Origin of the sequence: Geobacillus sp. FSL W8-1251 (assembly GCF_038005945.1) — a bacterium.
Lineage (GTDB): Bacteria > Bacillota > Bacilli > Bacillales > Anoxybacillaceae > Geobacillus > Geobacillus stearothermophilus.
The window spans coordinates 171206-225917 of the sequence record NZ_JBBOUF010000001.1; the positions used below are offsets into that span (position 1 = coordinate 171206).

A 54712-nucleotide genomic window follows, 5' to 3' on the forward strand; every position below is an offset into this window, starting at 1 on the left:
GCCGTCATGCCTGGGCAAGCCGATGACTCAACGCCGTACACTTCAACCGACGGCTTCAGCTGTTTTAACGTAAGCGCCACCCCCGCAAGCAACCCGCCGCCGCCGACTGGACAAAGAACGACATCGACGTCGGGAAGCTGCTCGATCAGCTCTAAGCCGATCGTCCCTTGGCCGGCCATCACCGCCAAGTCGTCAAACGGATGAACGAACGTCATCCCCCGCTCACGCTGCAACTCTAACGCATATTCCAAAGACTCGTCAAACACATCGCCGTACAGCACGACTTCCGCCCCGTAGCTTTTCGTCGCTTCAATTTTGCTGAGCGGCGCCCCTTTTGGCATGACAATCGTGCAAGGAATGCCGAGCATGCCGCTTGCGTAGGCGACCCCTTGGGCGTGGTTGCCGGCCGAGGCGGCGATGACGCCGCGCGCCCTTTCTTCTTCCGTGAGCGACATAATTTTATTGAATGAGCCTCTCACCTTAAACGAACCTGTTTTTTGCAAATTTTCCAATTTCATATACACGTCATTGCCGGACAGCCGGCTGAACGTCTGCGAATGCTCAAGCGGCGTTTGGTGGACGATGCCTTTCATTTTCGCTCGCGCTTGTTCAATGTCTGTTAACGTCAACATCATCAAACCACCCTTTCCGATCGGGCGACCGGTTCTTGTTCACCCCGCTTTATTATATACAAAACATTTCATCACCGACAAATGTTGCTTTTCTTTAGTTGGTTTTGGATTATTTTTAGCATATAGTTTTGTTGCGTGAACTACCCCCACTTAATTTTCTAGCGAAAATTTGAAGTGGGGGCTTCCAAAGAAGTTTGACTGCTTCAAGCAATCCTTATTCTTTGAGGCGTGTCCACTTCGCCGCTAGAGCATAAGACACTCAGGTCTACAGCTTTACTTTTCTTTAAGATGTTTAATGCGCCATTGACATCAGCATTAATTAGTTTGCCAGACTTTGTTCGATACAAGCCGCGCTTAATACGTTTGCCGCTGAACTTATATTCTTTTGGATTGTCGGCATTATATTCAGGAATCTCATCGCCGTCAAAAAAGCTGGCTTGAGACGTATAGGATTCTTCCTGTTTCAAGAATTCAATGCCGTAAAATTCACAAAGATATTCTAGTTTTTCTTTTATGTTACCGAGAGGAATATTGACAAAGTTTTGATTTGTCTTTTTTCCTAGATTCATATTGCGTTGCCATGTTTCCGCATAGCCAATGACAAGTTTGCCAATTTGATTTTCAATACAGTAGTTAATGATGTAACGGCAAGTCTTGTTGATATAATCATTCACTTTATTATTGCGATTCATAGCAAGCAAAGCCTGTTTACGAGTGGTGCCTTTGATTTTTTGCTTATCTTTTATGCTTTGAAGTCTGGCATTTTCTTTGTTAAACCATTGATTGATACTTTTTAATCTCCGCCCATCAATGATGAATGATCTGCCGTCTGATGTGACACAAGTGGCAAGATTGTTTAATCCTAAATCAATTGCCAGTGCTTTTTGGTCATTTAATTCTCTTTGATCTTCAGGCATTTCATATTTGTACTGAATCTCAAAGAACCTGGCATGATGCTTAGGAATGATTTCAATCTGCTTAATCTTTTTGTCCAGTAACACAGGCGGAATCGTTATCGTGATAGGCTTGTGAGTCTTTTTAAATAGGCGAGAATACGGTATCGTGAATTTGTTGCCGTCTATACGAATCTGGCCAATGATCAGTGAATGAAAGCCATCTTTTTTAAGATATTTTGGAATACTGATAGCCTTGTGGTCATATTTTCCTTGTTTGGCAAGACTGATCAAACCAAAGAAAGATTTAAAGGCTTCATTGACCTTTTTTAAAATTTGCTGTGCCATGTTGCTGTTTAACAGCTTATAGTTTTCGTTAGTTTTGGCAAGATGATAATTTTTCTCATAATTAAGAAATTCCTTGTGTTCAAAATAGTATTGTCTGACATTGTACAATCCGACGTTGTACATGTTCTTGGCAATATGGCACAGTTCTCGAAGAGTCAAGTATTCTTCTTTGGTCAAACCATTTAGCTGTTGTTTGATACAAAAATACATTTTTTCACCTCCCATCTAACTATATTATACTATATTTTACTGAATCTATCCTATTTTCAGCAAAATATAGTTAAGGCGATTCATCTCCCACTTACTCCGCTTCGCTTCGTTGAAGTGGGAGTCTTCTCGCCTAATTAAGATAAAATCATGTTCAACAAACATCGCTGCAACCCGCTTCCTTTGTCAAACCGTTTGAACGTTGGACTTGTCCCAAAACATCAGAGTGTTTCTAGAGGAAGAGCTGTCTACGGTCTGTTCTTTTTCTTTTGTGAATATTGTTTATTTAGAACATTGTTCTATAGATTTGGCCAATTGCCAACGGGAAAAAGCGGCCAAAAAGATCGGCGATAGGCAAACGCGAAGGAATTTGCTAATATGAAAGAAAAGCATTCGGAAGACGAAAGGATGAAACGGTTGTGACGAAAAAGTTGTACTATACGGCGCCGGATGTTGACGTGTGGACGACAACGGTGACAAGCGTCCGCCAAGACGGCGAAACATACATTGTCACCTTGACGGAAACAGCGTTTTACCCGGAAGGCGGTGGCCAACCGTCTGACGCCGGCACGATCGCCGGCTTGCCGGTGCTCGATGTGTTTGACGAAAACGGGGAAGTGTATCACCGCCTTCCTGCCCACCCGGGAATGGGCGCCGTTTCATGCGTCCTTGATAGGAAACGGCGCCGCGATCATACACAACAGCATAGCGGCCAACATGTATTATCCGCTGTACTCGTTGAACAGCTCGGCGCCGAAACAGTCGGTTTTCACCTTGGGCGCGAGGTCGTCACAATCGACATCACGGCGGGTGCGCTGACGGAAGCAGACATGCTGGCAGTGGAAAACCGGGCCAACGAACTCATTTACGCGAATCTCCCGGTCGAGACGTATTGGGTGACGCCGGAAGAAGCAGAACGGATGCCGTTTCGCAAGCGTCCCGATGTCCAAGGTTCTGTCCGTGTTGTCGAGATGAAAGGGATCGATTTGTCGGCGTGCTGCGGCACCCATGTGAAACGCACGGGCGAAATCGGCGTGATCAAATTGCTGAAAGCAGAGCGCCATCGCGGCATGACGCGTCTTTCCTTTCTTTGCGGCGGCCGGGCGCTTGCCGACTACCAGCAAACCCACCGCGTCGTGCAGGCGGCAGCAGGTCGGTTCGGGACAAGCCGCGATCAGCTGCTCGACGTGATCGCAAAATGGGAACAAGAGAAAAAAGAATGGGAAAAACGGCTGCGCCAATACGAGGCAATCGTCTTTGCCGTCGAAGCCGAACGGGCCGCCGCCGAATCAGGACGTGCAGTGATTGGCTGTTACGACCAATATGGGGCAAAAGAACTGCAAATGATCGCCCGTCTGATCGCCGACCGTTATGGCAAAACCGCGCTTCTCGCCTCCACCTCCGATTGGCGCGCCGTGATCGCCAAAGCACCGTCTTCCTTGCTCCATGCAGGGAACTGGCTGAAAGAACAAGCCGCCCTGTTTGGCGGCAAAGGGGGCGGCAACGAGCGGCAGGGGCAAGCTGCTTTTCCGTCCCTTGAGGCGCTTAGCCAGTTCCTTTCCCGCGTGGAAACGGCAGTCATCGATTGACGGCTCCTGCCCGCACCGCCCGGTTGCTTCGATTCGTTTCGTCCTCCCGTCGGATCGATGCGATGTCCGCCATAGCCGACGGAGGGCGGTTTTTGTAAAATGAAAAACGAAATGTGCAGCTAAGGAGTTTGAAGAGATGAACGATCGACTCGTACAATCGCAAATCGAAGAGCTCGAACGAAAGCTGCGCGCTTATGAGCGGCTCATCGAAACGCTTCCGTTTCCGTTCACCTTTGCCGATTACGAAAGTGGAATCGCCATCGAAAAAAAGCGCGGCGACATCCGGCCGCACCTTCGCACCATTCCACCGTCCCTTGAAAAGGAAGCCAAATGGCAGTGGGATATTGACTTGTATCACGACGTACCGTTTGAAAAAGTGGAAGCCTTTTTGACGCCGCTGCTCGATCTCGTGCCGCACCATATCGTTTTTGTCGACGACAAAGGGATCATCACGCTTTGCAATTTGCAGGCGGCCATTGACACGGGCGTCGAGCGCGACGCCATCATCGGCAAACATATTCGCGAGCTGCTGAAGCTGCCTGACGAGCTGATCGCAACGCTCGAATCGCTTGAAAAAGGCGAGCCGCTCTACAATCACGAGGTGCTCGACCGATTTTACGGCATCGTCAACACCCGTTTTATTTACAACGATGACGGATCGATCAAACGAGTCATCAGTATGTTTCAGTCGCTCAATATGATGAAAGAAACGGAAAAGCTCGCCGTCGCCGGCCGCATCGCCGCCGGCATCGCCCATGAAATCCGCAATCCGCTGACGACGGTGCGCGGCTATTTGCAGCTGCTCAAAACCGAGCTGCCAGACCGGATCGCCTCGCTCGTCGAACGCCTGCTCATTCCTGAGCTTGACCGGGCAAACGGCATCATCACCGACTTTTTAAACATCGCCAAGCCGGCGGACGTGAAGATGGAAACGTTCCGGCTGCACCGTTTTTTGCGCGACGATGTCGGCGTTCTGCTGCAGAGCGAGGCGTTGCTGCACAGTGTGAACGTCCATTTTGACCTCGACGAACAACTGGACGATTACGAAATGAGCGGCGACCGCCGCCAGCTTTTGCAAGTGTTTTTAAACTTATTCCGCAACGCTGTGGAAGCCAAAGTGGCCAAAACGATGAATGTCACGGTGAGCAGCCGGAAAGTGAACCATATCGTCCAGCTTCGCTTCTGCGACGATGGGCCCGGCATTCCGCCATCGGTCATCGACCATGTTTTCGATCCGTTTTTTTCAACGAAGGAAACGGGAACTGGGCTCGGCCTGTCGTTATCGAAAAAAATCGTCGAACTGCATCGCGGGACGATGAAAGTGCAAAGCGATGCACGCGGCACTTGTTTTTTGATCGAATTTCCGCTTTGCAGCCAACCGCCGTTTCTTTCGTCGTAAATTGCTTCCGAAGAGGGAGGCCATCCCGGCTTCGGAAACGATGAGGTTGATGATTTAGAACAATGTGTCACTTTATCATGGAAAAAGGGGGAACGATTATGACCACGCCCGCTCCGCCCAACGGCAAATGGCGGCGCCTGTTCGCCTTGTTTCTTCCCATTTTCGTTTCGCAAACGGGCCAATATGCCATGAACTTTGTCGATGTCGCCATGTCCGGCCACGCGAGCGCCGAAGATCTTGCCGGCGTCGCGATCGGCTCCAGCCTATGGGTGCCGGTGTGGACCGGCGTCGGCGGCATTTTGCTCGCCTTGTCCCCGATCGTCTCGCATCATCTCGGCGCCGGACGCCATGACTCAATCGCCCGCGCCGTCACCCAGGCGCTCTACTTGGCTGTCGCGCTTGCTGCCGCCATTGTCATGGCCGGCGCCGCTTCTGTGCCGTTGATCTTGAAACAGATGTCTTTGGACGAAAACGTTCGGCATATCGCCTTTCATTACTTACGCGCCTTGTCGTTTGGGATCGTCCCGCTGTTTCTTTATTCTGTGCTCCGCTATTTCATCGATGCACTTGGGCAAACGAACGTGACGATGTGGATTACGCTCACCGCCTTGCCGATCAATATGCTGTTCAACTGGCTGTTGATTTACGGGCATGGCGGGTTTCCGCGCCTTGGCGGCATCGGCACCGGCTATGCGACAGCGATCACGTACGCATACTGCTTCGCGGCCGCTGCCTTTGCCGCGGTGAAATTTCGCCGTCTGTCTCCCTATCGCGTGCTCGTCCGTTTTTACCGTCCGTCATGGGCCGCATGGAAAGAGTTGCTGAAAACCGGGGTGCCGATCGGATCAGCCATCTTTTTTGAAACGAGCATTTTCGCTGCGGTGACGCTGCTTGTCGGCCGGTTTGGCACCGAAACAGTCGCTGCCCATCAAAGCGCCCTCAACTTCGCTTCCTTGTTGTATATGATTCCGCTCAGCTTATCGATGGCGCTGACGATCGCCGTAGGCGTTGAAGCTGGGGCCAACCGTTATGAAGCGGCCAAACAATATTGCCTGATCGGTATCACCCTCGCCTTGGCGGCCGCTGCCGCCGCTGCATTGTTTCTTTCCATCTTCCGCGGCGATGTTGCTCGACTGTATACAAACGATCCGACAGTGGCGGCGTTGACGGGGAAATTTTTGCTCTATGCGATCTTCTTTCAAGTTTCCGATGCCATCGCCGCTCCCATCCAAGGAGCGCTGCGGGGCTATAAAGAGGTGAACGCCGTTTTTTGGTCCGCTCTTCTCGCCTATTGGGGCATTGGCCTTCCGCTTGGCTGCGCGCTCGCTCTCTTGACTGCCGCCGGAGCGTTCGGCTATTGGATCGGCCTGATCGCCGGATTGGCAGCAGGTGCTCTGTTTCTCAGCTTTCGCCTGCGGGCCGTTTGGCGCAGACATGACAGCGGGCGTGCGCCGCTCGCCTCCTAAACGGCCGCTGCCCAAACACGGGCTGTTTTTCCTGAACCGAAACACCGCATAAATCATTGTCTGCGCATATGCAGTCATAGGAAAAGGTGTCCCGCTCCTTTTGGGACACCTTCGCTTTTCATACAACGCCATTCATCCGCCCGACCAACCATATGCAGTGATCGTTTTTATTTTTTTATTTTTCCCCCTGCGGCGACGGCTGCTGTTTCATATACGCGAGCACGTCAAGATCGATTTTCCCTTTTTCTAGTTCGCGTTCCTCAAAGTTTTCTGTATGTATATACGCTTTCAGCGCTTCGTGAAGCGCCTCGCTGTCGGCGGCGCGCTCTTTCGGCAAGTAGGCGAGCCGGATCAAGTGGAAAGCCGCCTCTTCCTTGACCGCGCCTTCCATTACAGCCACTTTTTCGGGGCGCGGTTTCTCAAAATAAAGCTGGCGCAGCTCATACAGGCGAATGAGCTCCTCGATCGGCCGCGGGTGGTCGTCAACGCGCAAATCGATATAGCGGTCATTGTACCCGCCATAGCCGCCCCTTTCTTTCACAACGAGCAAGGCAGCCGACTGTTGCCCGCGGCGGTCGCCCCCCGCCGCCTGACCAGCTTGAAGCGCCTTTAGCAATCGCTCGGCGAGCGGCCCTTTGGCCTGCTCGAATGTTCTTCCCATCGCCAGCACCGTTTCCTCCCCGGCTAAAATATTGCCTTGCGCTGCATAGTTCGGTCCGGTAATGCCGCCCGCCCACGGGTAACATTTTTTCCGGTGAACGTTGCTGCCCGTCCTTTCGCATCCACGATGCCGACCTGGCGCAAATCGCGCTCGCTGTCATCGGCAACGAGCAACTCAAGCGTTTCTTGCGCCGTTTTCCCTTGTTCCATCCATTCGAGGCCGCGTGGGCCGTATGACGTGTTGGCATATGACTGCGTCGCCACGGCGCCGACGCCCGCTTTCGCCCACGGAACAACCGCACCAACGCCTAAAAATTTCGATTGAACAGCGATGCCAAGCTCCCCGGTCGCCGGATCGAACGCGACGATCGAAAACGTCGCGACGATGTCTTTTGCAATATGTGTCATTTCCCCGTCCTCCATATGCTTTCCATTTTCTCATCGTTTATGATTTCTCCACCTCCTTTCGTTGTTCCTGCCTGTTCACAAAAAAAGCGGGGGAAACAGCCGTTGCCCGGCCGTCTCCCTCCGCATGCCCATCATCCGCCTAGCACCATGTTGCCCCGACGATAATAAGCAAAATAAACAAAACGACGATCAGCACAAAGCCGTAGCCGTAGCCGCCGTAACCCGGATAACCGAAGCCATAGCCGCCCCAGCCGCCATAAAAGCCGCATGTCATATTCGTCACCTCCTTGCTAGAAAGTAGGGTTCGTTAGCACACCCAACCACCGATACATGCGCATCCGACAATAATCAACAAGATGAACAGAACGACGATCAACGCGAATCCGCCGCCGTAAGCTGCACCCATTTACCAACACCTCCTTTGTTTTTGTACTAGTAGACTATTCACAAACGAGGAAAATGGTTATGGGGTTCGGCAAAAATAGGTATTTGCCGTAAAAACAAAAAAACGGCCCGTTCTCGGACCGCTTTTATGCTTTAAGCGAACTTCGCTTCCATTTTTTCTGCCCTGGCGCTTGCTTGATTTGAACAACGGAAAACACGATAAGCGCCGTCCAAATGCAGCTGAATGCGTACAAATGGGCTCGCGTAAACGGTTCGCCGAACAAAAAGACACCAAGGAGAAGACTAATCGTCGGCGACTAGCCGCACTGTTTGACCCGTCTTCCCCTTCTTTTCCGTCCGGCTTCCTACCAGGCGACACATACACAACCGACAATAATCAACAAAATGAACAAAACAATGACGAGCGCATAACCGCTGCTGACCAAACTGCTCATGGCGGACACCTCCTTGGTCCCGTTGATGGGACCATCATATGCGTCCGCCCGCCCAAACGACCGGGCCAACGCCCATTTTTGCAAGCTGGCGCCTATTTTTCTTTCGTCCCAGTCTCCCCCCACCAACCTTTGCGCTTAAAATACAGGGCAATGAGGACGGCGACGGTCGCCATCAGCAGCAGGGCGAACGGATACCCGTACCGCCATTTCAGCTCGGGCATAAACGAAAAATTCATGCCGTAGATACCGGCAATAAACGTCATCGGCAAAAATATGACGCTCACCAATGTCAATGTTTTCATAATGACGTTCATATGATCGGATTTGAGCGACAGTTGCAAATCGAAAATGGCGGACAATGATTCCTTAAACGCGTCGAGCGCCGCCGGCACGCGGGTGAAACGGGAGGCCACCTCATCGATGTATGGATTCGTTTCCGCGTTGATGTACGGCAGCTCGGCATGGCGGATCGTTTTGATCGCCTCTTCCTGCGCTTCGGCCACTTGCCGCAGCTCATGAAGATGGGTTTTCATCCGGTAAATTTCACGCCCGATTTCATTGGCGAACGGCGTCGCAAACACTTGCCGCTCAAGCGCCTGAATGCGGTCGGCGATTTGGTCGATCACCTGCAAAAAGCGAGCGACGGCTAAGTCCAGGAAATGGTAAAGAACATATCCAGGGTACAGCGCCTGATCGCGATGATCCAACAGCCGTTCTTTCACATGGCCGATAAACGGGTCATCTTCATCCATATAACTGATGATATGCCGCTCGGCGGCAAGCAGGCGAATGTTTGCCGTTCGGCCGGACGGACGGATGATAAACAACGATACAAAAAGGAATCCTTCGTACTCATCGACCAGTGGAATGTCTGTTCCACCTATAAGCCGTTTTCGGGCGAGCGGATGAATCGACAGCGAGGAGAGGAGCCGTTCCAAATCCGGCTTGGCGGCGGCGGTGAAATGAAGCCAGCACGACTGGCCGCCCGCCGGCGCATGCCGTTCGTATATTCCGCCAAGCGGCAAGCGGGGGTTCGGATGGATGGCCATACACGAGTCTCCTTTCTAACTGATGCGTTTATTCGTATTGTTTGCCGTTTGCCGAAAAACTACTCCTCGCCGGCCGCCGAAAAAACGGCCGGAACATCGGCGCAGCAACGCCGCCCCGTGCCCGCCGAAAGCCGCTTTTGTCCGCCGAATGGAACGATGCCTTAACAAAGCAGGAGCGTCCATCGGACGGCAGCATTCGAAAAAAAAGGAGGACCATCCCTCCCTCTTGATCGGCAGGCGGTTGGGGCGCGACGGCCGCGCCCCCGTTTGCTTGGCCTCCGCTCAGCGCACCGCTTCCGGCTCCACATGAACGTGCGTCGCCCGGATGTTATGCCGTTTTTTCATTAAACGCTCGACCTCGTCGGCAATTTCATGGCTTTTCACTACCGTCAACTGCGAATCGACGCGGATGGTTACTTCGAGCACAACGTCATCGCCGAGCATGCGCGCCTTAATATCCGCGACATCGCGCACCCCGCTGACCGCAGCGATTTCTTGCCGGTAAATGGCGAGCTTTCTTTCATCAAACCCGTCGGTCAACGCATGGGCCGTTTCCATAAACACCTCCCACGCCGTCTTGCAAATGAGCACACCAATGACGAGCGCCGCCAACGGGTCAAGCCATGCCCACTCAAGATGCGCGCCGACAATCCCAAGCGCGGCGCCAATGCTGACGAGTGCATCCGATAAGTTGTCTTTCGCTACGGCCGCCAGCGCCATGCTGTTCGTCCGCCGCGCCAGCCGCACATTGATGACATAGATGATGAACATCACTGCTGCTGAAGCAAGGGCGACCGCTGCCGCCAGCCAATCGGGGGCGGCCTCCCTCCCGCCGCCAAGAAGCGTGCGGGCGCCGTCTGTAATCACATCAATACCGATGGACATCATGAAAAAGGCGGCCAACAGCGACGAAATGTTCTCCGCCCGCGAATGTCCGTACGGATGATTGCGGTCGCGCGGTTTTTTGGCAATTTTCATGCCGATATAGACAGCGACGGAAGCCATCACATCGCTCAAATTGTTCCATCCGTCCGCTTTCACTCCGTCCGATCCGGCTGCCGCCCCGGCCAAAAGCTTGCCGGCTGCCAGCAGAAGATAGATAAAGAGGCTTAACAACACCCCAGCCTCCGCCCGTTGTTTCCGTTCCACTCCATTCACCAACCTAGCGTTCTCGTTCTTGCACGTATCAGTGTACCAGCTTGATAGCGGTTGGGTCTATAGCAACAAAATTGCTTTTTTTCATGAGTATAGGGACAAGCCAATTTTTTTGCTCAAAGACAAAAAACGGCTCTCTGGCATATGCCTGAATCCGTGACAGCAGCTCATCAAAAGCACCGGAAAACGTAATCATATCAAGGGTTTAGCCCAGTTTCGGATGTTCACTTATTGAGTGAAAAGCAAAAAGTGTGATATTTGTTGATTTATCAAGCTTTCTCAGCAGTTTGAACGCGTTTTTATCACGGATTCAGGATATGATAAACCAACTGAGTGAAAAAGGAGAGAATGCCATGATGACGTATTTGGACTGGTTGGCGGACATGGGGATTGACGGCGCCCACCCCGGCGGTTTTGAGTTGACAAAACAAATCTTACGTAAACTTAATATTGACCGCTCAACCGCCGTGCTTGACGTCGGCTGCGGCACAGGGCAGACAGCGGCGTATATCGCTAGACAGTACGGCGCGGACGTGACGGCCATCGATCTCCATCCCAAAATGATCGCCAAGGCGAAGCAGCGTTTCGGTGCCATGGCGGTTCCGGTTCGCCTGCACCAGGCTTCGGTCGAATCGCTGCCGTTTCCCGCCGGCACGTTTGATCTTGTCCTTTCCGAATCGGTGCTCGCCTTTGTTTCAGTGCCTGCTGCCCTTGATGAAATCTGCCGCGTGCTGAAGAAAGGGGGCACATTCATCGGCATCGAAGCATGCCATAAGCGGCTCACCGCCGCCGAGCAGCAGCGGATCGCCGCGTTCTACGGCTTCAAGCGGCTGATGACGCCCGGCGAATGGAAAAAAACGCTTGAACAAAACGGATTCCGCTGCCGCCATTTCTTTTACAAAACGGCGGCGGAGGCGGCGGGCGAAGGGGCGCCGGCCGTCATCGTCTTCCCGACGACGCCGGAGATGGCAAGCATGTGGCAGAAGCATCAGCAGCTGACAGCGCAATTTGCCGACCGGCTCGGGTACTGCGTGTTTTGGTGTGAGACATAGGGGCTGCAACAAACGAACACGGGTGCTGACTCAAAAGCCCCTTTTTGATGAAATGGAACCGAAAGTATGTAAAAAAGAGACCACCTCTGAAACCCTTGGTTTTACCAGGTTTTTCGTGGTGGTCTGTTTTTCCATGCTGCCCTAGATAGAAGCATTGCCGCTCTTTTGGGCCAGCCCCGTCTTTACACTTTTTTTACCGCTTGAAAATATTCTTCCATTGTCATGCCGCGCTCTTTCATCACGGCGGCGGCCTTCCGCCCGACATAGCGAAGATGCCACGGCTCATACTTGTAGCCGGTCACCGCTTCCTTCCCTTTCGGATAGCGGATGATAAACCCGTATTCGTGCGCGTGGGCAGCGACCCACTGTCCTTCTTTTGTCGCCCCGAACGCCTCGGTCAGCTGGCAGCCGATCGACCGGCTGCTAATGTCGACTGCAAGCCCTGTCTGGTGTTCGCTTTGTCCCGGGTGGGCGACGGCCTGGACGGCGTTTTTCTCCCCTTTTTGCCGCACCTCCTCCGCAAAAATCGCCTTCTGCCGCTCATACGACCGGTAAGCGGACACCATGACAAGCTCGATGCCATCGCGGCGGGCGGCGGCAAACATTTCTTCGAGCGCGGCGGCCGCCTCGGCCCGCATACGCCGCTTTTCTGCATTCGGGTCGGCAAACGAAAACGGCACGCGCGGCACAACCAAATCGGCCGGCTTGTAACCGGACGGAAGCGACTGCTCTTTATTGACGAGCACCAAAATGTTGTCCGGATTCATAATGACCTTTTGGCCGTTTCGCACCTCGATGACGTTCCAATATTTCGCTTCAAGCTGCAAATCCGGGTCAACCGGCCGGTTGAGTTCCTCTCGTTTATGAACGCTGGGCGGCGCCGTATGTTCCGCCGGCTGCCCGGGCGAGCCGGCCGCGCCGCCGTCACCGCTTCCTCCCGTTTGGCAGCCAACGAGCAACAGGCACATAAGCGCCGCTGTTTGCCAACGCTGATTCATTCATCTTCCCCTTTTCTGTTTCCCGGGGCGCCCCGAACAGCCGCCGCATCATCAGCTGCTGCGAACCGCCGCTTCGAGCGCCACCTCGATCATTTCGTTAAACGTCGTTTGCCGTTCTTCGGCTGTCGTCTCCTCGCCGGTTAAAATATGGTCGCTGACCGTCAGCACCGACAGCGCCCGGCAGCCGAATTTGGCCGCCAACGTATAGAGCGCCGCCGTTTCCATCTCGACGGCCAATACGCCGTAGCGCGCCCACGTTTCCCAGTTTGGTTCGTCGTTGTAAAACATGTCGGCGGTAAAGACGTTGCCGACTTTGAGCGCCAATCCTTTTTCCATTCCAACGTCGTATGCCGTCCGCAGCAAGTGGAAATCCGCCGTCGGCGCATAATCGCGGCCGCGGAAAATGAGACGGTTCATGTTAGAATCGGTGGATGCGCCGATCGCCAAAATGACGTCACGCACGCGCACATCCGGTTGAATGGCGCCGCATGTTCCGACGCGGATGAGCGTCTTTACTCCATAGCTTTGGATCAATTCGTTGACATAAATCGAAATGGACGGCACTCCCATCCCCGTCCCTTGGACGGAGACGCGATGCCCTTTGTATGTCCCCGTAAATCCGAACATGCCGCGCACTTCATTGTAGCACACCGCCCCTTCCAAAAACGTCTCGGCAATGTATTTGGCGCGCAGCGGGTCGCCCGGCAGCAAAATGCGTTCGGCGATGTCCCCTTGTTTGGCTCCGATATGTACGCTCAAACTCGATTCCTCCTTATGACTTCGAACGGTTATGGTTCGGCCATGCCCTTGTTTATCATATCATATGTTTGCGGAAAATGGCAGTCTTGCTTCGAGTAGCTTGAGCGAAAGGCGGGCATACTATTCGTGCCCACACGGCGGGAAAGGAGGAAAGACGGTGAAAAAGAAACTTGAGCAGGCGGTGGAGTACGCCAACAAAACGAATCCATCCTCAAAAGCGAACAACCAGCCGTCAACGTCCAAAAAAGAAAAAACAAAATTTTAAGGGAGAGCTGCTCTCCCTTTTTAAGACGTTTTCGAACGATAATCGTCGCGATAGCGGCGCGCAAGATACCTTTCGTTGATATACAGCACCTTTTTGTCTTTGCTGCGCGTATATTTTTTCTCGCGTCCGCGCCGCCTGGCGAGCAGCCAGCAGGCGAACAAATAAAGCGGCAGCACAAGCTGCGTTGTTCCGGCAAATACATACCAAAATCCATCGATGTCGGCCAAATCACGCAAGTAGACGCCGATGCCGCTCAGCTGATAATAGGCAACCGCAACGATGGCCGCAATGATGACGATATTGGCCGCATGGAGAACAGGAACGTTTCTCCAGCGAAACAAAACGCGCTCCACCTGCTCTTTGAGCCAAAGCGACGCGGCGATCGAGACGACGCACAGCGCCAGCGCCAATGCGGCCATATTCCGTCCCCCTCCCAGTTCCCTTCAGTCTCCGCTCCGCCCGCCCGGCGCCGCCTGCAAACATTTTCCGTCGATGAACCGCCCTTTTGCCGCATACACTAACGACAACGACAGTTCAAGGAGGGAAAACGATGGGCAAAAAGCATCGCAACCGCATCAACGGGCAGAAAAAGAACAACCATATTCCAAAAGAGGCGTTGATCGCTGAAGACGCAGCGCACGCCAAGGAATACTCGGCCGCCGGCGGCCGGAAAAACGGCCCGGGCCATCACGACAATCCCGAATCGTAACAAAACCGGAGAAACCCTTGTGCCGCACAAGGGTTTCTATTTCGATCAGGGCTCCGACGGCTCGACTTCGTCCCACGCCAGTGTGACGACTTTCGTATAGTCTCCGCGCTCAATTTCCTCTTCCGTCGCCTTTTCGTTCAACACTTCATCATCGTCAATTCCCGGCGCTACCGTCGGCGTGTCGCGCCGTTGTCTTTGCTCTTCCATCTGATCCGCCCCCTTTCCTTTCTTATCCGTTCCCTAAACGGCCGGGCTTTATTCGATGTTATCGCTATTATACCATCCCCAATCGGTTGAAGGCGACTGTATTTTTGAATATTCCGTCAACAGACAAGCTGGCGTTCCACCCGTTTCCAGTCATCCGGGCAGAGGTGGTAGTACGTCTGTCCTTTCCGCCCTTCGTCGATCAAGACAATATCGCCGGTCCCCATAAACCGGATGCCGATTCGCCCGCTCACCGTGTTGCGCCGCCCGCTCGAATACGTTTATCGCTCATTTTTATACCGTCATCCCGTTCGCATTGCCGATGCTCGTTTGTTCTGCCGCCTTTCCGTTTCAAGGTGCGAACGCCCGAGCGACGACGAGGCGGCGGCCGTTGCTATGACTCGGCAGAAAACGGCGGAGCATAACCTCAACAACATCACGCGCACAGCCGCCTATTTCACGTTTTTTGAACGCCACCCAGAAGTGCATTGGGCATTTTTGGCCCATCTCGTTTCGCGCAACGGCGGCTGGAACATGACCGACTTGCGCGGCAGCCTGCTCCCGTTGTTGCTGTCGGAAAAGACGATCGCACCCCTTTTTTTGTTTTTGGAACGGGCCAACGCCCTCATTTTTCACGATGCGTATCCGCAGCTGCTACTGTATGAAGAAAGCAAGCGGAGAAGACGGCCGCCGCCTTTACAGCCCCCGTCTTGAGGCAGCTTGGCCGGATCTCACCCATTCTTTTGACGATCGGCGCGACTGGTTCACCGACGACACGATCATGCGGGCGCTCGAGACGCTTCCGCTTCCGGCCTCAGGCGAGATGACCGACCGCTACGAGCGGCATTTGGCCATGATGAAAGCGGCCGCCATCGCGGCGGCCGAGTAATTGTAAAAACGACGACGGTTACTCGTCGTCGACATCAATCTCTTCGTCGATAATGCATTTTTCCAGCAAATAGTCAAACGTAATATCCGCGAGCTCTTCCAGTTCCTCCTGCGTCGGCACAAAGCCGCGGCGGATGAGTTGTTGGTAAAAAAATTCGGCGATCTCCTCCGTATCAATAATCACTTCAATCTCCTTCACTCCATCTCGCCCCCTTTGTAATGTTGTATGTCGCCGCCTTCCGTTTTATGTCAAAAATCATGTTGTACCAGGCGTGTTGATTATCCAATAAAATCCAAAGGGTATAGAAAAAAGAGCACCTTTCCTGTAGAATGTGAGTAACGACACAAACAAACCCAGGAGGTGCTCTCTATGAACAAGCATACCACACTCCCGAATTTGATGCAAAAACTTGTTTCGGATGAAGAGATTCAACTGATTGCCGAAGCGGTTGGGTATCGTGATTCGTCTCGAACCTTTACGTTGCGCGAGTTGATTCACTTCTTCCTGCTGGCCGCCATGCATCAATGGAAAAGCTTTCGCCACGGAGCCGATGTGGGGCCTCTGTATGGATTGCCGCGATTCCATTATTCCACAGTATCCAAGAAAGCGAAAGAAGTTCCCTATGACATCATGAAACGCTTGTTGGCGTTGATCATTTCCAAGTGCAACCGCCAAACCCGCCGTTCGCTTCGGTTTCCCAAACCGCTTCGGGTGGTGGATTCGACGACCGTCACGGTCGGGAAAAACCGCCTCCCATGGGCTCCGTATCACGGCGAACGCGCCGGAGTGAAGCTGCACGTCGCGTATTCGCCGGAATCCTCGTTGCCGGCAGACGTGGTGGAAACCATCGGACTGCGTCATGATGGCCCGGTGGGAGAACAGTTGACGAACGCTCAACAAGTGCTCGTGGAAGACCGGGCGTATTTCAAAATCGAACGCCTCGATCGATTTGTGGAGCAGCATCAGCTCTTTGTCATTCGAATGAAGGACAACATCGAACTTCATCAGAAAAAAAGCTTGAAACGCCTTTCCAGCACATCCTCATCGGTTCAAGCCGACTTCACGTGCCAGTTGGGGACGAAACAATGCCGCTCCACCAAGCGTCACCGGGTAGTGATCTTTCGAGATGCGAATGGCCGCGACATTCGGGTCGTGACGAACCTCTTCCATGCGTCTGCGGAAACCATTGCCGACATGTACCAACAACGTTGGACTGTTGAGGTCTTTTTCCGTTGGGTGAAGCAATATCTGAATGTCCCGACCTTGTTTGGCACGACGGAAAATGCGGTATACAACCAACTGTTTGCGGCGTTCATCGCGTATGTGTTGCTGCGATGGCTGTATGATCAAACCAAAAAACAGACGAACGTCTCTCTTTCCTTCATTTCGTTCGTTCGCCGTTTTTTCTCTGGGCAGCTTCCTCTCGATTGGAAATCCGGGATGGCCGCTGCTTTGTTTGAGTATGCCCAAATTTATGGAAGGCGTATGTATAATTTTGGATAATCAACACTCGTGATGTTGTACTACTTTTTCCGCTTCCTTCATACCATATGTACCAATAAAACAAAAAAATACGGAGGCGGAACAAAATGGACAAGCTGACGATTGCAGATAAAATAATGGAAACAATTGTTAACAGAATGGCTGCGTTCGTCCTCTTCGCCGGCATTCCCTACTTTCTCTTTGTTCTTTGTCAGTTCCTATTATGGTAGTTTACAATCGTTTGCAACCGTTGAACAACCGTTTCCATCATTCGTTTGTATTGGTCATCGCCGAACCATTCATACAGCGCTTTGTAGTCATTGTACATATCAAGCAGGTCGTCAACCGACGGCCCACTCTTTTCGCCGGCGGGAGGCAGCGCGATCGAGGCCTTCATCGGCGCGGCGATCACGATATCTTGCACGAGCGTGACGGACGTTTCGTCCCCATCGGCCAGCGGAATCATATCTTCGAGATGGACTTCAATTTCCCAGCCGTCCGTCAGCCGTTTCAATTCATAAATCGTCTCTTCCCATCCTTCCCCATAATAGCGGTAAATTTCTGTCCGCACTCCAACGACTTTGAACAATTGGCCGCCATAATCGCGGACGCGGACAATTTCGCCAAGGAAAAACGGCAGCTCAATTTCAATTTCTTCGGCAATCCACAAATCGCCGGTAAATTCAGACAACAACACGAGCGTCTGCTCAGCAAACAGGCTATGGCCATGGTTGATTTCGTACAAAAACGTGCCGTCTACTTGCTGAATATCGGTGACGGTTCCGACTGTTCCGTACAATGTATTGACGACGATATCGCCGACAGAAAATTTCGGGCGTTTCGGCGCGCTCATTGGCATCTCCCACCCTTGTTGAACAAATGGTTAGTATAGTATATGCATGCATACAAGGGTGGACACCTTTGCCAGCGCGGAAAAACGATTGAAAGCGCTGTCAATATTCGGAGCAAAACCCTCTTCCATGTTATGCTTCGTGTAAAAACTGCTCCCATAGTTCATCAAAGAGAACCATGCTTTCCAAATAATCGCCATGCACCTCCAAATACCCGCTGAGCTCCTCGTAGTCGGCCGATCCTTTTGGAAAGCTGTGGTCATCGTACGCCCCGTTCGCAAACCGGACGATTGGATCTTCTTCACACCCGTGGCGGAAGCGCAATAAGTAACGATAAAACGATCTTGCCATGTTTTCCCATCCCCTTCCTTTCTCTTTGTTGCTATTATAATGAGCTTTTTTCTGTTTGTGAAGCTTTTTTGCCGCTTGTATTGCCATCGTACGCGCCACGTTCGCGTTTCATGCCAACCATCGGGCCGCTGTTTCCATAAAATCCCCGTCCTTCTAGAAGCCGTTTCCAATGACCGATCCCGGACTAGCCATATGAAAAAGGGCTGACCCAAAAGAGCGGTAATGCTCCTATCTGGGGCGACATAAAAATAGACCACCACGAAAAACCCGGTAAAACCGAGGATTTCAGAGGTGGTCTCTTTCACATACTTCGGTTACATTCCATCAAAAAGGGACTTTTGAGTCAGCCCCGTCAACCGTTACACCACCCCGGCGGGCGGTGCTGGGGCAAATTCAATTTCAAATCCGAGATCTTCCTCCGCGGAGCAGCGTCTCCTTATCAACCATTTTGTACGTTTTCACGGGCGCCGTCGCTACGGCCGACTGGGAACAGTAGCCGCAATTTTCCGGACAGAGACCGGACTTAGCGTTAATGATCATATTCAGTTTTACCTTGTTGCCATAGTACGCCGAGCGGATGCGGTATGCCCCTTGCAAAAGAAGGAGCAGCTCCTCGTCCGGACAATCCAATATCGCCAGCGCTTCCTCGTCGGTCAGTTCATGGCCGTCGAGCACTTGTTCAGCCAAATGAAGCCAATTTGCCATCGTTCCTCTCCCCTTTCCACATCATTACATTTATCGTAACGAATCGGGCGATTGATTGTCAACCTAAATTGATTTTAAGTTTACTTTTCGGGCGAACGCCCGCCGATGAACCATCCGATGCAAAACAAGGCAAGCTTCCGTTTCGGACAGCCTGCCTTGCCGCCTTCAGCTTAGCGCGTCAATTTTTCGACGATGTCGCGGGCGATCCAGACGCCGCAAGCGCTCGCTTGGGCAAGGCCGCGCGTAATGCCGGCACCGTCGCCGCCAACGTACAGCCCAGCAATTTCTGTTTCAAACCGGTCGTTTAGCTTCGGGCGCGCCGAATAAAACTTCGCCTCGACGCCATAAAAGAGCGTATGTTCCGACGCCAGCCCCGGGGTGACGTGATTGAGCGCTTCCGTCATCTCAATCAAGCTTTTCATCGTGTTGTACGGCAACACAAGGCCTAAATCGCCCGGCACCGCCTCTTTTAGCGTTGGTTCAATAAATCCTTCTTTAATCCGCTTTTCCGTCGACCGCCGTCCTTTTAAAAGCGTTGTCGGCAAAAAGAAAAACTGGTATGGTAGGAAAGGAGCAGCTTCCCGCTTGTTTCCGTCGATCGAAGTGGGGAGCTCCGCGCCAAAGAGAATGAAGGAAAGGGGAGCAAACGGATGCGCTTTTTGGCCAAAAATTTCCTAAACGGCATGTTGACGATCGTGCCGATTTTCGTAGCGGTCTATGTGTGCTACAAAGTATTCACCGTTTTGGACGGATTGCTCGGTCAATACGTCCGCCCGCACCTAGACGGCCGCTACGTCCCCGGCCTTGGTTTGCTCGCAACGGTTGCGCTCATCACGGTCTTCGGCTGGCTGTCGACGCAATACGTGAGCGGCCGCCTCATTCGACTGATCGACCGGTTGCTTGAAAGCATTCCCTTCCTGAAAACCGTTTATTCGGTCGCCAAAGATACGATCGCCTCTTTGATCGGGGAAAAACGGTCGTTTTCCAAAGTCGTGCTCGTCACGCTGCCGGAAAGCGGCTGGAAATGCCTCGGCTTCATTACGATGGATGACGTCGGCGCCTGGCACGATCCGCTGGCCGATTATGTGGCCGTCTATGTTCCGCAGACGTTTCAAGTTGCGGGGCTGACGCTCCTCGTTCCAAAAGAACAAGTTGAAGTCATCGACATGGCGCCGGAAGAGGCGATGAAGTTTATCCTCTCCGGCGGAGTGGCGGCAAGAACGCAAAAACGGCTGCCCGAACAATAGGGCAGCCGTTGTTCCGCCGGCCGTCAAAAGTATCGCTTTTTCCAAAAGATGTACGCCGTCGCCGCTGACAGTAAACCGGCGAGCGCCATCGCGATCAAAAAGGCGTACGGAGAGTGTTGGTACGGAATCGGTACGTTCATGCCGTAGAAACTCGCCACCATCGTCGGCAGCGAAATGACGATCGTAATGGCGGTCAAAAACTTCATCACAATGTTTAAGTTGTTCGAGATGACCGAAGCGAACGCATCCATCATGCCGCTTAAAATGCTGCTGTATACTTCGGCCATTTCAATCGCCTGCTTGTTTTCAATAATGACGTCTTGCAGCAAATCTTGGTCATCTTCGTACATGCGCAAATAGTTGAGGCGCATAAGCCGCTCCATGACGATGTTGTTCGCCTTGAGCGACGTCATAAAGTAGACTAAGCTTTTTTCCATGCTAAGGAGCGAAAACAGCTCTTTGTTTTTCATCGACTGGTGTAGCTCTTTTTCAATTTCGCTCGTCCGCCGGTTGATTTGCTTCAAGTAGCGCAAATAATACGTGGAAATCATGTACAGCATTTGCAACGCAAACCGCGTCTTCATAAACGTGTAAAAGTTTTTGATTTTGTTTTTTGAAAATTCCTCAAAAATCGGATTTTCTTGCAAACAGACGGTGATAAAGCATGTGTTCGTAATGATCATGCCGATCGGAATCGTTTCATAAATCGGGCCGTCCACTTCATCATGGGCGACGATCGGAATGTCGACGATAATGAGCACATGGTTGTCTTCCTTTTCGACGCGCGACCGCTCCTCGTCGTCCAACGCGTCTTTGATCGAATCGATCGGAATGTCCAAATGGTGGGCGATGTAGCGAATTTCGTCCTCGGTCGGAGCGACGAGATTGATCCAGCAGCCGTTTTCGATCCGGTCAATTTCGCGCATTTTGCCGCTCGCATCAGACAAATACATTTTCATCATCTGGCATCCTTCCTCCTTTTCATGCGAGGAAGGCGGCGCCTCTTCCTTTCCGTCCGGAGCTCGTTTTCGTATGATGAGCAGCGGGCGGAAAAAGGAACAGGCCGCGTTCCCCGCTATATTCCGGTTCCGGTTCGTTCGGGCTCGAACTACTCATATACGAAAACGCCACTCCTTTCGAAAAAGATGTCCCTCAAGTAATGATAACGCGGACCGGCCCGTTTGTATAGTAGTTGCCATGAAAAAAAGCAGCCTACTGGCTACTTTATTCACAAAACAGCGCGATGTTCAACCATCGCCCGTTCGATTCGGCTTTTTTATTCGCTCGATGGCGTCGTGTTGAAAAAATCAGGCGCTTGTTTGCCCGTTTGCCGGCTGTCCGAGCGGCGCGGATGCTTTTCATTGCTTTTCCCCATCAGTCCGTCGGATTCGTAGCTGAGCGGAAACGTCCGCTTTTTGCCCACCGCCCTCACCCCCTTCGCTTTTACTGTTTGCCGCCAGCCAGCGTTTTACTCCAACCGATGAAAACAAGGACACCGCCACTTTATGGAAAGCGTTTTATCCTAAAATTGTCAGCTAATGTTCACACAATCGTTTTACAGGCGCCGTCCATTCACTTATAATAAACAAGTGAGGAGGGGGAGCCATGAACATCATCATTACCAAAAAAGCGTTTGATTGGTACAAGCAGGAGCTCGGGCTGAAGCCGGGCGATGCGATCCGCTTTTTCGCCCGCTACGGGGGATTCAGCACCGTGCAAAAAGGGTTTTCGCTTGGCATGGAGAAAGACGAGCCGGCAGGAGAGCCAGCGGCGCAGACAACGGTTGACGGCGTGACGTTTTTTGTCGAAGACAGCGACCAATGGTATTTTGACGGCCGCGATTTGACGGTTGATTTGGACGAAAAAAGCGGCGAACCGGTGTTTTTGCTTCATTAACCAGCGAAAAAAGCTAGCCGTGACGCTAGCTTTTTCGAATAATGGCGATCGTGCAGCGGGAGATGCAGACGAGCTCCCCTTGTTCGTCCGTAATGCGCACATCCCAAACCATCGTCGTCCGGCCGCGGTGCAACACCGTCCCTGTCGCCGTCACCGTCCCGCGGCGAACGGCGCGGACGTGATTGGCGTTGATTTCCAATCCAACGACGTTTTCCGTGTTGGGGTCCACAAGCGCGTACGCGCCGATGCTGGCGACCGTCTCGGCCAAGGCAACCGACGCTCCGCCGTGCAACAGCCCGGCCGGCTGATGCGTGCGATGGTCGACCGGCATCGTCGCCACGACGCGCCCTTCGCCAAGCTCGATGATATCGATGCCGAGCGTCTCGATTAACGTATGTTTCGCCATTTCTTTTACAACAGCCAAATCGATCATGACTCCTTCTTCCCCCGTTTCGTGAATCGTTCCAGCTCATGAAGCCGGCCTTCTTGCCGCAAAATGCGCACCTGCGTCTCCCCAAGCAAATCGAAATGCGGAAACTCACCGCGCCGGTCGATCCACTCTTCCTTCAGCCCGTATTGCCTCCCCCAGGCGGCAAGTTTTTCGACATCGGCGCAGCCGACTTTCGTCACCGTCGTGCAGTGCGGAAACCGTTCATCATGCCAATAATGGGTCAAAAAGGCGATTTCGCCGCGCTTCACTTTTTCTTTCCATGCCGCGAGCTCGTGGCGGCGAATGCCAAACGCCATCGCACCGCTCCCCTTTATCGTTTCGCCCGCTCATACGCTTCATGCCACTCGGGAAAATATTTGCGGATGACGATCGGCCGAAACGTATCGCGCTTGACGCAAACGTGCTGCGATTTGCCGGTCACGGCCACCTCGCCGTCCGGGGCAACAATTTCGTAGCCGTATGTGACGCGGATGCCGTCGTAAGCGTCAATCCATGTGCGGACGGTCGCCGTTTCCCCATAACGAAGCGGCTTTTTATACGACACTTGCAAATCGACAACAGGCGAAATGATGCCTTCTTTCTCCATGTCGGCATAATGAAAGCCAAGCTGTTTGATCAATTCCGTACGCCCGACTTCCATCCAAACTAAATAGTTCGCGTGGTAGACGATGCCCATTTGGTCTGTTTCCGCATAACGCACTTCAATTTGTTTTTCTGCCACTTTCATGTTCGTTCTCCCTCCATTTTTTGCCGGGCTTCTCCTTTATGTTACCATTTGTCCGTCCGGCCGCTCAAGCGGCAACCCAAAAAACAAAGCCGCCCGCATCGGGGCAGCTTTGTCATAATTGGTAGCCGTGCTCCCGTGCAGCGGCTTCGTCTTTAATTTCCGCGCGCATGGCTGCGATCGCTTCTTCGCGGCGGCGGTTTTTCTCGCGAATTTTCTCCCGCTCTTCCGAGGAAGAAAACTGCATCGTTTCTTCGGCTTTTTCAATATTTTCAATGGTGTTTTGCACCATCTCTTGCAGCTTCTCAGCATTGTCGCTGCGGTCATCCGGTTTCGGACGCGGCATATAGGCTTCCTCCTTTACAAGATTTTCCAGCTACTCACCCTTCGTTTGGATGACTTGAGCATGCTGGCCGGATTGATCTTGCATTTGTTTGCCTTTGTTTCCTCCAGCGGCGCGAGGCTGTGTTCCGATATGGTTGGGAACAAAATGTTTGTGGCTTCCTTTCGGATTGCTCATTGTCTTCGCCTCCTCGCCATCTAGTCTGTCCGCCCGGAGGACCGCTATGCATGGGTCATTCTGCTTTCTTGAGCATCCGCTCTTCCAGCTTTTTCTCGATTTTCTCGAGCGCTTCCCGATCGCTCAACAATTGCCGTTTGTTCTCGCTGATCAGTTCTTGGAGAGTCATTTTGCGGGATCGTCTCATCGCTATCAACCTCCCCTCATTTATATTGTAATCTTATTCATGCCCAAAAAAGATAAAAATTATGACAACTTTTCAAAAAATAATGAACCATGAAAAAAAGCGCCTTCCGTCAAAACTGTTCGGTCAACGAAAGAGCGCTGTCTTCTTTTCGAGTTGCGCGGCGGTCACCGGGCCGATGATTTTTTGCCGGATGACGCCGTTTGGGTCGATGATATACGTCGTCGGAATCGTCTGGATTCGGTATCGGTGAAGCGCCTCGCCGCGCACATCCAAGGCGACGGGCAACGTCAGTTTTTTGTCTTTCGCAAATCGCTCCGCATTATCGAGCGTATCTTGCGTCGTCAAATGGACGGCAAGCAACATGACTTCGCGGCCGTGCTGCTTGTAAAACGCCTCAAGCTCCGGCATTTCCTTTTTGCACGGCGGACACCACGACGTCCAAAAGTTGAGGACAACCGCTTTGCCGCGCAAATCAGACAGCCGGACGGCTTTGCCGCCAAGCGTCGGCAGCGTCAAATCAGGGGCCGTCTGGCCGATGCCCGGGCCACTTTCTATTTCGTCTGTTTCCTGTTCGTTCCCGGCAGCCATCGCATTCCAAAGACCATAGCCGGCAACGGCCAAAAACAATAGGACGACGAACCATTTCCGCACGCATTTCCCTCCCTGCCGGCCGGCGCCCTTTCTTCCATCCAGCGCCCTCCGCCGCTCTGCCCATCATTATAGCACATACGTTTGTGTTTGCCAACGTTGACGTCTAAGGACGAAAAAACGAGGGACGAGCCCTCGTCATTAACGGATGTTTTTATGGTCGTTTTTCAGTTTCTCGGCTTCCACCTCGGCGTACGAAGCAAACTCGCTCGTCCATTCATTGAAGCCGTTTTTCTTTTTGGCGTTGTTGTTTCGTTGGGCATTGGCATTGCCAAGTTTGGTCCGGCCCATGCACTCGCCTCCTTTTTGTTTCAACGGTTCACACATAGTATGCGCTGCCGGAGAAAAACGATGCGCGAAACAATTTCGAAACTAGGCGTCCGAGGACGGGTGGTCCGTTTCAACCGGATGATCGGGATAGGAAATCCAGTCGCTGAAGCTGCCGACGTACAGCCGAACGTTGTGATAACCAGCTTCGTGGAGCGCCAACACGTTCGGGCAGGCGGTGACGCCGGAACCACAGTAAACGATCAACGGCTGCCCACGGTCAAAATCGGCAAACCGAGCCGCCTGCTCGACAGCGCTTTTCCAGTAGCCTCCTTCCGTCACCCCGTCTTTCCAAAATCGGTGCACCGCCCCGGGAATGCGGCCGGCCCGGCGGTCGATCGGCTCCTCCAACCCGGCATACCGCTTCCACTCGCGGGAATCAATGAGCATCGCTGCACGGTCGCGAACGGCGGCTCGCACATCCTCGACCGTTGCGAGCCATGATCGGTCCGGACGCGGCTGAAACCGCCGCGGCGGCACAGCTGAAATGGCGCACGTCACCGGATTTCCTTTTCGTTCCCATTCGCTGTAGTTGCCATCCAACACGTATGCGCGCGCATGGCCGAAATACCGGAGCAGCCACCAACAGCGCGCGGCCATGGCCCCGTTTTGGTCATCGTAGGCGATGACCGTCGTCGTGTCGTCAATGCCGGCCCGGCTAAACACATCCGCCGCTTGGGCGGCTGATGGAAGCGGATGGCGGCCTCCGTGCTCTCCGACCGGGCCCGACAAGTCGCGCTCTAAGTCCATATACACCGCTCCGGGAATATGGTCTTCCCGGTAAAGAGACGCCCCTTTAGCCGGATCGCCAAGCCAAAACCGGCAATCAACAATGCGGATGGTTTCATCGGACAAATGCGCCAACAGCCATTCGTGGGAAACGAGAGACGCCATTGTTCCTCCCCCCTCTTTCGTTTTCATCAGCCCGGCCTGCTTACAGGCCGGCAGCCGGGAAGCCAATGCCAACGCTTTGGCTGTGTACGTTACTTCTCTTCAAGCCGGCGCACGTAGTCGCGCACCATCTCTGGCGTTACATAGCGGCGCGCCGGCACGAGGCCGCCGGCGGCCAGCTCGTTCATTTGTTTCGTCACTTCATTGATCGCCTCGACCGTAAACGGCTCACCGCGGCGGCACCGTTCAACCGCCTCATCGATGCGCCGCTCGCGCTCGAGCTCAAGGGCGGCAAACCGCTTTAAGATGGCGTGCTGTTTGTTGATATGGGCGGTGATGGCGTGATGTACTTCGCTCAATGGGATTCTTCCTTTCCTTCTTCTTTTTCCATCAAACGCCGGACGTTCGGTTTTGGCGTCCAGCAGTTGAACCGATAGTTTGGCTTCGTCTCATAGCCGAGCCGGCGGCAATACGTGTACAGCCCGTCGGCTCGCTTTTCTATACGGTAGTGGATGCATGTAGCGCAAGCGTGAAACCGGTTCATCAACGCGCCTCCCCGACGCGGCCCGAAAGAAGGCCGCGAAGCGCCGCTTCGATGCGGGCGAGCGCCTCATGATCCGCCGCTTCGGCGAGCGCGGCAAGCAAGCCCTCCATATAGCTGTCGACTTGTTCCGCGAGAGCGGCCAAAAGTGCGGCGACGGCATCCTTGTATTGTTCTGCGTACGTCGCCACAAGCCGCTCTTTTTGCTCAGCCAAATAGGCGTCGATCGGCTCGACAAGCGCCGCCTCAATTTCCTCTTTCATCCGCCGCTTTTCGTCGCGCTCAAAAAACGATTTGGCGTTTTTATACAGCGAAAGCGCCTTGGTAAACCGCACCCGGTCTACATCCCCAAGGGCGTTGGCAAACTCCGGCGCCGAAAAGGCAAACGGCTCAGGCGGCGTGAGCGCGAGCGCATCATCGAAACGACGAAGCTCATGGAATAGGCGCGAGAACTGCTCGGCCAGCTGTTTGTGCAAAAACGACTCAACACGCAAGCTCGTCGCCCGCAACTCTTGGGCCAAATCAAAGCCAACCGATGCGAGCAACTCGTCGAGGCAACGCTCAAGCGCCCGCCGCGCCGGGCCTTGGTCGTCGCGGAGCACCGCCGGGTTGAACGCCTCCTTAAACACATCGTTGAGGCGGAAAAAGACGCGCTGCTTGACGTAATAGAGCAATTCGTCGACTTCCTGGCGAAGCGCCTGCCGGCCGTAGGCATCATCAATGCCAGCAAGCACGGCGTGCATCTTCGTTTTCACCGCCTCAAGCGCCTGCCGTTTCTCCGCTTTTTCCGCTTCGCTTTGCCCTGCGGCGCGCGCGAATTCCTCTGCCGCCCGCCGCGCCCGCTCAAGCTCGGCATATGCGCTCTCGCCGGCGACTTCCGCCAGTTCTTCCGTTAAGAAGCGGAAGAAGTCGGTTTCAAAGGCAGACAAGCCGGAGTCCGCCAAGACGCCGCGCGGACCGGGCTCGGCCCCCGTTTTTTCCGCCAGCGCCAAGCGGCTTGAGAGCGCATAAAGGCGTGGGAAGCGGATGCCGAAGCGGGCGAGCTCTCCGTTCATATAGGAAATGACAGCCTCAAGCTCCTCTTTCGACTGGGCCAAATCAGCCGCATTGATGATGAAAAACATTTTATCAAGCGAAAACGCATCTTTGACGCGCCCGAGCTGCAGCAAAAACTCCCGGTCTGCCTTCGAGAACGCGTGGTTGTAATACGTGACAAACAGCAGCGCATCGGCGTGCTTCATATAATGGAACGCCACCCCGGTATGGCGGGCGTTTAATGAATCGACGCCCGGCGTATCGACAAGCGTCACCCCTTGGCGGGTGAGCGGGCAATCGGCATACAACACGACTTCATCAAGGAAACACGACACCGCCTCATCGGCGACATATGCCTCAAGCTCCGCAAATCCGATCGACAGCCTCGTCCCGAACCGGTTTTTCATCCGCTCATATCCGGCGGCGGCAGCCGCCAAAAAGGCGAGATGCGGCTTTTGCGCCGGACGCTCAGCCCCGGATTCGGCAAGGCGGGCGCAATGGCGGAGCGCTTCATCCCACGACTTCGCCTCGCAGCCGAACTGGCGAAGCGAGGCTTGCACATTAGCCCATATTTGCGCCTCGTCCTTCACTTTGACAACCGCCGTTCCGTGCGGATGCTCCCGGTCGGGCGGAGCGATTTTGCTGATGGCGGCCGTCGTCGGGTTGGGCGACGATGGCAGAAGCGGGGCGCCGAGCAAGGCGTTGGCCAGCGACGATTTTCCGGCGCTGAAGGCGCCGAACAACGCGACCGTAAAGGCCCGCTCGCGAAGCCGGCGCGCCTTGTCACGCAACGGGCCGACGAACCGGCGCAACAAATCGGTCCGCTCGAGCCAGGCGGCCGCCTCCTTGAGCCGATCAGCCGCCTCATCGCTCCGTTGCTTTCCACTCGCCGCCAAAGCGCGCCGCCCGTCCGCGCTCTCTTCTGCCGCTCCTTCCACCGCTTCCCGACTGAGCGCTTGCTCTTGGGCGGCGGGATGATTCACAGCCGGTTCCGTTGTTGCTGGCCGCTCTGCCGCTTGCGCATGGCGCACTTTCTGGAAATGAGGCGGCGCCATCAGCGCAGCGAGGCGCTCTTCATCGAGCACAACCTCATCGCCCGAAGCGGCAATCAACCGCTCGAGCGCGCGTTGGCGCTCCTCCTCTTCCGCTTTCAAGCCGGCAAGGCGGGCGATGAGCTCCGCTTTTTCGCGTGCTGCCGAAAGCCGGCCTTCTAGCGCTTTCGCTTGAGCAGCCGCCCGCTCGGCAATTTGCGCCGCGAGCCCGGCAAACAAGGCGAGCGCCGCGTCGCGGTATCGTTTTTTCAGCGCCATCGCCACCTCATCCGTATAGTTTAATAGCGCCGCACCGCTTGCTTCCGCCCCCTGCTTGACAAGGCTTGAAAGCAGCGTCTGATCCCAATCCGCCGTCCATTGCTGGCACTGGCCGAGCCAGGCGCCGTCGGCGTGCCACTCGTTCCCGAACCGGAGAAGAAGCTGGCGGACATGCCACTCGATTTGCGCCGCCGCCTGCGCTTTGACGCTTTCGTAAAACGCCTCAAGCCGCCGCTCGCGTTCTTGCTCCGTTTTGGTCTTTGCAAACAGCAGGCCCACTTTGAAATTCGGCTGCATCGCCTGCAAGTACGCTTCCGCCCGCTCCCTCGTCTCAAACGGCATTAAATAGGCATTTTGCAGCACGCGGTCAAGCTCAGCGCGAAACGCTTCCTCCGCCCGCACCCGCGCCGTTTGCCAATCAGCAAGCTCAGCTTCCAAGCGCCCGAGCTCCTGCATGGCCTCGGCTTCACTGCCAGCCCCGCCAAGCGCCTCGAGGCGCGCTTTAAACTCCTGCTCAAGCAGCTCATGCCGCGCACGAAGCTGTTCAAGATGGCGGGTGGCAATCCGCCTCAATCCCGCTTCTGCGTCGCGAAGAAGCCATTCGTCTTCGTCAGCAACCAAGCGGCGCAAACAAGCCGTCAACTCCTGCCACTCATTCTCTGGATGGGCCGGGTCTTTTAATGATAGGAAAAACAAGCGGGCCGCTTCGACCCCCCAACGCCGGAACGCCTCGGCCGCCGAAGCGCGAAACGCCGCAAACGGCAGTTCGTCCTCGCGATGTTTGTCGATTTGGTTCACCACTAAATACACGATTTTTCCTTCATCTGTTAATTGTTTCGTAAATTGAAAGTTTAGCTCCGCCTGTACATGGTTGTAATCCATGACATAAAAGACGACGTCCGCCAAATGAAGCGCCGACTCGGTGGCCAGCCGGTGGGCGTCATCGGTCGAATCGATGCCCGGCGTGTCCAAGATGGCCACTCCCGGGGGGATGGCGCCCGTTTCGCGGCTGATTTCGATCCACTCAATCGTCTCCCCGTCCCGGCATTGGGCGCGGATCAGCTCCGGATCGTACGGCGGCTCATATTCAACCGGCGGATCATCATGATAAAAGACGCGCACGCAATCCAGACCGGCTTTCACTTTCACAAGATTGGCACTCGTCGGAATCGGACTCGACGGCAGCAGCGGCTCGCCGAGCAACGCGTTGATCAAACTTGATTTTCCGGCGGAAAAATGGCCGCAAAAGGCGATGACCAGCTCGCCGGCTGCCGTTTTTTCGATCAGCTGCTTCACTTTATCGGCATTTTCGTTGTCGCCGGCTTGCTGAAGCCGGTCGTGCATATTTGTCATTTTCGCCAGCCACGGCCGCAATGGCGGCCGCTCGATCACAATATTCCCATGACCAAAACCCCTTTGTTTCCGTCAATGTCATTTACATTCATTTTACTGTATTTCGCCCCGTTTCCCAATAGGAGAACAAAAAAATCCCGCCGGTTCGTTCAGCGGGATGAATGTTTTTCCCCGGCCCGCAGCCGGCGAGCCATTGGCGTCAATGGGACCGTTTCACAGCCGGCTGTCTTTGTTTTGCTTGCGCACTGCCGGAAACGCACGCCCGTTCTCCCCGCAGCGGCGGCACGAAGCGCGGCCGCAGCCTCAGGAACAGCTGATGGATTTCTATGAAAGCGATCAATACGATTATGAAATTTTTTGTTCCTGCAACGGCAGTGCAGCCGATTTTCTCGCCTTGCCGAAATGGAAGACGGCATTTAAAAGGATGGCGGTGAGGCCGCCGGCAACGATGCCGCTGTCCGTCAAAATGCGCAGGCCCGCCGGAAGCTCAGCAAACAAGTTCGGCACCGCCGTCACCCCAAGCCCTATGCCGACCGAGCAAGCAATGATCAGCAAGTTTTCTTGCACAGCCAAATCGACTTGGCTTAACATTTTCACGCCGTAGGCGATGACCGTGCCAAACATGGCGAGCATGGCCCCGCCTAAAACCGGCACCGGGATGATTGTCGCCACGGCGGCGATTTTCGGCACAAATCCAAGCAGGACAAGAAATGCCGCGGCAGCGTAAATGACATTGCGCGTTTTCACGCCCGATAGCTGAACAAGTCCGACGTTTTGCGAATACGTCGTATACGGAAATGCGTTCAACAGCCCGCCGATGATGATGGCCAATCCTTCAGCGCGGTAGCCGCCCGCCAAATCGTTATCGGTTAGCCAGCGGCGGCAAATGTCCGACAAAGCAAAGTAAACGCCGGTCGATTCGACAAGGCTGACGATCGCGACGAGCACCATGGTGAAAACAGCAGACCCATGAAACGTCGGGGCGCCAAAGTAAAACAACGTCGGCCAGTGAAGCCATGACGCTTCCGCAACCGGCGTCCAGTCCACTTTTCCCATCATGGCCGCGGCAAACGTTCCGGCTGCCATGCCAAGCAAAACAGAGATCGAGCGGATGAATCCTGTAAAACAACGATACAGCAAGATAATCAGCGCCAGGACGCCAAATGACAGCGCCAAGTTGGCCGGATCGCCGAAGTCTTTTGCCCCTTGCCCGCCGGCCATGTTGTTCACCGCCGCTGGGATGAGCGTCAAGCCAATAATGGTCACGACCGAGCCGGTGACAACTGGCGGAAACAACGTCCGCAACTTGCCGAAATACGGACTGATGAGCACCACAACCGCTCCGGCGCAAAGGATCGCCCCATACACTGCCGGCATCCCGTACTGTCCGCCAATAGCGATCATCGTCCCGACTGCCGTAAATGTGCAGCCAAGCATAACCGGCAAGCCGATGCCAAACCACTTGTTTTTCCACGCTTGCAAAAACGTCGCAATGCCGCACGTCAATAAGTCAATGGCCACTAAATACGTCAGCTGTTCGCTCGTCAAATGCAACGCCCCGCCGACGATAAGCGGAACGACGATCGCCCCGGCGTACATCGCCAATACGTGTTGGATGCCGAGTGATCCAACTTGCCACCATTTCATCTTCATTGACTCATCACCTCGTCAGCAAATTGAATGACACCACCATCAAGCGACGCGATGCAGGCGAGCGATACGACGCGGAAGCCGCGCGCACGAAGCAATCGCCCGCCGTCTTGAAACGCCTTTTCAATGACGATGCCGATGCCGGCGACAACCGCGCCGGCTTGTTGGACAATCTCCGTCATTCCAAGCGCTGCCTGGCCGTTGGCTAAAAAGTCATCGATAATGAGCACCCGGTCACCGCTGTTAAGCAACGAACGGGAAACAACGATCTCGTTCGTCTCCTGCTTCGTAAACGAATATACTTCCGCGCGGTATACATCGTCGGCCATCGTCACTGGCCGCCGCTTACGGGCAACGACAAGCGGGATGCCAAGTTCATACGCGGCCATGATGGCCGGGCTGATGCCCGATGACTCAAGCGTCAACACTTTCGTCGGCCGCTCGCCGCAAAACCGGCCGGCAAACGCTTCGCCGATCCGCTTCATCAGCTGTGGGGCGACCTGATGGTTCAAAAAGCGATCGACTTTCAGCACCCCGCCGGCCAGCACCTCTCCTTCAGTGGCAATTTTTTCGAGCAATTCGCGCATGCCAATCCCCTCCAAAATAAAAAAGCTTAAAAAACACCGGCCTCACTCATTCCATGAGTCAGGCAATGTCTTTTAAGCCAAGGCAAAAGGAAGGCGCAAGACGGCCATGGCCGCCCCCCTTGACATTACCACTCATAGTCAGCCGATTTACGGTCGGCTGGTAGAGACTCGCAAGCCGTATTCTTGCGATTATATGAGTGAGTCAGCATGATTCAGTTACTAGCAGTATACCACGGAAAGCGGCGGATGAGAAGCGGTTTTTTAATAAAAAAAAAAACGAACATTAAATAAAAAAATAATTAATCATTCGTTTTTACTCTCCTTTGCCGTCAGCTATCTTCGTTCCGATTCTGTCCGGGACAAAACCGTTGCCGCTGTCCCTCATCAGACGGATCCGCCGCCTTTTTCCTTCCCGCCCTTTTCCTACATTGTTCACCATCGTCACCATTTGTTCAAACTTCTTGTGTTGTTTTTGTGAGAAAAGTCACTGTTGCAGCCGTTTTGTACGGTTATGATAGTGTCAAAGCAGGGAAACTCACGCTTGGCGCACCTGCCTGTCAACGTTATGGGGGATGAATCCAAAACGCACGAGGAGGGATGAAAGGATGGCCAAACCAGAGCGGACAAAACCGACGGCAATGGACCGGCAAACAAAAAAGGAAAAAGAGCCGGCGCTCAGCGGCACGCTGTCGTCCGTGTTTTTGCTCGGCTTTTTCATCATTTTCGCCTGGGTCAGCGTCTACTTTTTATTTTTACACCGCCTGTAAGCGGCAAGGGAGGGACTTGAGATGCACATTCATAAGTATGAAAAAATTTGGCTGACGTTCGGCATCGGTTGTTTGATCGTCTTTTTGACGGTCGTCGGCGTGAGCGCTTTCGCCGCCGGACAGCAGCCGCCAAGCTGTCTGACGACAATCGATCCGGAAAAAGTGGACACTACCCCGCCGTTTGATCATCCGGGGCTTGTGAAAAAAGGGGATGACGAATACGAACTGAACATCGTCGTGGCCGCGTTTTCCTTTACGCCAAATGCCATTGAAATTCCAAAAGGAGCGAAAGTGACGATCAACGTCACCTCAAAAGATGTCATTCACGGGTTTGAAATTCCCGGAACGAACATCAATATGATGGTCGAACCCGGCTATGTCAACAGCTTGACAACGACGTTTGACAAACCGGGCGAGTATACGATTCTTTGCAATGAATATTGCGGCGCCGGCCACCATATGATGACGGCGCGCATTAAGGTGGTGGAGTGAGATGGTGAACTCGTTGGAAAAAGTCGATCGCCGCGACGCCAAACTGGCGCTGGCACATTTGTTTGTCGCCTTTACCGCCCTGGCGCTCGGGGGATTCGCCGGTTTGTTGCAAACACTCGTCCGTTCCGGCAAGTTTGAGCTGCCGGCTGGGATCAGCTATTACACGATTTTGACGACGCACGGCGTCTTGCTTGGGCTTGTGCTGACGACGTTTTTCATTATCGGCTTTCAGTTCGCTGCGGTCAGCCGCACGACCGGAGCGCTCTCGGACGGTTCGCGCCGGCTCGGCTGGATCGGTTTTTGGATGATGACGGCAGGGACGGCCTGCACAGCCTTTTTCATCCTAACCGGCCAAGCATCTGTCTTATATACGTTTTACGCGCCGCTTCAGGCGCACGCTGGCTTTTACATCGGCTTGGCGCTCGTCGTCGTCGGCAGCTGGGTGAGCGGGTTTGGAATGTTTGCCCATTACGCGCGCTGGCGGAAGGCGCACCGCGGTCAGGCGAGCCCACTGTTGGCGTTTATGTCTGTCACGAATATGGTATTATGGCTCATCTGCACGCTTGGCGTAGCCGCCACCGTCGTCTTTCAGCTCATTCCGTGGTCGCTTGGGCTCACGGATCGGGTGAACGTGCTCTTGAGCCGGACGCTGTTTTGGTATTTCGGGCATCCACTCGTCTACTTCTGGCTATTGCCGGCGTATATGGTTTGGTACGCTGTCATCCCGAAAGTGATCGGCGGCAAAATATTCTCCGATTCGCTCGCGCGGCTGGCGTTTATCTTGTTTTTACTGTTTTCGATTCCAGTCGGCTTTCACCATCAATTGCTGGAGCCAGGGATTTCGCCGTTTTGGAAGTACGTGCAAGTCGTCTTGACGTTTATGGTCATCATTCCGTCGCTCATGACAGCGTTTGCCATGTTTGCGACGTTTGAATCGTACGGCCGCTCGCAGGGGGCAACCGGCCTGTTCGGCTGGTGGCGGAAATTGCCGTGGGGCGACGCCCGCTTTTTCGCACCGTTTGTCGGGATGCTGTTTTTCATTCCGGCCGGCACGGGTGGAATCATCAATGCTTCGCACCAGCTCAACCAAGTCGTTCATAACACGATTTGGGTGACCGGCCACTTCCATTTGACCGTTGCCACGACGGTTGTGTTAACGTTTTTTGGCGCATCGTATTGGCTCATCCCGCATTTGACCGGCCGGGTGATGACGAAAGCGATGAACCGGCTTGCCATCATCCAAACGATCGTATGGGCGGTCGGGATGACATTTATGTCCGGCTCGATGCACTTTGCAGGCTTGCTCGGGGCGCCACGGCGCTCAGCGTTCTCCACATACGGCAACTCGCCGCAGGCGCTTGAATGGATTCCGTACCAAATCGCCCAGGCGGTCGGCGGCACCATTTTGTTCATCGGCATCATTTTGATTCTTGTCATCGTCATTAACCTAGCGTTTCTCGCTCCGAAAGGCGAAACCGAATTCCCGGTCGCCGAAGCGGCCGCCCCGCAGGAACGGGCGGCGTTGGCGCTCGAAAACTGGAAGCTGTGGATCGGCCTCGTTGTGGCGCTCATTGTCATCGCCTATACGGTGCCGCTCATTGACATCATTCAAAATGCTCCGCCGGGATCGAAAGGATACAAATTATGGTAAGCAAATCCCCCTCTTCCAAACCGGAGAGGGGGATTTGCTTTATAGACAATAAATCGCTTTATATTTTTCTTCTAAATAACGGATCAAGTGTTCGGCGTTGAGCGGCTCACCGGTGGCATCGCGCACAAGGTTGAGCGGCTTTTTCGTTTTTCCGAATCGATGAATGCGCTCGGTCAGCCATTCACGAATCGGCGCGATGTTCCCTTCTTCAAGCAACGCCGCCATGTCGAGTTCTTTTTCGAGCGCCTGTTTGAATTGCGCCGCGTACATATAGCCGAGCGCATACGACGGAAAATAGCCGAAGCTGCCGCCCGACCAATGGACGTCCTGCAACACGCCGACCGCATCGTTGTACGGGCGGATGCCAAGATATTGCTCATATTTCTCATTCCATACGTCCGGCAAGTCCGCCGCTTCGATATCGCCGGCAAACAGCTGCTTTTCGATTTCGTAGCGGATGATAATGTGAAGCGGATACGTCAGTTCATCGGCTTCAATCCGGATCAGCGACGGCTTCGCCTCATTGATCGCCCGGTAAAACGCATCCAGCGAAACGCCGGCAAACTGCGATGGCGCGTATTGCGAAAGACGTGAATAATGCCGCTTCCAAAATGAATAGTGGCGGCCAACCATATTTTCGAAAAACAGTGACTGCGACTCGTGAATGCCCATCGATGCCCCACCGCAAAGCGGCGTGCCGACAAGCGTTTCGGAAATATGTTGTTCATACAGGGCATGGCCGCACTCATGAATCGTCCCGAAGATGGCGGTGCGAAAATCGCGTTCGTCGTAGCGCGTCGTAATGCGCACATCGTTTGGGTTCAACCCGATCGCAAACGGATGAACCGTCTCATCAAGCCGCCCTTTGCCAAAGTCATAGCCGAGTTCCGGAAGCAGCTCCAAAAGAAACGCCCGTTGCCGTTCTTTCGGAAACGCAGCAAACAAAAACGACGTATCCGGCTTATTTGGGGCGGCGGCAACGGCTTGTACAAGCGGAACGATGCGTTCACGCAGCCGGCCGAACAGCTGATCGAGCAGCTCGACCGTCATGCCCGGCTCATATTGATCAAGCAGCGTGTTGTACGGATGCCCTTCATATCCCCAGTACTCGATAAAACGGCGCTGAAACTCGATGATTCGCTCCAAGTACGGGCGAAAACGGGAAAAATCAGCGGTTGCTTTCGCCTCTTCCCAGACGCTTTCCGCTTTGGAGCGAAGTACTACATACTCCTTGTATTCGGCAACGGGAATTTTTTTATTGCGCTCATATTCTTTTTTGCACTCATCGAGCGTGCGCTGCGTCACTTCACCAAGCTGTTCATACACCCCTTTGGCTGACAGTTTGGCGATAAACGCCGCCATCTCTTCGGATATCGACATTTGGAACGCTTCCGCCGACAGCATGCCGATCACTTCCGAGCGCTGTCCGACTCCTTTCTTCGGAGCCCCGGTCCGCAAATCCCAATACATGAGGCCGATCGCCTCATGGTATCCCATCATTTTTTTGACATATTCCAAAAATTGTTCTTCCATTCGCTTCATCGAGCCCCATCCTCCCACTGTTTTTGTTGGCCGTATCATCATTTCCATAACAAGTGGGCATTTTCCTGCTGACACATCGGGAAATATCCGCTTCGGCTGCAAAAAGAAAAAGGGAAGAACTTATTCTTCCCTCACCGCTGTCGGCAGCACCTCTTTGACCGCTTGGATGACTTGCGCATCGTCGCGGTCAGTGACAAAAATGGAGACGATGCCGCGATCATCGCGGGTGCGGATGAGCCGTCCGACCCCTTGACGGAGGCGGAGCAGCATGTACGGCACATCAACGCTCCAAAACGGATCGCGGTATGCCTTCCGTTTCGCCTGAAACACCGGATCGTTCGGCGGATACGGAAGCGACCAAATGATGACGTTTGACAATGACGGCCCCGGGATGTCAAGCCCTTCCCATAAATGTTCCGAACAAAGCACGGTCTCCTCATTGCGCTGAAACTCGGCGACCAAATCGCTGATTTCACGGTCTCCCTCAAACAAGAACGAAAACGGTTCATCGGCCGCTTCTTCTTTAAATTGGAGCAGCTCTTCGCGCGTCGGGAACAAGATGAGCGCCCGGCCGCCGGTTTCGCGCAATTTTTCGAGCGCATAGCGATATTTTTCCGCAAACAGCGTCTCGCCGGCGCGGAACGTCGGCATATAAATTGTCATTTGCTCATCGTAATCAAACGGCGATGGCACGCTGAACGACAAATAGTCATCAATGCCCAAGCTTTGGGCAATATAGGCAAACGATTTTCCGCTCGACAGCGTCGCCGATGAAAAGATAAACGGCATTCGTTTGCTGAACACTTTTTCGCGCAGCACTTCCTGCACGGTGCGCGGCATGACGACCAAAGTCGCCTCTTGGCGCGATGACTCAAGCCATGTGATCGCATCGGCGTTCGTCAAAAACAAGTCGAGCGAATATTGAATTTGATCCAAATATTCGTCCACGATGTTCAGCTGATAATGGTCGATCGTATACGTCTCGCTTTCAAACACAAGCTCATTGCCGATTTCAACGATTTGCCTGTGCAGCTGCTTCGCCCATTGCTGCAGGGCGGGCGACGGCAAAATTTCTTTCCGGTTCGATCCGGGAACGTCTTTCGCGCACGCTTTCAATTCCGCAAAAAAGCGCGCGCTCGTCTCCAACGTCTCCTCAATTAAATAAGCGAGCTGTTCACGGATGTCGTTTTCGAGCAGCCTTGTCAGCAGCATCTCAAGCGTCGTCTCTTTCATCCGGTACGTCAGCGCCTTTTGCGCGGCAAACTCAAGCAAATGCCCCTCATCGAACACGATGCAGCTCGCCTCCGGCAACAGCGGCAGCTGGCCTTCCCGCTTGCGCGCCTCATACGTCCAGACGTGTTCCATATAAAAATCGTGCGAACAGACGATCAAATCCGTCGCTTTTCGATAATAATCGCGCCAAAGCGTCTGGCCGCAGCGGTGCCGCTTTTCACATGTAAAACAATCCTGAAACGGGTCCCAGGCGATTTTTTTCCACTGCTCATCACTCAAATGGGCGTATTCCTTCCGGTCGCCATAGCGGTAAAACGACTGCATCGGTTTATTATCGTGGACGAATGCCGGAAGCTCATCAAAAATTCGCTCGTATAATTCGATATCCTCGTCATCATATGTCGTGACTTCTTCGAGCTTATTTAAACATAAATATTGATCCGGCGATTTGGCCAGCCGGACGTCGATATGCAGTCCAAGCACATCGGACAATTTGGCGATATCCCCTTCTTTTTTGACGAGCTGCTCGATCAATGTCTCATCCGCGCAGGCGATGATGGCCGGCTTGCCAGTGTAGCGGGCGTAACAAATCGCATACAGCAAATAGACGATCGTTTTTCCCGTGCCGACCCCGGCTTCGGCAAACATCACCTTTTTCTCGCGAAACGCGCGCTCGAGCTGGAACGCCATATAAATTTGCTCATCGCGCAGCTCAAACCCGGCCTCTGGCAAAATATCGTAAAAAACATCGCCGATCCATTGGCTGAGCTTGTCAAAGAAGTTTTCGTTTTTTTCTACTGTAAATGGATAACGATCATGGCTCATCGCCGCCACCCCTCCAAATTGGCATAAACTCCCCCGGCATCATCATGCATAAGCGCGCAACAAGTTTGTTGCGCGCTTATTCTCAATAACAAGACAATATTATGATGGATCGCCGCCGAGAAGTCAACTTCTAGCCTTCACGCGGCGGCCGCGGCCCCCAATATTGGTAGTAATGCGTTTCGATAAAGCCGTTAAACAGCTTGCGCCGTTTGGTTGCCGGTCGGCCGTAATGCGTTTCAAAGCCGCGGTGGGCGGTTAAGATATAGACCGACCACGTATCCAAAGAGGCGTAGGCGCGGCCGATAGCGCGATAGAGCGCTTCCACTTCCCGGCGTTCGCCAAGCCGCTCCCCATACGGCGGATTGCCGACAATCACTCCGTACCGCTTGTCCGTCCGAAACTGCTCCGCCCGCCCGACTCGAAACGACAATAAATCGGCAAGCCCTGCTTCCGCCGCGTTCGCCTTGGCGGTTTCCACCATGTGCGGATCGATGTCCATCCCGATAATATCCAAAGGCTGGTCATAGCGGGCCAGCGCTTCTGCTTCTTCGCGCGCGCGCTCCCACACTTGTTTCCCGATCCACGGCCATTGTTCGGAAACAAAGTCGCGGTTGAATCCAGGGGCAATGTTTTGGCCGATGAGCGCTGCCTCAATGGCGATCGTGCCCGAGCCGCAAAACGGGTCAACAAACGGGCGATCCGGCGTCCAGTTGGTCAGCAGCACCAAGGCGGCGGCGAGCGTCTCTCTGAGCGGCGCTTCCCCTTGGCGGAGACGATAGCCGCGCTTGTGCAGCCCGGCGCCGCTCGCATCGATCGTCAAGGTGGCGATGTCCTTATGGAGCGCCACTTCGATGCGGTAGAGCGCCCCTGTTTCAGGAAACCACGACAGCCGATAGCGCTCCTTTAGGCTTTCAACAACCGCTTTTTTGACGATGGCTTGGCAATCGGAGACGCTGAACAACGTTGATTTCACTGATTTTCCAATAACAGGGAACGAGGCGTCTTTCGGCAAATAATCAGCCCATGGCAGCGCCTTCGTCTGCTCAAACAACTCTTCAAACGTCGTCGCCCGAAACTCGCCGATTTTGAGCTTCACACGGTCGGCAGTGCGCAGCCAAAGATTGGCGCGGCAAATCGCAGCCGCATCACCTTCAAACATCACCTTGCCGTTTTCCACTTGGCATTCGTAGCCAAGCCGGCGCACTTCATCCGCCACAACCGCTTCGAGCCCCATCGCGGCCGTGGCAATGATTGAAAATCGCTCCATCCGCTTCCCCCTATTCTGGCAGGCAATATGTATTTCATCTCCAAGTATAACCATCCTGCAAAACAACCGATACAAGAAAAGCCCTCCTTCATGCAGGAGGGCTTTTCATGATGCCATCACCACGTTAATCATGCTCTATAAGCCATGTTCTGTACCTTCGTACTGCAAGCGGCTTTGCGCCTCGTACTCCGGCGGTAATCATCTATCTACAGGCTGCATGCGCCGCCTGTCCTTCCCTCCGTTCATTTCCTTCGGGAAGGTGCCCCTACCATCATTTGGGTTTCTCGCTCGTGGGGTTTACCGCGTTCCACCTCTAAGGTTTCCCTTAGAGCTCCGTCACTGTGGCACTTTCAGGGTAATCGAACCATATCCCGAGCCGGGACGTAGGTTCTTTCCCCGCCGTCAGCCCAGCCGAAGCCAGGCTGCCCTAGCTTATGGATTCGCTAGGCACGAACACTACGGGCATCTCAGCACCGTGCGAGCATGGACTTTCCTCTACGGCCGAAACCGGCCGCAGCGATTACCCGAGCATGATTAACGCTGCGAGCATTTTACAGTATAATCGATTTTTCACATAAGAGCAAGAGAAAAAAATTGGAATTTGTCTACATCGCCTACTCGTACAGCTTCCGGCCAAACACATGTTTCTCTAAATTGGACAGGCGCTGCAAAATATCGTAGTTTGTCGTCCCGGCCGATACCGACGGCCGCTTTTGCAGCTCCTCGACTTGCCGCTTCAGGCGGGCGTTTTCTTGTTGCAGCTCTTCAATTTCCTGCTGAAACGCTTCGTAATCTTTGATGATCATATCTAAAAACTGGTCCACTTCGTCTTGATTGTACCCCCGCATGCTCACCTTAAATTCCTTTTCTAAAATGTCTTTCGGCGTTAGTTTTACGCGATTGGCTGACATGGCTTTCACCTCAATCCGCTTTCAACTCTTTTCTTTATTTTTTCAGAAATCGGTCCGGTTGTCAATTGACGTTTTCTTTATTCCGGTCGCGAAACCGAATAAAAGGAAATGATTCCATCCATCCCCTCATACTTGAAAACGGATGTTCCAGCGCATGGTCCGGACACCGTTTGACAAAAAACAGAGGCCGGCGAGCGGCCCCTTCGTCCGTTTGTTTAATATCCAACCGGGAACGGCGGCATCGGCCCTGGGCAATACAGGTGCCGGTTGGCAGCCTGAGCGACGGCCGATTCCGTATGCGGGAAATAATGGTGATGTTCATACAATTGGTGATACACATGCATCGTATGCGACGGATGGATATGCGGCACAATCGTTGCTTGAAAATGATGTTGGACGCAGCATTGAGGCGGATGAACAATCGGCGCCGTTACATAAGGCGGGCAATGCATAGGCATCCTTCTCCTTTCATCTAGACTGTTGGTTTGCAATACTAGCCTATGATGAACGAACCGAACTCGTACTAGTGTAGATACCCATTTTGCACGGCGGCGCTGCCAAACCGAATCCGCTTCTTCAGCCCCGCCCACGCGGCGCCGGTCATCTCGGGCATCGTGAACCGTTAATAAACATAATGGAACACGACAAACGTCAAGCCGACGACAATAAAAAAGAGGTACAAAATTTTTTTGTACATGCTCCTCATCACATTCTTCTCCCTGCCCTCGTTTTCGTTCATTCCGACGCCATTGTACACGTTTTTTTATTTTTCTACAAGATTCGCAGCAAAAGAAGAGTAGGAATTTTTCTGTTTCTGTCACATTTTGCGCTTGCCGGGGAAATGGGCGTCTCATTTTCCCGGCCTGTTTTTCTTGCGCATAAGCCGCTCAAGCCGCTTGCGCCACTCCCGCTCCTCCCCGTCCGCCGCCTGCCGGCTCGCCCTGGCAAGCGACCGCCATGCCTCATACGCCGCCGCCGCATAACGGTGCGCTTCATCAAGGTCACGGAAATAATGTTCGTACGCTTTCGCCAGCTCAAGGCCCGCTTTCATCTTCCAATAGACGCCACACTCCAATAAGTCGCGCCAAAGCGCCGCCGCCTCGTCATACCGTTTTTCCTTCCGATATAAAAGCGACAGTTGCCACTTCGCCATATGCGCTTCTTTCGCCTGCCCGGCGCCCGCCTGTTCATAGACGCCCCGCGCGGCCGCCGTCTCCCCGACCGTTTCCAACCAGCGGGCAGCGGCCAGCTGTTCGCCTGGATCGGTGAGTTGGTTTGCGTCAAGCAGCTGAATCGACAAATGAATGTATAACACGATGAGCGACAACACGTCTTGCTCATTATGGCGCAAAACGGGCATGATCCGGTCGGGATGGGGCGTTTGCAAAAACGCTTGGTACATCATCGGCGCCAAAAAACCAGGCACATCATCGTTCCGTTTGACGCCAAGAATATGCCGCTCCACTTCAGCCAACCGCAGCGAATCGAGCCGGCCTTTCCATAATCGGCGGGCGGCATGGTACAAATCGAAATGACCGAACGCGGGCAGCTTCGGCACCATGTCACGGACAAGGGCATGGCGCGTTTTCAGCCGCGGCCAGTCGAACGCTTTTCCATTGTACGTAACAAGCGTCGTATAGTTGACATCGGATAAGAAACTTTGATACAGCGCCACTTCCGCTCCGGGATGCGGCAAAAAATGCTGGCGGACGATGACGCAATCACCGGCAAAGCGGGCATGGCCGAGCAAAAACATGACATTTCCCGCTCCGCTTGAAAGCCCCATCGTCTCCGTGTCAAAAAAGAACAAGTCGCCAACGGCAAACCCGCGGCACGAGAGCGGGTGGGAAAACGGCGCCTCCTGCCAGCGCCGGTGCACCTCATAAAACGCACCGAGCCGATAGCGGCCATGTTCGTGATCAAGCGGGTACACCGTCTCGCGGACAAGACAATAATCGCCGGCAAACGAATGCGGAACAACGCCGCATTGTCGCCACTGCTCAGCAAACGGCACGTCCGCCGCCCGGCATTCACCCGCTTCTGCTTCAAGTTCTCCGGCCGCAGCCTTCGGTTGATGCCGGGCGGCCAGCAACTCTTTCCATTGCGACAGCTTTGGCTTCATCCGTCTCGCCCTTCCTTTCCGTCCAGTCTCGATGACCGGGAAGCTGCGCCGCAGGGCGCGGTTGGCGCTAAGCCGAGGAACCGCTCCGCACAGCGAGCTGTTCAGCTAAAAACTGCACCAATTCATGCTTGACCGGCATCCCTGCCGCATCAAGAGCACCGATGCACGATGGACAGCCATCCGCACACGGACAGCGCTCCACCCACTCTTTCACTTTCGCCAGCATTTGTTCATACCGCTCAAACAGCGCTTCCGATAAACCGATGCCGCCCGGATAGCGGTCATAAAGGAAAATGGTCGGCCGTCCGGAGTGCGGCGCCTTCAGCTGCGGCACAACATGAATATCCGAGCGGTCGCACATGACAAACATCGGCACTAGATGGCCAAGCACGTTGGCGATGCCCACCAGAATGTGCTCAAACAACGCCGGGGAAAACCGCGGCGGCACTTCCATCCATTCGAGCCATGCCGCCGACGTATGAAGCGTTTCTTCCGGCAGGCGGATCGGCCCCCATCCAATGTTTTCAAACGTCGACAGTTTCAGCTTTTTAAACATCGTCGCCATCGCCCGGACCGATACATCGCCGTACTTGACGGCCATCGCCCCTCGTTCGGCAGTACGGTCTTCAGACAGCACTTCAAGCTGCACGGCCAGATTGGCATCGGTGAAATATTCGACATCCACTTGACGGACGTACGCTTTTTTCTCCTCCCAATCAAGCTGCTCAACTTGGTATTGCGTCCCTTCGTGCAAATAGATCGCTTCTTCATGGAGTAGCGTCATCGCGCTGAAGCGATCCATCTCACCGATGACACGATGGCGGGCGGTGTCAGAAACATCGATAATGACGACATTTTCCTGCGCCGCAGAGCGCAAACTAATGTTTTGCGCCGGAAACGCTTCGCTCATCCAATGCCAGCGGCCGCCGCGCTCATAAAGCACCCCCTGCTCAGCCAAAAAATCGAGCACTTCTTCGACTTCGACTCCACCAAACGTCTCGCCGCGCCGAAACGGAAGCTCGTACGCGGCGCATTTAAGATGGTCGACTAAAATGAGCATATTATCCGGATTGATGCGGGCTGTTTCCGGCGAGCGAGCGAAGAAGTATTCCGGATGGGCGGCGATGTACTGGTCAAGCGGACTTGAACCGGCCACCATAATCACGAGCGAATCGCCATGGCGGCGGCCGGCGCGGCCGGCTTGCTGCCACGTGCTGGCAATCGTTCCTGGGTAACCGGCGAGAATGCACGCCTGCAGCTGGCCGATATCAACGCCAAGCTCGAGCGCGTTTGTGCTGACCACCCCGATAATGTCCCCGCTGCGCAGCCCCTTTTCAATCGCGCGCCGTTCGTTCGGCAAGTAGCCGCCGCGGTAGCCGCGGACCGTCGTTTCCCCAATCCGCCCCTTCACCGCCGCCTGCAAATGGCTTAAGATAATTTCGGCGCGGACGCGGCTGCGGGCGAACACAATCGTCGGAATGTGGTTGCGTAAAAGCTGCCGCGCCAGTTCGACCGCCGTTTTCGTCGCACTTTGACGGACGTTCATCGTCCGCTCGACGACCGGCGGATTGTAAAACACGATATGTTTCCGTCCGCGCGGCGCCCCGTTGTTGTCAATCAGCGCCACCGGTTCGCCAATCAGCCGCTCAGCCAACTCCTGCGGATTGGCGATCGTCGCCGAGGTGCAAATAAATGTCGGCCGGCTGCCGTAAAAGGCGCAAATCCGCTTTAGGCGGCGGATGACGTTCGCGACATGGCTGCCGAACACGCCGCGGTATGTATGCAGTTCGTCGATGACGACGTAGCGCAACTGTTCAAACAGCGACATCCATTTCGTATGGTGCGGCAAAATGGCGGTATGGAGCATGTCCGGGTTGGTGATGACAATATGACCGGCCTGGCGGATTTTTTGCCGCAGCGCCGGCGCCGTATCGCCGTCGTATGTATAGCTGTAAATCGGCGTTCCCATCTCGGCGATGATTTCATGTAATTCGTTTTTTTGATCTTGGGCGAGCGCCTTGGTCGGAAATAAGTAAAGAGCGCGGCTTTCCGGCGCCTCCGCGATCGCTTGCAGCACAGGCAAATTGTAGCAGAGCGTTTTGCCGGATGCCGTCGGCGTCACGGCGACGATGTTCCGCCCGCTTCGCACCGCCTCATACGCTGACGCCTGGTGCGTGTAAAGCGAGGCGATGCCGCGCGCTTCAAGCGCCGCGCGCAGCCGCGGATTCAATTCGGTCGGAAACGGAACTGTGTCGGCTTCTTTCGGCTCAATTTCATGCCAATGAACGACGTTCGGGTCCTGACGAAGCTGTTCGATCCACTCGGAAAGCGTCTGTTTGTTCACGTTGCCAATCACCTCGTTTCTATTTTACATGCATCATTGCCGTTTGCACTAGCAAAACGCGGCGAAAAGCGGGCGTCTTTCGGAAAGCGAAGCGCAACACGGCTCGGCTGCATGCCCTTCCGTCCGCCATGCCCAGCCGGCCGTTCGCGCCGCAAAACAAAACGCCCAGCCGTTACGGCTGGACGGAATGAATCGGCCGATGGCCGAGCCGGGCGGAGAGTTCTTTGCCGATTTGGCGCATGCGCGCAGCAAGCCTCATGATGCGGTCATCCGTCATGCGGATCGTCGGGCCGAAAACGCTGACGGCGGCGACAACGCTTCCTGTATAGTCGAAAATCGGCACCGCGACGCAGCGGATGCCATATTCATTTTCTTCCAGGTCAAGCGCATATCCGTTTTGCCGAATGGTGTCAAGCTCGCGGAAAAACGCCTCGCGGTCGGTGATCGTCCAATCGGTATGTCTGGGCAACCCTTTCCGGTCGATGATCTCGGCGGCGACAGCCGGCGCTTTGGCGGCGACAAACGTATTGCGGAGCGTGCCGATGCCGTCCACTTCACATTCAATGACTGTTCCCGGGCCAACCAGCTCAGCGCCGACCGGGCTTCCGGTTAAAATGACATCGCCCGGTTGCAACGTCATGACATGGGACAAATAGGAGATCATTTTGCTGATCGAAATGATCATGAGCTCTGTCGGGCTGTTTTGTTTTTCGACGCCGTTCACGCGCGCTTTCACCGACACCGACAGCGGGTCAAGCTCCGTTTCAATAACCGGGCCGAGCGGCTTGCTCGCATCAAACAACACAAGCGGGTGCAAATTGCCGTCTCCAGCATGGAAAATATTCACAATCAGAAGCCCGTATTTGCGGCTGATGTTGGCGATTTCGTTCAACACTTCCGGCAGCCGGCTGCGCGGAATGACGCCGTCTTGCACTAAATAATCCGGCGAAATCGCCCCCATGGCGCCAAAGCCGGTTTTCCGGTTCGCCCACCAGCGCGCCCGCTCTTCCTCTGACTGGGCGACTTTCACTTCGCGCACATGGTGGCGGCGGCAAATCGTTAAAATATCGTCGATTTGCTCGTCAATCCCGGCGAAAATGCCGTCCACTTCAATGAGCAACAGCGCGGCGATGTCTTTCGGATGGCCGACTGGAAACGCGGCCGCGCGGAGAGTGCTGCTCTTGGCCGGTTTGTTCATACGTCGGACACGACTCCAAGCACATGCCGCAGTGGACGCAATCAGCCCACTTGCTCGGGTCCGGCAAGTCGGGAAATCGGGAGTTGCCGAGGCTTGTGGTCGCACACGCCGGGCTGTCCGTCCGTTCGTTGATTATCGTGCTCATGATTAAATCCCCCCAATAAAGCACTGATCGTTGAGCGTTTTGTTTGGATCTTTTCGCTTAATGCCTTCGAGCAAGAAAAAGTACGATGGCTTTCCGCCCCAAACGTCAACGCGCTGGCGCAGCGAAAATGGTAAATGTTTCACGATCGCATAGCCGCCAAGGCGAACTGCTGCCTGACGCAGCTCCTCAATGGCCGCCAACACCCCTTCTTCGCTTCCGTGTACATACACCTGGCAAAGCCCATGGCCCAATCCACCGTGCGCCTCAAGACGGACGTGGCAGCGATCAACGATAAGAACGCTTTCCTGCAAGACGGCGAGCACATCCAAGTTGACGACGCCGATTTTCACCGCCGCTTCCACGCCGTTTTTCGCCAGCGCCAGGCGCGCGTTCGACGCCGCTGTATAAAACGCCTGCCAAAAGACGGAAGCCTCCTCAGCAGCTAAAACGGACATTTCCGCCATTTTCGGCCGCAGCCGTTCCACCCATTGTTCTTGGTAATGGACGGCGTTTTCCACATCTTCACACCCGATCACAAGCGTATAAACCGGCCGTCCCGTCAGCCGCTCGGAAAGCGTGCTCTTGCAAAAATGCGAAAATCTCGCGATACGGAAGCGCTCCCGTCCCCGGCTCATGCCGCCCGGGGGCATCGGCAAATTGCACATGGTCAATCAATGGTTCATAGGCCGCAAACGTCGCTGTCACATCGCGCCCAAGCCGCGCCATATGGTAGATGTCGTATTGCACTTTCACATTTGCCCTGCCAAGAGCGCGAATGATGGCCACGGCTTCATCAATATCCGTTAAAAAGTAGCCCGGCATATCGAACGGATTGATCGGTTCAATCGTCAGCGTCAAACCGTGGACGCCGAGCGCAGCGGCCGCCTCATCCAAGCGGCGCATGTATATTTCTTTCGCCCGTTCCCGCGGCAAATCGGCCGGAACCACTCCAGCCATGCAATGAAGACGCGGCGCGCCAAGCGCGAGCGCATAGCGCACCCCTTCCTCAAGCGCACGGCGGAAATCGTCATGACGGCCGGGAAGAATCGCCAGTCCGCGCTCCCCCTTTTCCCAATCGCCGGCCGGCAAGTTGATCGTAACGAGCGACAGCCCGTATTCCTCCAGTTCAGCGGCAACCGCCTCAGGCGCCGCAGCGTACGGAAACTGGCACTCAACGTGCGAAAACCTGTGCTGCTTCGCCTTGGCAAAACCGGGCAAGAAACGGCGCTTCCGTGAAAATCGTCGAAACATTGACGGCAAACTTCATCATGAGGCCCCTTTCTTCTCCATTTCTTTCTTTTATTCGCCCCACCATTTGCCGATTCCTGCCTCACCGCGTTTCACCTTTCATGCCGTAAAAAAATAGCCGCACCATTTCGACTTGCCGCTTTGATCTGTGCCATCGTCATAGAAAAAGGGCTGCTCCTTTTGGCAGCCCTTTTTGGCACTCAATCCTCATCGCTGGCGAAAAAACGCAAAATGTAGACAAACAAATTGATGAAATCAAGGTAAATATTGACGACAATCATCGGGATATCCGCTTCCGTAAAGCCGTAGCGGGCCAAACGGTTGATGTCGTAAATCGTAAAGCCAAGGAAAATCAAAATCCCCAAAGCAGCGATGCCCATTTGCCCGACGCTGGAAAATGGAATGAACCATTGGATGATCAGCAAGCCAAGAAGCGCAAACGCGCCAAGCATCAAAAACCCGCCGAGGAACGAAAAATCTTCTTTCGTTCTCGCCGCGTAAATGGCAACGCCGGAAAACGAGACGACGGCCAGCGCAAACGCTTTGAACACCGCCGCTGCACCGATGACGGACAAGTAATAGCCGATGAGCGGATAGAGCGTCGCCCCCGAGACAAACATAAACGCAAACATGAGCGGATAGCCGACCGCTTTTTTGCTGCGGGCGAAGATCATCACCAAAAGCAAAATGAGTTCCAAGCCATAGAGCGGCAAGTACATCCCGGCCGGCACCCATTGCCCGGCATACAGCCCTGCGGTCGCAACAGCCAGCGCCGCTAAAAAGGAAACCGCCAACTTCGCCACCGGGCTGTGCGGACGATAAACGGTCGAATGGTTCATGGCAACCCCCCTCCTTTTTCTTTCTAGTTTAGCATATATTTGTTTCTTGTCACAGCCCTTTCTTTTGGATTGACGCAGACGGCATGACCCATCGTTCAATCGATCGAAACCAGCGGGCGGCAAACCATTTTTTCAGCACCGGCGGAACGACAAGCAAAATAAAAAAAATGCGGAACATTTGATAACTTGTCACAACAGCAAGATCGGCATGCGCTTCCCGCGCCAAAATCCCCATTTGATCCATACCCCCCGGCGCCAAATCGATGAACGCTGTCAGCAACATCACCGGCAATTGCCGGCCCATCTCCCCAAGCGTTCCTGCCGTCATCGATGGAGGATTCGAAATGGTTCATGAAATCCGTCACTGTTTTTATCATTCCGACCATGACGCAGCGCTGCGCTCGTTCGATCTGCCAAAAGAACAGCAACGATTCACCGCACTCCCCGCTGAGGCGCTCAACGCATGCGCCAAGGAACCAGAAAGAAAGCCGATTGTCATCCTTCATCAAGAACGACCGGTCGGTTTTTTTGTTCTCCACACCGGCAAACGATCAAACAAAAGCATTCCTCTTTGTTTTGCAGAGAGGAATGCTTCACTTCCCAATGAAAGGCAAGAAATCCTCGCTTTTTTCGTCGATCGACGTCCGCTTAATCGGCGAATAAATCGGATGACAAATACCGCTCGCCGGAATCGGGCGCCATGCAAAGGACGCGTGCGCCTTTCGGGAGCTGTTTTGCCACTTTGATGGCGTAATAAGCGCTCGCCGCCGCTGAGGCGCCGACCAAAATGCCTTCCTTGGCCGCCAGTTGGCGCGCCATTTGCTGGGCATCCTCATCTTTGATCAAAAAAATGTCATCGTAAATCGAGCGGTTTAAAATTTTCGGGATAAACCCCGGACCCGTGCCGGGAATTTTGTGCGGCCCCGGCTTCCCGCCCGACAACACCGGCGAACCGTACGGTTCAACGACGTAAATGCGCAAATTTGGAATGCGCTTTTTCAGTTCCTCCCCTGTTCCCGTCACCGTCCCGCCGGTGCCGGCGGTGAGCACGAACGCATCGAGCCGCCCATCAAACGCCTCGTAAATTTCCACCGCCGTTGTATGGCGATGCGCATCCGGATTGGCCGAATTTTCAAACTGCATCGGAATGAAGCTGTCAGGGATTTCGCCAGCCAGCCGGTTCGCTTCATCAATTGCCCCTTGCATCCGCTTCTCCGCCGGCGTCAAATAAACTTCGGCTCCGTACGCCTTTAAAATTTTCACCCGCTCCACCGTCGCATTGTCGGGCATCGTGATGATGCAGCGATACCCGCGGGCGGCGCACACCATGGCCAACCCGATGCCGGTGTTGCCGGACGTCGGTTCGATGATCGTGCTTTTTCCAGGCGTAATTTTCCCTTCCGCCTCTGCCCGGCGGATCATTTCCCAAGCCGGCCGATCTTTGACGCTGCCGCCTGGGTTGAACGATTCGAGTTTTATATATACGTCCGCTCCCTCCCGATCCGGGAGACGGTTGAGCTTCACGATCGGCGTACCACCGATCAAATCTAAAATCGAGTCATACAATTTCACGATCGTCCCCAACCTTTTGCAAAATATTTGTTCGTCCCATTCATTATAAATGATTTTTCCGTTTTTGTTCAAACCACCCGCCTTTTTCGCGGAAGGAAACTAGTTTTCTCGGATATGCAGCCATGTGTGAGTAAAATATTTGTGGGTGACATTCCGGAATGATTCCCCGACGAGGGTTGCGAACTTTTGTTCGCGACGCTCGTCGGGGCCACCAAGCGAAGCGCGGTAGAAAAAAGCAAATGTCATGCAAAAAGGACTCTCTCCCTGCTATGATGGTGATGACCAACATCCATAAAACAGGAGGGAGAGAGTCCATGAAACATCTTACCACAGAATGGCCTTTATTAAAAGAGCTGGAGGAACAATTAGTCAGAACTCTTCAAAAGGTGTTCGCTGTCTTGTTGGCGGCCCTTTTGGAGGAGATTGATCAACAACTGGCGGAAGCGCGGGACAAGCGCCGGTATCAGCTGAAAGACAAACGGCCGACTACGATCCAAACGCTGTTTGGAGAAGTGACGTTTCGACGGAACTACTACTATGACCGGCAAACGGGGAACTATACCTTCTTGCTGGATGCCGAACTGGGCTTTGATGGAGCGCAGTCGATCAGCCCTTGCCTCGAGGAAACGGCGGTCGAGTTGGCCGTAGAGTGCTCTTCCTACCGCAAAGCGGCCCGTACGTTGGAGTCGATCGTGGGGTATGCGGTCCTAAGCCACGAGGCGATTCGCCAACTGGTGCTGGAGGCCCCTGTCTCGCTGCACCGCCCTGTTTCCCAACGGCACGGCCGAGTGCTATTTGTGGAGGCGGATGGGCTGTTCATTTCCCGCCAGGGGAAAGGGAAACGGGCGAAAGAAGAGAAAATCCTGGCGGTTCACGAGGGATGGAAACGAAACGGTTCGCAGCTCGAGCTCGTGAACCGGCGCCACTACCTCCATGAAGGGGCGGGAGACGTGTGGGAACGGTTTGAAGAGTGGCTGATGAACGAATATGCCTATGATCCGTGCCGGGACCTTTTGATCATCAACGGCGACGCGGCGTCGTGGATCACGGCCTGCCGGGAGTATTTTGGGAAGCGGGCGTGCTTTCAGCTGGATCGATTTCATGTGGCGCGGGAGCTGCGTCAGTGTCTGTCCGGCCATCCGCGTTGGCGGGAGGTGCGGAGGAAGCTGGCGAAACAAGACGAAGAAGGACTTTTGGTCGAGCTGAACAGCGCGGTCGGCACGTTGGGGGACGAAGGCAAAGAACAACAGCTGGCCGCCTTGATTCGCCGGATCGAGTCGATGCCGGGATGCATCCGGGACTATCGGGAGTGGCTGTCGGAGCAAGGGGTGGAGACGACCGGCATGCGTCCGATGGGCCACGCCGAGAGCGTGATGAGCCGGTTTGCGCATCGGGTGAAATCCCGCCGCAGCTGGAAAGACCAAGGGCTTCGGGCGTTTCTGAGGGCGATGGCGGCCCGAATCGACGGGATTTGGCGGAGAAATGGGCAGTTGGTGGAGGAAGAAGAGACCCGAACGGCGGCCTCGGCCTCAACAAAGTCCAAGCGGATCGAACAGGCCAAACGGAAGGCCGGACGGTTATGGGCAGATGTGGTGCGTCAGAATCTACCGTGTCTGCAGCGGTCATCCGGGACGCCGATCCATCAAGCGTTGTCGGCGCTCCGGGATGGTGGTTGGGTGTAAAAAAATGGAATACAATATCATCACTTCAAGATGAGGGATGAGAGTCCGAAAGCGCTTACGATATGAATTCCTTAAAATGGTTCGCTAACTAGTGATTGACAACGCCCGTAGTGAACCGAAAAAATGTTCTCCACAAAGTCTTGACTGACTCTGCAGCCATTTTCCCTCTGTTCTAGTTCGATGTTCTCAATTATAATAAAAATAAACGACAGAAAGCGAGGTGGCTTTGTTGACATCTGCCGCACAGCAGCTTGTCACCCATTTGGAAACCCATTTGCCGGACTTCCTCGCCTATTGGCTGCAGCACATGAAAATTGCCGACGATGACAAATATATCGACTGTGTCGAACAAAACGGCTTGGCGGTGTTCACCTTGGTCAAAGAGGCGCTGCTGCAGTCGTGGCCCGGCGAGATGGTTGAACGGCTGGCGAACAAAATCGCCAAAGAACGGGAGGAGATGAACACCGGCATCGGCGCCCTTGTTTACAACGTAAACTTGGGACGGCGCCTGATCATCAACCATGCGTTGGCCGCACCGCTGTCCGTCGATGAGCTCGCCCCGCTCATTGACCATATGAACGAGTTGTTTGACCAGTTTTTGTTTCATGCGGTCACCAAATACAATGAGTTAAAAGAAAAGGAGCTGCATGAGAAAAATGCGCTCATTGCCAGATCGCATCAAGACCGGCTGACGCTGCTCGGACAAATGTCATCGAGTTTTATCCATGAGTTTCGCAATCCGCTTACGGCTATTATTGGTTTTATTCAATTATTGAAGTTTGAGCATCCGCATCTTCCTTATTTAGACATTATCGACCATGAGTTGCAGCAGCTGAAATTTCGCATTTCGCAATTTTTGCATGCCTCACGCAAAGAAATTGTTGAAAGCGAAAAGGAAACGTTTTCGCTTTGCCAGCTGTTGGAGGAAATTATCGAGTTTTTATACGCCTCGATCGTCGACAGCGATGTCGACCTTTCGGTGGCGATCGATGAATCCATACATATATTTGCCTATAAAGATCAGCTGCGCCATGTGCTGGTAAATATTTTGCTCAACTCGATCGAAGCGTTGAAAGAGAGGGAAAAACCGCGGCGGATCAACATCGCCGCCCGTTGCCAAGACGGAAGCATCATCATCGAAATCGCCAACAACGGTCCGTCCATTCCGGCCGACATTGTGGAAACGATTTTCGAGCCGTTTTTTACGACGAAAAAACTCGGAACCGGCATCGGGTTGTACATTTGCAAAAAAGTGATTGAAGACCATGGCGGAGATATCCGCTGTTCATCCGATGAAGACATGACGACGTTTTCCATCCGCCTGCCCGCATAACAAAGGGCGAAAATGGGCATGCTGGATGTAAAAAAGGATGATGTCGATGACACCGTCATGGAAACATTTGCTGGAACAGACGGCAGCCGCCATTCGCGAATGGCTTCAGCGGGAAAACCATTCGTTTGCCGAGCTGGCGGAGCTGATCCGCCATCATCCGGACACCGTCCGGTCCGAGCGCACTTGGCTCGGTTTGACGTACCGCTTTTACTCGCTGACACTGGCGGATGCGGCGCTGAGGATGGAAACAAAAGTCGCCCACAACGGGAACGAGCGCATTTTATCGTTGTCGCTTCACGCTCCGCGGACCAAAGCAGCCGTGTATCGTTCTTATGACGAAGAGAGCGACTTGTCCGATGTCGTCACCACCCCTCCGCTCGCGGAAAAAACCGCACCGTAACCGAACCGGTGCGGTTTTTTTAGCCTTTCATGCCCTGCAGCCATTCTTGGTAACATTCCGGACAAAGCGCTTCCTCGCGTTCTTCATCGTTCGCATGGAACGAGACGTAATGCACGTTGTCGTCGCACTCGCATTGGCAATAGAAACACGTTTCGTTCATCGATTGTCCCTCCTTGTCCGTTAGTGTGGACAATCCGAGGAACGTCATTGCAAGGAAAACATCCCCAAAAGCGATCAGCACGACGTGTGCGACAACAAATAGTCTAATGGCGAGCGACCCGCAGCTGAAATCGCTCATTCAACAAGACATGCAAAAAACAGAGCAGCACATCCGCGACTTGCAAAACTTATTATCGTAACGAACGGAGGAGGGACAACGATGCAGGCAACGATGACGCCGACCGGCGTATTCAATGATCAAATGATCGCCGCCGACTATCTCATTGGGGCGAAAAGCGCGATCAAAGCGTGCGCAATGGCCATTGCCGAAGCAACAACCCCGGAAGTGCGCAATACGCTGAAGCAACATGTGAACTACCCACCACCTACGCTTCGCTTGGAGGTGGGGGCTTCAAGCGACTTGTGCGTGTTCGCCGAACGGTAAGCCACACACAAGAACCCTTTACGCTTCCCTTCGTTCCGAAGGTGTCCGTTCTAGCCATATTCTATCCTATTCGTTGGCTAACGCCAACCGACATTCATCTCCCACTTTCACTGGTGCTGGCGCACCTTCACGTTTAGAAGTAGGAGACTTCTTTCGGAGGGAAGTTAAATGACGCGATTGCGTTTCACGAGCAAATTAGCCAATACATGATCAACAAAGGATACTATCATCCGACCAACGTCCAAGAGCAGCTGCGCGTC

The 54712-nt window shown here is 54.1% G+C and carries 62 protein-coding genes, 1 other RNA gene, 8 pseudogenes and 1 riboswitch (2 of these 72 cut by a window edge); of the genes and pseudogenes, 20 read left to right on the forward strand and 51 right to left on the reverse strand.

What is annotated here, in order from left to right; genetic code table 11:
• Positions 1-632, reverse strand: partial view of a threonine ammonia-lyase gene (gene ilvA, locus NSS88_RS00905; RefSeq protein WP_055358454.1) — the 5' portion only. Its footprint begins 577 nt before the window's first position; 632 of the gene's 1209 nt are visible here — the first part of the coding sequence; it begins with the start codon at positions 630-632; its stop codon lies off the left edge, out of view.
• 203 nt (positions 633-835) lie between these two features.
• Positions 836-2083, reverse strand: a complete 1248-nt coding sequence (locus NSS88_RS00910) for an RNA-guided endonuclease InsQ/TnpB family protein (RefSeq protein WP_047817673.1) — start codon at positions 2081-2083, stop codon at positions 836-838.
• A gap of 416 nt (positions 2084-2499) precedes the next feature.
• Here NSS88_RS00910 and NSS88_RS00915 point away from each other — a divergent pair, with 416 nt between their 5' ends.
• From NSS88_RS00915 to NSS88_RS00925, 3 genes are all read left to right on the forward strand, one after another.
• The gene (locus NSS88_RS00915; RefSeq protein ID WP_339238896.1) at positions 2500-3669 is read left to right on the forward strand and encodes an alanyl-tRNA editing protein; all 1170 of its coding nucleotides are present in this window, start codon (positions 2500-2502) and stop codon (positions 3667-3669) included.
• A gap of 136 nt (positions 3670-3805) precedes the next feature.
• Complete coding sequence (locus tag NSS88_RS00920; RefSeq protein ID WP_341082569.1) at positions 3806-5068, forward strand: two-component system sensor histidine kinase NtrB; 1263 nt, start codon at positions 3806-3808, stop codon at positions 5066-5068.
• 98 nt (positions 5069-5166) lie between these two features.
• Positions 5167-6534, forward strand: a complete 1368-nt coding sequence (locus NSS88_RS00925; protein ID WP_049626108.1) for an MATE family efflux transporter — start codon at positions 5167-5169, stop codon at positions 6532-6534.
• Between the two features lie 175 nt (positions 6535-6709).
• On the opposite strand, the pseudogene NSS88_RS00930 reads toward NSS88_RS00925, so the two are convergent.
• The 7 genes and pseudogenes from NSS88_RS00930 to NSS88_RS00960 form a co-directional block, all read right to left on the reverse strand.
• A pseudogene (locus tag NSS88_RS00930) lies at positions 6710-7602 on the reverse strand (DUF1028 domain-containing protein).
• Between the two features lie 139 nt (positions 7603-7741).
• Positions 7742-7876 carry a YjcZ family sporulation protein gene (locus tag NSS88_RS00935; RefSeq protein WP_080985683.1) on the reverse strand — a complete coding sequence of 45 codons (135 nt, stop codon included), beginning with the start codon at positions 7874-7876 and terminating at the stop codon, positions 7742-7744.
• A 33-nt stretch (positions 7877-7909) separates the two neighbouring features.
• On the reverse strand, positions 7910-8008 hold the full coding sequence (locus NSS88_RS00940) for a YjcZ family sporulation protein (RefSeq protein WP_080706517.1): 99 nt from the start codon (positions 8006-8008) through the stop codon (positions 7910-7912).
• A gap of 124 nt (positions 8009-8132) precedes the next feature.
• Positions 8133-8303 (reverse strand): annotated as a pseudogene (locus tag NSS88_RS00945) (EamA family transporter RarD); the annotation flags it as partial.
• Positions 8304-8351: 48 nt separating this feature from the next.
• A complete protein-coding gene (locus NSS88_RS00950; RefSeq protein ID WP_080706518.1) occupies positions 8352-8441 on the reverse strand; it encodes a YjcZ family sporulation protein in 90 nt (29 codons plus the stop codon).
• A gap of 92 nt (positions 8442-8533) precedes the next feature.
• Complete coding sequence (locus NSS88_RS00955) at positions 8534-9490, reverse strand: magnesium transporter CorA family protein (RefSeq protein ID WP_049624275.1); 957 nt, start codon at positions 9488-9490, stop codon at positions 8534-8536.
• A gap of 282 nt (positions 9491-9772) precedes the next feature.
• Positions 9773-10651 carry a cation diffusion facilitator family transporter gene (locus NSS88_RS00960; RefSeq protein WP_049624273.1) on the reverse strand — a complete coding sequence of 293 codons (879 nt, stop codon included), beginning with the start codon at positions 10649-10651 and terminating at the stop codon, positions 9773-9775.
• A 347-nt stretch (positions 10652-10998) separates the two neighbouring features.
• Here NSS88_RS00960 and NSS88_RS00965 point away from each other — a divergent pair, with 347 nt between their 5' ends.
• Positions 10999-11697, forward strand: coding sequence for a class I SAM-dependent methyltransferase (locus NSS88_RS00965; RefSeq protein WP_049626109.1), 699 nt, complete (start codon positions 10999-11001; stop codon positions 11695-11697).
• Between the two features lie 182 nt (positions 11698-11879).
• Here NSS88_RS00965 and NSS88_RS00970 read toward each other — a convergent pair whose 3' ends face one another.
• The 3 genes from NSS88_RS00970 to NSS88_RS00980 all read right to left on the reverse strand — a co-directional run bounded on the left by NSS88_RS00970 (position 11880) and on the right by NSS88_RS00980 (position 14138).
• Positions 11880-12695, reverse strand: coding sequence for a M15 family metallopeptidase (locus NSS88_RS00970; protein WP_033015274.1), 816 nt, complete (start codon positions 12693-12695; stop codon positions 11880-11882).
• A 51-nt stretch (positions 12696-12746) separates the two neighbouring features.
• Complete coding sequence (deoD, locus tag NSS88_RS00975; protein ID WP_033009203.1) at positions 12747-13454, reverse strand: purine-nucleoside phosphorylase; 708 nt, start codon at positions 13452-13454, stop codon at positions 12747-12749.
• Positions 13455-13739: 285 nt separating this feature from the next.
• Complete coding sequence (locus NSS88_RS00980; RefSeq protein WP_049626110.1) at positions 13740-14138, reverse strand: hypothetical protein; 399 nt, start codon at positions 14136-14138, stop codon at positions 13740-13742.
• A gap of 131 nt (positions 14139-14269) precedes the next feature.
• Between NSS88_RS00980 and NSS88_RS00985 the strand changes: the two genes are divergently transcribed.
• Positions 14270-14428: a hypothetical protein gene (locus NSS88_RS00985; RefSeq protein WP_017437412.1), complete on the forward strand. Its 159-nt coding sequence runs from the start codon at positions 14270-14272 to the stop codon at positions 14426-14428.
• A 45-nt stretch (positions 14429-14473) separates the two neighbouring features.
• On the opposite strand, the gene NSS88_RS00990 is transcribed toward NSS88_RS00985, so the two are convergent.
• Both NSS88_RS00990 and NSS88_RS00995 read right to left on the reverse strand, forming a co-directional pair.
• Entirely contained in the window at positions 14474-14635 is a 162-nt protein-coding gene (locus NSS88_RS00990) for a hypothetical protein (RefSeq protein WP_162839633.1), read from the reverse strand.
• 116 nt (positions 14636-14751) lie between these two features.
• Positions 14752-14886, reverse strand: a complete 135-nt coding sequence (locus NSS88_RS00995) for a hypothetical protein (RefSeq protein ID WP_445297958.1) — start codon at positions 14884-14886, stop codon at positions 14752-14754.
• Between NSS88_RS00995 and NSS88_RS16700 the strand changes: the two are divergent.
• Together NSS88_RS16700 and NSS88_RS01005 are read left to right on the forward strand one after the other, a co-directional pair.
• Positions 14867-15322 (forward strand): annotated as a pseudogene (locus tag NSS88_RS16700) (DUF2515 family protein); the annotation flags it as partial. The gene NSS88_RS00995 and the pseudogene NSS88_RS16700 overlap by 20 nt on opposite strands.
• Entirely contained in the window at positions 15294-15521 is a 228-nt protein-coding gene (locus tag NSS88_RS01005; RefSeq protein ID WP_235468503.1) for a DUF2515 family protein, read from the forward strand. The pseudogene NSS88_RS16700 and the gene NSS88_RS01005, both read left to right, overlap by 29 nt.
• An 18-nt stretch (positions 15522-15539) precedes the next feature.
• Here the strand turns inward: NSS88_RS01005 and NSS88_RS01010 are convergent, their stop codons facing one another.
• Positions 15540-15719 carry a YozD family protein gene (locus NSS88_RS01010; RefSeq protein ID WP_033015276.1) on the reverse strand — a complete coding sequence of 60 codons (180 nt, stop codon included), beginning with the start codon at positions 15717-15719 and terminating at the stop codon, positions 15540-15542.
• A gap of 171 nt (positions 15720-15890) precedes the next feature.
• Between NSS88_RS01010 and NSS88_RS01015 the strand changes: the two genes are divergently transcribed.
• Positions 15891-17024, forward strand: coding sequence for an IS4-like element IS5377 family transposase (locus tag NSS88_RS01015; RefSeq protein WP_015375695.1), 1134 nt, complete (start codon positions 15891-15893; stop codon positions 17022-17024).
• A 190-nt stretch (positions 17025-17214) separates the two neighbouring features.
• Here the strand turns inward: NSS88_RS01015 and NSS88_RS01020 are convergent, their stop codons facing one another.
• The 4 genes and pseudogenes from NSS88_RS01020 to NSS88_RS01035 all read right to left on the reverse strand — a co-directional run.
• Positions 17215-17856: a hypothetical protein gene (locus NSS88_RS01020; protein ID WP_033015277.1), complete on the reverse strand. Its 642-nt coding sequence runs from the start codon at positions 17854-17856 to the stop codon at positions 17215-17217.
• 130 nt (positions 17857-17986) lie between these two features.
• Complete coding sequence (locus NSS88_RS01025) at positions 17987-18205, reverse strand: YozE family protein (protein ID WP_033015279.1); 219 nt, start codon at positions 18203-18205, stop codon at positions 17987-17989.
• 417 nt (positions 18206-18622) lie between these two features.
• Positions 18623-18910: pseudogene (locus NSS88_RS01030) on the reverse strand (biotin synthase BioB); the annotation flags it as partial.
• A gap of 170 nt (positions 18911-19080) precedes the next feature.
• Positions 19081-19443 (reverse strand): annotated as a pseudogene (locus NSS88_RS01035) (hypothetical protein); the annotation flags it as partial.
• Positions 19444-19560: 117 nt separating this feature from the next.
• Here NSS88_RS01035 and NSS88_RS01040 point away from each other — a divergent pair.
• Positions 19561-20157: a DUF502 domain-containing protein gene (locus NSS88_RS01040; protein WP_033015295.1), complete on the forward strand. Its 597-nt coding sequence runs from the start codon at positions 19561-19563 to the stop codon at positions 20155-20157.
• 23 nt (positions 20158-20180) lie between these two features.
• On the opposite strand, the gene NSS88_RS01045 is transcribed toward NSS88_RS01040, so the two are convergent.
• Entirely contained in the window at positions 20181-21119 is a 939-nt protein-coding gene (locus NSS88_RS01045; RefSeq protein ID WP_050368646.1) for a magnesium transporter CorA family protein, read from the reverse strand.
• Between the two features lie 314 nt (positions 21120-21433).
• The gene (locus tag NSS88_RS01050; RefSeq protein WP_013145445.1) at positions 21434-21580 is read right to left on the reverse strand and encodes a hypothetical protein; all 147 of its coding nucleotides are present in this window, start codon (positions 21578-21580) and stop codon (positions 21434-21436) included.
• 182 nt (positions 21581-21762) lie between these two features.
• Between NSS88_RS01050 and NSS88_RS01055 the strand changes: the two genes are divergently transcribed.
• On the forward strand, positions 21763-22053 hold the full coding sequence (locus tag NSS88_RS01055) for a HesB/YadR/YfhF family protein (RefSeq protein ID WP_055358852.1): 291 nt from the start codon (positions 21763-21765) through the stop codon (positions 22051-22053).
• Positions 22054-22078: 25 nt separating this feature from the next.
• On the opposite strand, the gene NSS88_RS01060 is transcribed toward NSS88_RS01055, so the two are convergent.
• From NSS88_RS01060 to NSS88_RS01125, 14 genes are all read right to left on the reverse strand, one after another.
• Positions 22079-22486 (reverse strand): hotdog fold thioesterase, encoded by a 408-nt coding sequence (locus NSS88_RS01060; protein ID WP_055358853.1) that lies wholly within the window; start codon positions 22484-22486, stop codon positions 22079-22081.
• Positions 22483-22800 carry a hypothetical protein gene (locus tag NSS88_RS01065; protein WP_055358854.1) on the reverse strand — a complete coding sequence of 106 codons (318 nt, stop codon included), beginning with the start codon at positions 22798-22800 and terminating at the stop codon, positions 22483-22485. Before NSS88_RS01065 ends, NSS88_RS01060 begins: the two co-directional genes overlap by 4 nt.
• 14 nt (positions 22801-22814) lie before the next feature.
• A complete protein-coding gene (locus tag NSS88_RS01070) occupies positions 22815-23231 on the reverse strand; it encodes an acyl-CoA thioesterase (protein WP_055358855.1) in 417 nt (138 codons plus the stop codon).
• Positions 23232-23343: 112 nt separating this feature from the next.
• Positions 23344-23574, reverse strand: a complete 231-nt coding sequence (gene tlp / locus NSS88_RS01075) for a small acid-soluble spore protein Tlp (protein WP_055358856.1) — start codon at positions 23572-23574, stop codon at positions 23344-23346.
• A gap of 30 nt (positions 23575-23604) precedes the next feature.
• Positions 23605-23748, reverse strand: a complete 144-nt coding sequence (locus NSS88_RS01080; protein ID WP_055358857.1) for an acid-soluble spore protein N — start codon at positions 23746-23748, stop codon at positions 23605-23607.
• 55 nt (positions 23749-23803) lie between these two features.
• Positions 23804-23935, reverse strand: a complete 132-nt coding sequence (locus NSS88_RS01085; RefSeq protein ID WP_080706519.1) for an FbpB family small basic protein — start codon at positions 23933-23935, stop codon at positions 23804-23806.
• 123 nt (positions 23936-24058) lie between these two features.
• Entirely contained in the window at positions 24059-24586 is a 528-nt protein-coding gene (locus tag NSS88_RS01090) for a TlpA family protein disulfide reductase (RefSeq protein ID WP_020753890.1), read from the reverse strand.
• A gap of 138 nt (positions 24587-24724) precedes the next feature.
• Positions 24725-24874, reverse strand: a complete 150-nt coding sequence (locus tag NSS88_RS01095; RefSeq protein WP_015374731.1) for a hypothetical protein — start codon at positions 24872-24874, stop codon at positions 24725-24727.
• A gap of 81 nt (positions 24875-24955) precedes the next feature.
• Positions 24956-25804 (reverse strand): sulfurtransferase, encoded by an 849-nt coding sequence (locus NSS88_RS01100; RefSeq protein WP_341085326.1) that lies wholly within the window; start codon positions 25802-25804, stop codon positions 24956-24958.
• Positions 25805-25893: 89 nt separating this feature from the next.
• On the reverse strand, positions 25894-26160 hold the full coding sequence (locus tag NSS88_RS01105; protein ID WP_049625395.1) for a YpbS family protein: 267 nt from the start codon (positions 26158-26160) through the stop codon (positions 25894-25896).
• A complete protein-coding gene (locus NSS88_RS01110) occupies positions 26157-26345 on the reverse strand; it encodes a hypothetical protein (RefSeq protein ID WP_055358858.1) in 189 nt (62 codons plus the stop codon). The genes NSS88_RS01105 and NSS88_RS01110 overlap by 4 nt, the downstream gene beginning before the upstream one ends.
• Positions 26345-30040, reverse strand: a complete 3696-nt coding sequence (locus NSS88_RS01115) for a dynamin family protein (protein ID WP_445297973.1) — start codon at positions 30038-30040, stop codon at positions 26345-26347. Before NSS88_RS01115 ends, NSS88_RS01110 begins: the two co-directional genes overlap by 1 nt.
• A gap of 345 nt (positions 30041-30385) precedes the next feature.
• Positions 30386-31693, reverse strand: coding sequence for a nucleobase:cation symporter-2 family protein (locus NSS88_RS01120; RefSeq protein WP_055358859.1), 1308 nt, complete (start codon positions 31691-31693; stop codon positions 30386-30388).
• Complete coding sequence (locus tag NSS88_RS01125; protein WP_341082611.1) at positions 31690-32277, reverse strand: xanthine phosphoribosyltransferase; 588 nt, start codon at positions 32275-32277, stop codon at positions 31690-31692. Before NSS88_RS01125 ends, NSS88_RS01120 begins: the two co-directional genes overlap by 4 nt.
• 115 nt (positions 32278-32392) lie before the next feature.
• Positions 32393-32494, reverse strand: a riboswitch (purine riboswitch).
• 388 nt (positions 32495-32882) lie between these two features.
• Between NSS88_RS01125 and NSS88_RS01130 the strand changes: the two genes are divergently transcribed.
• From NSS88_RS01130 to NSS88_RS01140, 3 genes are read left to right on the forward strand one after another with little or no spacing between them, the layout of a single operon-like run.
• Complete coding sequence (locus NSS88_RS01130) at positions 32883-33044, forward strand: cytochrome c oxidase subunit 2A (RefSeq protein ID WP_049625393.1); 162 nt, start codon at positions 32883-32885, stop codon at positions 33042-33044.
• 21 nt (positions 33045-33065) lie between these two features.
• On the forward strand, positions 33066-33536 hold the full coding sequence (locus tag NSS88_RS01135; protein WP_033015318.1) for a cytochrome c oxidase subunit II: 471 nt from the start codon (positions 33066-33068) through the stop codon (positions 33534-33536).
• A 1-nt stretch (position 33537) separates the two neighbouring features.
• Positions 33538-35187 carry a b(o/a)3-type cytochrome-c oxidase subunit 1 gene (locus NSS88_RS01140; protein WP_049625392.1) on the forward strand — a complete coding sequence of 550 codons (1650 nt, stop codon included), beginning with the start codon at positions 33538-33540 and terminating at the stop codon, positions 35185-35187.
• Positions 35188-35226: 39 nt separating this feature from the next.
• Here the strand turns inward: NSS88_RS01140 and NSS88_RS01145 are convergent, their stop codons facing one another.
• The 14 genes and pseudogenes from NSS88_RS01145 to NSS88_RS01210 form a co-directional block, all read right to left on the reverse strand.
• Positions 35227-36729, reverse strand: coding sequence for a carboxypeptidase M32 (locus NSS88_RS01145; RefSeq protein WP_033015325.1), 1503 nt, complete (start codon positions 36727-36729; stop codon positions 35227-35229).
• Positions 36730-36849: 120 nt separating this feature from the next.
• Positions 36850-38787 (reverse strand): ATP-dependent DNA helicase, encoded by a 1938-nt coding sequence (locus NSS88_RS01150; RefSeq protein WP_033015327.1) that lies wholly within the window; start codon positions 38785-38787, stop codon positions 36850-36852.
• Positions 38788-38917: 130 nt separating this feature from the next.
• The gene (locus NSS88_RS01155; RefSeq protein ID WP_033009237.1) at positions 38918-40054 is read right to left on the reverse strand and encodes a THUMP domain-containing class I SAM-dependent RNA methyltransferase; all 1137 of its coding nucleotides are present in this window, start codon (positions 40052-40054) and stop codon (positions 38918-38920) included.
• A gap of 133 nt (positions 40055-40187) precedes the next feature.
• Positions 40188-40586: RNase P RNA component class B (gene rnpB / locus NSS88_RS01160), an RNA gene on the reverse strand.
• 82 nt (positions 40587-40668) lie between these two features.
• Positions 40669-40965: a cell division regulator GpsB gene (gene gpsB / locus NSS88_RS01165; RefSeq protein ID WP_033009238.1), complete on the reverse strand. Its 297-nt coding sequence runs from the start codon at positions 40963-40965 to the stop codon at positions 40669-40671.
• Positions 40966-41180: 215 nt separating this feature from the next.
• Positions 41181-41417: a CotD family spore coat protein gene (locus NSS88_RS01170; RefSeq protein ID WP_033009240.1), complete on the reverse strand. Its 237-nt coding sequence runs from the start codon at positions 41415-41417 to the stop codon at positions 41181-41183.
• 398 nt (positions 41418-41815) lie between these two features.
• Complete coding sequence (locus NSS88_RS01175) at positions 41816-43087, reverse strand: ribonuclease H-like domain-containing protein (protein WP_033015329.1); 1272 nt, start codon at positions 43085-43087, stop codon at positions 41816-41818.
• Between the two features lie 67 nt (positions 43088-43154).
• Positions 43155-45431, reverse strand: a complete 2277-nt coding sequence (locus tag NSS88_RS01180) for a DEAD/DEAH box helicase (protein ID WP_055359034.1) — start codon at positions 45429-45431, stop codon at positions 43155-43157.
• Positions 45432-45603: 172 nt separating this feature from the next.
• Positions 45604-46629, reverse strand: a complete 1026-nt coding sequence (locus tag NSS88_RS01185; RefSeq protein WP_033015333.1) for an IclR family transcriptional regulator domain-containing protein — start codon at positions 46627-46629, stop codon at positions 45604-45606.
• A pseudogene (locus NSS88_RS01190) lies at positions 46586-46774 on the reverse strand (4Fe-4S dicluster domain-containing protein); the annotation flags it as partial. The gene NSS88_RS01185 and the pseudogene NSS88_RS01190, both read right to left, overlap by 44 nt.
• Before the next feature lie 2 nt (positions 46775-46776).
• Positions 46777-47352: pseudogene (locus NSS88_RS01195) on the reverse strand (FAD-binding protein); the annotation flags it as partial.
• Complete coding sequence (locus NSS88_RS01200) at positions 47297-48025, reverse strand: TIM barrel protein (RefSeq protein WP_230581340.1); 729 nt, start codon at positions 48023-48025, stop codon at positions 47297-47299. The pseudogene NSS88_RS01195 and the gene NSS88_RS01200, both read right to left, overlap by 56 nt.
• 197 nt (positions 48026-48222) lie before the next feature.
• Positions 48223-48861 carry a Bax inhibitor-1/YccA family protein gene (locus tag NSS88_RS01205; protein ID WP_020755708.1) on the reverse strand — a complete coding sequence of 213 codons (639 nt, stop codon included), beginning with the start codon at positions 48859-48861 and terminating at the stop codon, positions 48223-48225.
• A 49-nt stretch (positions 48862-48910) separates the two neighbouring features.
• Entirely contained in the window at positions 48911-49207 is a 297-nt protein-coding gene (locus NSS88_RS01210) for an AbrB family transcriptional regulator (protein WP_259463474.1), read from the reverse strand.
• 5 nt (positions 49208-49212) lie between these two features.
• Between NSS88_RS01210 and NSS88_RS01215 the strand changes: the two genes are divergently transcribed.
• Complete coding sequence (locus tag NSS88_RS01215) at positions 49213-49524, forward strand: hypothetical protein (protein ID WP_033015338.1); 312 nt, start codon at positions 49213-49215, stop codon at positions 49522-49524.
• Here the strand turns inward: NSS88_RS01215 and cysK are convergent.
• Positions 49510-50433 (reverse strand): cysteine synthase A, encoded by a 924-nt coding sequence (gene cysK, locus NSS88_RS01220; protein WP_033009303.1) that lies wholly within the window; start codon positions 50431-50433, stop codon positions 49510-49512. The two genes, NSS88_RS01215 and cysK, sit on opposite strands and share 15 nt — an antisense overlap.
• 314 nt (positions 50434-50747) lie before the next feature.
• On the opposite strand from cysK, the gene NSS88_RS01225 reads away from it, so the two are divergent.
• The 3 genes from NSS88_RS01225 (at position 50748) to NSS88_RS01235 (ending at position 53848) form a co-directional block, all read left to right on the forward strand.
• Positions 50748-52115 carry an ISLre2 family transposase gene (locus NSS88_RS01225; RefSeq protein ID WP_341082615.1) on the forward strand — a complete coding sequence of 456 codons (1368 nt, stop codon included), beginning with the start codon at positions 50748-50750 and terminating at the stop codon, positions 52113-52115.
• Between the two features lie 229 nt (positions 52116-52344).
• Positions 52345-53448 (forward strand): histidine kinase N-terminal domain-containing protein, encoded by a 1104-nt coding sequence (locus tag NSS88_RS01230; protein ID WP_049625980.1) that lies wholly within the window; start codon positions 52345-52347, stop codon positions 53446-53448.
• Positions 53449-53494: 46 nt separating this feature from the next.
• Positions 53495-53848, forward strand: coding sequence for a hypothetical protein (locus tag NSS88_RS01235; RefSeq protein ID WP_033006776.1), 354 nt, complete (start codon positions 53495-53497; stop codon positions 53846-53848).
• Positions 53849-53867: 19 nt separating this feature from the next.
• Here NSS88_RS01235 and NSS88_RS01240 read toward each other — a convergent pair whose 3' ends face one another.
• Complete coding sequence (locus NSS88_RS01240) at positions 53868-54008, reverse strand: hypothetical protein (RefSeq protein WP_015374705.1); 141 nt, start codon at positions 54006-54008, stop codon at positions 53868-53870.
• Positions 54009-54021: 13 nt separating this feature from the next.
• Here NSS88_RS01240 and NSS88_RS01245 point away from each other — a divergent pair, with 13 nt between their 5' ends.
• The 3 genes and pseudogenes from NSS88_RS01245 to NSS88_RS01255 all read left to right on the forward strand — a co-directional run.
• A complete protein-coding gene (locus tag NSS88_RS01245; protein WP_061567589.1) occupies positions 54022-54207 on the forward strand; it encodes a hypothetical protein in 186 nt (61 codons plus the stop codon).
• A gap of 20 nt (positions 54208-54227) precedes the next feature.
• Positions 54228-54452 carry a spore coat protein gene (locus NSS88_RS01250; RefSeq protein WP_015374703.1) on the forward strand — a complete coding sequence of 75 codons (225 nt, stop codon included), beginning with the start codon at positions 54228-54230 and terminating at the stop codon, positions 54450-54452.
• Positions 54453-54622: 170 nt separating this feature from the next.
• Positions 54623-54712: pseudogene (locus tag NSS88_RS01255) on the forward strand (spore coat protein) (its annotated part continues 45 nt past the right edge of the window); the annotation flags it as partial.

Coding starts and splice junctions, on each gene's coding strand:
- NSS88_RS00910 (WP_047817673.1), bottom strand. CDS start 2,083: ATGTATTTTTGTATCAAACAACAGCTAAATGGTTTGACCAAAGAAGAA.
- NSS88_RS00920 (WP_341082569.1), top strand. CDS start 3,806: ATGAACGATCGACTCGTACAATCGCAAATCGAAGAGCTCGAACGAAAG.
- NSS88_RS00925 (WP_049626108.1), top strand. CDS start 5,167: ATGACCACGCCCGCTCCGCCCAACGGCAAATGGCGGCGCCTGTTCGCC.
- NSS88_RS00935 (WP_080985683.1), bottom strand. CDS start 7,876: ATGACATGCGGCTTTTATGGCGGCTGGGGCGGCTATGGCTTCGGTTAT.
- NSS88_RS00940 (WP_080706517.1), bottom strand. CDS start 8,008: ATGGGTGCAGCTTACGGCGGCGGATTCGCGTTGATCGTCGTTCTGTTC.
- NSS88_RS00950 (WP_080706518.1), bottom strand. CDS start 8,441: ATGAGCAGTTTGGTCAGCAGCGGTTATGCGCTCGTCATTGTTTTGTTC.
- NSS88_RS00955 (WP_049624275.1), bottom strand. CDS start 9,490: ATGGCCATCCATCCGAACCCCCGCTTGCCGCTTGGCGGAATATACGAA.
- NSS88_RS00965 (WP_049626109.1), top strand. CDS start 10,999: ATGATGACGTATTTGGACTGGTTGGCGGACATGGGGATTGACGGCGCC.
- NSS88_RS00970 (WP_033015274.1), bottom strand. CDS start 12,695: ATGAATCAGCGTTGGCAAACAGCGGCGCTTATGTGCCTGTTGCTCGTT.
- NSS88_RS00980 (WP_049626110.1), bottom strand. CDS start 14,138: ATGGCCGCATTGGCGCTGGCGCTGTGCGTCGTCTCGATCGCCGCGTCG.
- NSS88_RS00985 (WP_017437412.1), top strand. CDS start 14,270: ATGGGCAAAAAGCATCGCAACCGCATCAACGGGCAGAAAAAGAACAAC.
- NSS88_RS00990 (WP_162839633.1), bottom strand. CDS start 14,635: ATGGAAGAGCAAAGACAACGGCGCGACACGCCGACGGTAGCGCCGGGA.
- NSS88_RS01005 (WP_235468503.1), top strand. CDS start 15,294: ATGAAGAAAGCAAGCGGAGAAGACGGCCGCCGCCTTTACAGCCCCCGT.
- NSS88_RS01015 (WP_015375695.1), top strand. CDS start 15,891: ATGAACAAGCATACCACACTCCCGAATTTGATGCAAAAACTTGTTTCG.
- NSS88_RS01020 (WP_033015277.1), bottom strand. CDS start 17,856: ATGAGCGCGCCGAAACGCCCGAAATTTTCTGTCGGCGATATCGTCGTC.
- NSS88_RS01025 (WP_033015279.1), bottom strand. CDS start 18,205: ATGGCAAGATCGTTTTATCGTTACTTATTGCGCTTCCGCCACGGGTGT.
- NSS88_RS01040 (WP_033015295.1), top strand. CDS start 19,561: ATGCGCTTTTTGGCCAAAAATTTCCTAAACGGCATGTTGACGATCGTG.
- NSS88_RS01045 (WP_050368646.1), bottom strand. CDS start 21,119: ATGATGAAAATGTATTTGTCTGATGCGAGCGGCAAAATGCGCGAAATT.
- NSS88_RS01055 (WP_055358852.1), top strand. CDS start 21,763: ATGAACATCATCATTACCAAAAAAGCGTTTGATTGGTACAAGCAGGAG.
- NSS88_RS01060 (WP_055358853.1), bottom strand. CDS start 22,486: ATGATCGATTTGGCTGTTGTAAAAGAAATGGCGAAACATACGTTAATC.
- NSS88_RS01065 (WP_055358854.1), bottom strand. CDS start 22,800: ATGGCGTTTGGCATTCGCCGCCACGAGCTCGCGGCATGGAAAGAAAAA.
- NSS88_RS01070 (WP_055358855.1), bottom strand. CDS start 23,231: ATGAAAGTGGCAGAAAAACAAATTGAAGTGCGTTATGCGGAAACAGAC.
- tlp (WP_055358856.1), bottom strand. CDS start 23,574: ATGCCGCGTCCGAAACCGGATGACCGCAGCGACAATGCTGAGAAGCTG.
- NSS88_RS01080 (WP_055358857.1), bottom strand. CDS start 23,748: ATGAGCAATCCGAAAGGAAGCCACAAACATTTTGTTCCCAACCATATC.
- NSS88_RS01085 (WP_080706519.1), bottom strand. CDS start 23,935: ATGAGACGATCCCGCAAAATGACTCTCCAAGAACTGATCAGCGAGAAC.
- NSS88_RS01095 (WP_015374731.1), bottom strand. CDS start 24,874: ATGGGCCGGACCAAACTTGGCAATGCCAATGCCCAACGAAACAACAAC.
- NSS88_RS01100 (WP_341085326.1), bottom strand. CDS start 25,804: ATGGCGTCTCTCGTTTCCCACGAATGGCTGTTGGCGCATTTGTCCGAT.
- NSS88_RS01110 (WP_055358858.1), bottom strand. CDS start 26,345: ATGAACCGGTTTCACGCTTGCGCTACATGCATCCACTACCGTATAGAA.
- NSS88_RS01115 (WP_445297973.1), bottom strand. CDS start 30,040: ATGACAAATATGCACGACCGGCTTCAGCAAGCCGGCGACAACGAAAAT.
- NSS88_RS01120 (WP_055358859.1), bottom strand. CDS start 31,693: ATGAAGATGAAATGGTGGCAAGTTGGATCACTCGGCATCCAACACGTA.
- NSS88_RS01125 (WP_341082611.1), bottom strand. CDS start 32,277: ATGCGCGAATTGCTCGAAAAAATTGCCACTGAAGGAGAGGTGCTGGCC.
- NSS88_RS01130 (WP_049625393.1), top strand. CDS start 32,883: ATGGCCAAACCAGAGCGGACAAAACCGACGGCAATGGACCGGCAAACA.
- NSS88_RS01135 (WP_033015318.1), top strand. CDS start 33,066: ATGCACATTCATAAGTATGAAAAAATTTGGCTGACGTTCGGCATCGGT.
- NSS88_RS01140 (WP_049625392.1), top strand. CDS start 33,538: ATGGTGAACTCGTTGGAAAAAGTCGATCGCCGCGACGCCAAACTGGCG.
- NSS88_RS01145 (WP_033015325.1), bottom strand. CDS start 36,729: ATGAAGCGAATGGAAGAACAATTTTTGGAATATGTCAAAAAAATGATG.
- NSS88_RS01150 (WP_033015327.1), bottom strand. CDS start 38,787: ATGAGCCATGATCGTTATCCATTTACAGTAGAAAAAAACGAAAACTTC.
- NSS88_RS01155 (WP_033009237.1), bottom strand. CDS start 40,054: ATGGAGCGATTTTCAATCATTGCCACGGCCGCGATGGGGCTCGAAGCG.
- gpsB (WP_033009238.1), bottom strand. CDS start 40,965: ATGTCAGCCAATCGCGTAAAACTAACGCCGAAAGACATTTTAGAAAAG.
- NSS88_RS01170 (WP_033009240.1), bottom strand. CDS start 41,417: ATGCATTGCCCGCCTTATGTAACGGCGCCGATTGTTCATCCGCCTCAA.
- NSS88_RS01175 (WP_033015329.1), bottom strand. CDS start 43,087: ATGAAGCCAAAGCTGTCGCAATGGAAAGAGTTGCTGGCCGCCCGGCAT.
- NSS88_RS01185 (WP_033015333.1), bottom strand. CDS start 46,629: ATGAACAAACCGGCCAAGAGCAGCACTCTCCGCGCGGCCGCGTTTCCA.
- NSS88_RS01200 (WP_230581340.1), bottom strand. CDS start 48,025: ATGTTTCGACGATTTTCACGGAAGCGCCGTTTCTTGCCCGGTTTTGCC.
- NSS88_RS01205 (WP_020755708.1), bottom strand. CDS start 48,861: ATGAACCATTCGACCGTTTATCGTCCGCACAGCCCGGTGGCGAAGTTG.
- NSS88_RS01215 (WP_033015338.1), top strand. CDS start 49,213: ATGAAATCCGTCACTGTTTTTATCATTCCGACCATGACGCAGCGCTGC.
- NSS88_RS01225 (WP_341082615.1), top strand. CDS start 50,748: ATGAAACATCTTACCACAGAATGGCCTTTATTAAAAGAGCTGGAGGAA.
- NSS88_RS01235 (WP_033006776.1), top strand. CDS start 53,495: ATGACACCGTCATGGAAACATTTGCTGGAACAGACGGCAGCCGCCATT.
- NSS88_RS01240 (WP_015374705.1), bottom strand. CDS start 54,008: ATGAACGAAACGTGTTTCTATTGCCAATGCGAGTGCGACGACAACGTG.
- NSS88_RS01250 (WP_015374703.1), top strand. CDS start 54,228: ATGCAGGCAACGATGACGCCGACCGGCGTATTCAATGATCAAATGATC.